Source organism: Streptomyces sp. NPDC042371 (genome assembly GCF_056437465.1).
On sequence record NZ_JBWKAP010000022.1, the window covers coordinates 1 to 56,187 of the forward strand.

At 69.5% G+C, this 56,187-nt stretch carries 50 protein-coding genes and 4 pseudogenes (1 of these 54 only partly in view); 26 read left to right on the forward strand and 28 right to left on the reverse strand.

The features are described 5' to 3' along the window. Nucleotides 1-160: 160 nt before the first annotated feature. Entirely contained in the window at nt 161-469 is a 309-nt protein-coding gene (locus AC068B_RS38810) for an immunity 53 family protein (RefSeq protein ID WP_478676176.1), read from the forward strand. Nucleotides 470-490: 21 nt separating this feature from the next. Here the strand turns inward: AC068B_RS38810 and AC068B_RS38815 are convergent. The 5 genes and pseudogenes from AC068B_RS38815 to AC068B_RS38835 all read right to left on the reverse strand — a co-directional run. Beyond that, a pseudogene (locus AC068B_RS38815) lies at nt 491-912 on the reverse strand (transposase); the annotation flags it as partial. 102 nt (nt 913-1,014) lie between these two features. Then, a complete protein-coding gene (locus AC068B_RS38820) occupies nt 1,015-2,877 on the reverse strand; it encodes a tetratricopeptide repeat protein (RefSeq protein ID WP_478676177.1) in 1,863 nt (620 codons plus the stop codon). 68 nt (nt 2,878-2,945) lie between these two features. Further along, entirely contained in the window at nt 2,946-3,278 is a 333-nt protein-coding gene (locus tag AC068B_RS38825; RefSeq protein WP_478676178.1) for a hypothetical protein, read from the reverse strand. Nucleotides 3,279-3,706: 428 nt separating this feature from the next. Further along, complete coding sequence (locus AC068B_RS38830; RefSeq protein ID WP_478676268.1) at nt 3,707-5,569, reverse strand: tetratricopeptide repeat protein; 1,863 nt, start codon at nt 5,567-5,569, stop codon at nt 3,707-3,709. A 215-nt stretch (nt 5,570-5,784) separates the two neighbouring features. Next, nucleotides 5,785-6,264 carry a hypothetical protein gene (locus AC068B_RS38835; protein WP_478676179.1) on the reverse strand — a complete coding sequence of 160 codons (480 nt, stop codon included), beginning with the start codon at nt 6,262-6,264 and terminating at the stop codon, nt 5,785-5,787. 362 nt (nt 6,265-6,626) lie between these two features. On the opposite strand from AC068B_RS38835, the gene AC068B_RS38840 reads away from it, so the two are divergent. After that, nucleotides 6,627-7,088, forward strand: coding sequence for a transposase (locus AC068B_RS38840; protein WP_478676180.1), 462 nt, complete (start codon nt 6,627-6,629; stop codon nt 7,086-7,088). Here AC068B_RS38840 and AC068B_RS38845 read toward each other — a convergent pair. After that, entirely contained in the window at nt 7,081-7,431 is a 351-nt protein-coding gene (locus AC068B_RS38845) for a DUF3592 domain-containing protein (RefSeq protein WP_478676270.1), read from the reverse strand. The genes AC068B_RS38840 and AC068B_RS38845 overlap by 8 nt on opposite strands. A 1-nt stretch (nt 7,432) precedes the next feature. After that, nucleotides 7,433-7,969: pseudogene (locus tag AC068B_RS38850) on the reverse strand (helix-turn-helix transcriptional regulator); the annotation flags it as partial. A 199-nt stretch (nt 7,970-8,168) separates the two neighbouring features. On the opposite strand from AC068B_RS38850, the gene AC068B_RS38855 reads away from it, so the two are divergent. The 3 genes from AC068B_RS38855 (at nt 8,169) to AC068B_RS38865 (ending at nt 10,233) form a co-directional block, all read left to right on the forward strand. Further along, nucleotides 8,169-8,975 (forward strand): VOC family protein, encoded by an 807-nt coding sequence (locus AC068B_RS38855; protein ID WP_478676181.1) that lies wholly within the window; start codon nt 8,169-8,171, stop codon nt 8,973-8,975. Nucleotides 8,976-9,057: 82 nt separating this feature from the next. Further along, the gene (locus AC068B_RS38860) at nt 9,058-9,459 is read left to right on the forward strand and encodes a VOC family protein (RefSeq protein WP_478676182.1); all 402 of its coding nucleotides are present in this window, start codon (nt 9,058-9,060) and stop codon (nt 9,457-9,459) included. A 60-nt stretch (nt 9,460-9,519) separates the two neighbouring features. Next, the gene (locus AC068B_RS38865) at nt 9,520-10,233 is read left to right on the forward strand and encodes an NADPH-dependent F420 reductase (protein ID WP_478676183.1); all 714 of its coding nucleotides are present in this window, start codon (nt 9,520-9,522) and stop codon (nt 10,231-10,233) included. A 582-nt stretch (nt 10,234-10,815) separates the two neighbouring features. Here the strand turns inward: AC068B_RS38865 and AC068B_RS38870 are convergent. From AC068B_RS38870 to AC068B_RS38880, 3 genes and pseudogenes are all read right to left on the reverse strand, one after another. After that, nucleotides 10,816-12,795, reverse strand: coding sequence for a hypothetical protein (locus AC068B_RS38870; protein ID WP_478676184.1), 1,980 nt, complete (start codon nt 12,793-12,795; stop codon nt 10,816-10,818). Between the two features lie 282 nt (nt 12,796-13,077). After that, a pseudogene (locus AC068B_RS38875) lies at nt 13,078-13,260 on the reverse strand (hypothetical protein); the annotation flags it as partial. A 351-nt stretch (nt 13,261-13,611) separates the two neighbouring features. Then, nucleotides 13,612-14,505 carry a helix-turn-helix transcriptional regulator gene (locus AC068B_RS38880; RefSeq protein WP_478676185.1) on the reverse strand — a complete coding sequence of 298 codons (894 nt, stop codon included), beginning with the start codon at nt 14,503-14,505 and terminating at the stop codon, nt 13,612-13,614. A 245-nt stretch (nt 14,506-14,750) separates the two neighbouring features. On the opposite strand from AC068B_RS38880, the gene AC068B_RS38885 reads away from it, so the two are divergent. Then, nucleotides 14,751-15,416: an SDR family NAD(P)-dependent oxidoreductase gene (locus tag AC068B_RS38885; protein ID WP_478676186.1), complete on the forward strand. Its 666-nt coding sequence runs from the start codon at nt 14,751-14,753 to the stop codon at nt 15,414-15,416. Here AC068B_RS38885 and AC068B_RS38890 read toward each other — a convergent pair. After that, nucleotides 15,392-15,625: a hypothetical protein gene (locus tag AC068B_RS38890; protein WP_478676187.1), complete on the reverse strand. Its 234-nt coding sequence runs from the start codon at nt 15,623-15,625 to the stop codon at nt 15,392-15,394. The genes AC068B_RS38885 and AC068B_RS38890 overlap by 25 nt on opposite strands. On the opposite strand from AC068B_RS38890, the gene AC068B_RS38895 reads away from it, so the two are divergent. The 3 genes from AC068B_RS38895 to AC068B_RS38905 all read left to right on the forward strand — a co-directional run bounded on the left by AC068B_RS38895 (nt 15,618) and on the right by AC068B_RS38905 (nt 18,100). Then, nucleotides 15,618-15,965 carry a cyclophilin-like fold protein gene (locus AC068B_RS38895; protein ID WP_478676188.1) on the forward strand — a complete coding sequence of 116 codons (348 nt, stop codon included), beginning with the start codon at nt 15,618-15,620 and terminating at the stop codon, nt 15,963-15,965. The two genes, AC068B_RS38890 and AC068B_RS38895, sit on opposite strands and share 8 nt — an antisense overlap. Before the next feature lie 38 nt (nt 15,966-16,003). Further along, on the forward strand, nt 16,004-17,278 hold the full coding sequence (locus AC068B_RS38900; protein ID WP_478676189.1) for an MFS transporter: 1,275 nt from the start codon (nt 16,004-16,006) through the stop codon (nt 17,276-17,278). Between the two features lie 414 nt (nt 17,279-17,692). Further along, nucleotides 17,693-18,100 (forward strand): acyl-CoA thioesterase, encoded by a 408-nt coding sequence (locus AC068B_RS38905; RefSeq protein ID WP_478676190.1) that lies wholly within the window; start codon nt 17,693-17,695, stop codon nt 18,098-18,100. 501 nt (nt 18,101-18,601) lie between these two features. Here AC068B_RS38905 and AC068B_RS38910 read toward each other — a convergent pair. From AC068B_RS38910 to AC068B_RS38925, 4 genes and pseudogenes are all read right to left on the reverse strand, one after another. Then, entirely contained in the window at nt 18,602-18,991 is a 390-nt protein-coding gene (locus tag AC068B_RS38910; RefSeq protein ID WP_478676271.1) for a hypothetical protein, read from the reverse strand. A 154-nt stretch (nt 18,992-19,145) separates the two neighbouring features. Next, nucleotides 19,146-19,556, reverse strand: a pseudogene (locus AC068B_RS38915) (hypothetical protein); the annotation flags it as partial. A 113-nt stretch (nt 19,557-19,669) separates the two neighbouring features. Continuing rightward, a complete protein-coding gene (locus AC068B_RS38920; RefSeq protein ID WP_478676191.1) occupies nt 19,670-21,067 on the reverse strand; it encodes an MFS transporter in 1,398 nt (465 codons plus the stop codon). Continuing rightward, nucleotides 21,064-21,909 carry an alpha/beta fold hydrolase gene (locus AC068B_RS38925; RefSeq protein ID WP_478676192.1) on the reverse strand — a complete coding sequence of 282 codons (846 nt, stop codon included), beginning with the start codon at nt 21,907-21,909 and terminating at the stop codon, nt 21,064-21,066. The genes AC068B_RS38920 and AC068B_RS38925 overlap by 4 nt, the downstream gene beginning before the upstream one ends. 93 nt (nt 21,910-22,002) lie before the next feature. Here AC068B_RS38925 and AC068B_RS38930 point away from each other — a divergent pair, with 93 nt between their 5' ends. Continuing rightward, the gene (locus AC068B_RS38930; protein ID WP_478676193.1) at nt 22,003-22,971 is read left to right on the forward strand and encodes a LysR family transcriptional regulator; all 969 of its coding nucleotides are present in this window, start codon (nt 22,003-22,005) and stop codon (nt 22,969-22,971) included. Nucleotides 22,972-23,139: 168 nt separating this feature from the next. On the opposite strand, the gene AC068B_RS38935 is transcribed toward AC068B_RS38930, so the two are convergent. Continuing rightward, nucleotides 23,140-23,625 (reverse strand): hypothetical protein, encoded by a 486-nt coding sequence (locus AC068B_RS38935; protein WP_478676194.1) that lies wholly within the window; start codon nt 23,623-23,625, stop codon nt 23,140-23,142. Nucleotides 23,626-23,825: 200 nt separating this feature from the next. Between AC068B_RS38935 and AC068B_RS38940 the strand changes: the two genes are divergently transcribed. Further along, entirely contained in the window at nt 23,826-24,125 is a 300-nt protein-coding gene (locus AC068B_RS38940; RefSeq protein WP_478676195.1) for a hypothetical protein, read from the forward strand. Nucleotides 24,126-24,144: 19 nt separating this feature from the next. Here AC068B_RS38940 and AC068B_RS38945 read toward each other — a convergent pair whose 3' ends face one another. Then, nucleotides 24,145-24,759: a TetR/AcrR family transcriptional regulator gene (locus AC068B_RS38945; protein ID WP_478676196.1), complete on the reverse strand. Its 615-nt coding sequence runs from the start codon at nt 24,757-24,759 to the stop codon at nt 24,145-24,147. Nucleotides 24,760-24,871: 112 nt separating this feature from the next. Here AC068B_RS38945 and AC068B_RS38950 point away from each other — a divergent pair, with 112 nt between their 5' ends. Together AC068B_RS38950 and AC068B_RS38955 are read left to right on the forward strand one after the other, a co-directional pair. After that, nucleotides 24,872-26,161, forward strand: a complete 1,290-nt coding sequence (locus AC068B_RS38950; RefSeq protein WP_478676197.1) for an MFS transporter — start codon at nt 24,872-24,874, stop codon at nt 26,159-26,161. Between the two features lie 64 nt (nt 26,162-26,225). Further along, nucleotides 26,226-28,532 (forward strand): glycoside hydrolase family 3 C-terminal domain-containing protein, encoded by a 2,307-nt coding sequence (locus AC068B_RS38955; protein ID WP_478676198.1) that lies wholly within the window; start codon nt 26,226-26,228, stop codon nt 28,530-28,532. A 16-nt stretch (nt 28,533-28,548) separates the two neighbouring features. Here AC068B_RS38955 and AC068B_RS38960 read toward each other — a convergent pair whose 3' ends face one another. After that, nucleotides 28,549-29,475: a formylglycine-generating enzyme family protein gene (locus AC068B_RS38960; RefSeq protein ID WP_478676199.1), complete on the reverse strand. Its 927-nt coding sequence runs from the start codon at nt 29,473-29,475 to the stop codon at nt 28,549-28,551. 84 nt (nt 29,476-29,559) lie between these two features. On the opposite strand from AC068B_RS38960, the gene AC068B_RS38965 reads away from it, so the two are divergent. The 4 genes from AC068B_RS38965 to AC068B_RS38980 all read left to right on the forward strand — a co-directional run bounded on the left by AC068B_RS38965 (nt 29,560) and on the right by AC068B_RS38980 (nt 34,612). After that, nucleotides 29,560-30,129, forward strand: coding sequence for a PadR family transcriptional regulator (locus tag AC068B_RS38965; protein ID WP_478676200.1), 570 nt, complete (start codon nt 29,560-29,562; stop codon nt 30,127-30,129). Continuing rightward, on the forward strand, nt 30,126-31,889 hold the full coding sequence (locus AC068B_RS38970) for a sulfatase (RefSeq protein WP_478676201.1): 1,764 nt from the start codon (nt 30,126-30,128) through the stop codon (nt 31,887-31,889). Before AC068B_RS38965 ends, AC068B_RS38970 begins: the two co-directional genes overlap by 4 nt. Nucleotides 31,890-32,002: 113 nt before the next feature. Then, nucleotides 32,003-33,346 carry an MFS transporter gene (locus AC068B_RS38975; protein ID WP_478676202.1) on the forward strand — a complete coding sequence of 448 codons (1,344 nt, stop codon included), beginning with the start codon at nt 32,003-32,005 and terminating at the stop codon, nt 33,344-33,346. 63 nt (nt 33,347-33,409) lie between these two features. Continuing rightward, nucleotides 33,410-34,612, forward strand: coding sequence for a glycoside hydrolase family 1 protein (locus AC068B_RS38980; RefSeq protein WP_478676203.1), 1,203 nt, complete (start codon nt 33,410-33,412; stop codon nt 34,610-34,612). Between the two features lie 196 nt (nt 34,613-34,808). Here AC068B_RS38980 and AC068B_RS38985 read toward each other — a convergent pair whose 3' ends face one another. The 6 genes from AC068B_RS38985 to AC068B_RS39010 form a co-directional block, all read right to left on the reverse strand. Then, nucleotides 34,809-36,272, reverse strand: coding sequence for a sulfatase family protein (locus AC068B_RS38985; protein ID WP_478676204.1), 1,464 nt, complete (start codon nt 36,270-36,272; stop codon nt 34,809-34,811). A 46-nt stretch (nt 36,273-36,318) separates the two neighbouring features. Next, nucleotides 36,319-37,551: an MFS transporter gene (locus AC068B_RS38990; protein WP_478676205.1), complete on the reverse strand. Its 1,233-nt coding sequence runs from the start codon at nt 37,549-37,551 to the stop codon at nt 36,319-36,321. A gap of 173 nt (nt 37,552-37,724) precedes the next feature. Further along, a complete protein-coding gene (locus tag AC068B_RS38995) occupies nt 37,725-39,305 on the reverse strand; it encodes a sulfatase family protein (RefSeq protein WP_478676206.1) in 1,581 nt (526 codons plus the stop codon). A 119-nt stretch (nt 39,306-39,424) separates the two neighbouring features. Further along, nucleotides 39,425-39,991 carry a PadR family transcriptional regulator gene (locus AC068B_RS39000; RefSeq protein WP_478676207.1) on the reverse strand — a complete coding sequence of 189 codons (567 nt, stop codon included), beginning with the start codon at nt 39,989-39,991 and terminating at the stop codon, nt 39,425-39,427. Nucleotides 39,992-40,063: 72 nt separating this feature from the next. Continuing rightward, nucleotides 40,064-41,023: a formylglycine-generating enzyme family protein gene (locus AC068B_RS39005; protein WP_478676208.1), complete on the reverse strand. Its 960-nt coding sequence runs from the start codon at nt 41,021-41,023 to the stop codon at nt 40,064-40,066. 105 nt (nt 41,024-41,128) lie between these two features. Continuing rightward, nucleotides 41,129-42,199, reverse strand: coding sequence for an Lrp/AsnC family transcriptional regulator (locus AC068B_RS39010; RefSeq protein WP_478676209.1), 1,071 nt, complete (start codon nt 42,197-42,199; stop codon nt 41,129-41,131). Nucleotides 42,200-42,294: 95 nt separating this feature from the next. Between AC068B_RS39010 and AC068B_RS39015 the strand changes: the two genes are divergently transcribed. Genes AC068B_RS39015 through AC068B_RS39030 form a run of 4 tightly spaced genes read left to right on the forward strand, consistent with a single transcriptional unit; the run spans nt 42,295 to nt 47,320 of the window. Beyond that, a complete protein-coding gene (locus tag AC068B_RS39015) occupies nt 42,295-43,545 on the forward strand; it encodes an MFS transporter (protein ID WP_478676210.1) in 1,251 nt (416 codons plus the stop codon). Further along, nucleotides 43,542-44,849, forward strand: a complete 1,308-nt coding sequence (locus AC068B_RS39020) for an amidohydrolase (protein WP_478676211.1) — start codon at nt 43,542-43,544, stop codon at nt 44,847-44,849. Before AC068B_RS39015 ends, AC068B_RS39020 begins: the two co-directional genes overlap by 4 nt. A gap of 1 nt (nt 44,850) precedes the next feature. Continuing rightward, nucleotides 44,851-45,798 carry an alpha/beta hydrolase gene (locus AC068B_RS39025; protein WP_478676212.1) on the forward strand — a complete coding sequence of 316 codons (948 nt, stop codon included), beginning with the start codon at nt 44,851-44,853 and terminating at the stop codon, nt 45,796-45,798. 37 nt (nt 45,799-45,835) lie between these two features. Further along, nucleotides 45,836-47,320 (forward strand): amidase, encoded by a 1,485-nt coding sequence (locus AC068B_RS39030; RefSeq protein ID WP_478676213.1) that lies wholly within the window; start codon nt 45,836-45,838, stop codon nt 47,318-47,320. 183 nt (nt 47,321-47,503) lie between these two features. Here the strand turns inward: AC068B_RS39030 and AC068B_RS39035 are convergent, their stop codons facing one another. Next, nucleotides 47,504-47,803, reverse strand: a complete 300-nt coding sequence (locus tag AC068B_RS39035) for a hypothetical protein (RefSeq protein ID WP_478676214.1) — start codon at nt 47,801-47,803, stop codon at nt 47,504-47,506. 223 nt (nt 47,804-48,026) lie between these two features. Between AC068B_RS39035 and AC068B_RS39040 the strand changes: the two genes are divergently transcribed. Both AC068B_RS39040 and AC068B_RS39045 read left to right on the forward strand, forming a co-directional pair. Further along, on the forward strand, nt 48,027-48,932 hold the full coding sequence (locus AC068B_RS39040; RefSeq protein WP_478676269.1) for a universal stress protein: 906 nt from the start codon (nt 48,027-48,029) through the stop codon (nt 48,930-48,932). A 21-nt stretch (nt 48,933-48,953) separates the two neighbouring features. After that, entirely contained in the window at nt 48,954-50,807 is a 1,854-nt protein-coding gene (locus tag AC068B_RS39045; protein WP_478676215.1) for a stealth family protein, read from the forward strand. Here AC068B_RS39045 and AC068B_RS39050 read toward each other — a convergent pair. Continuing rightward, nucleotides 50,694-51,833: a universal stress protein gene (locus tag AC068B_RS39050; RefSeq protein WP_478676216.1), complete on the reverse strand. Its 1,140-nt coding sequence runs from the start codon at nt 51,831-51,833 to the stop codon at nt 50,694-50,696. The two genes, AC068B_RS39045 and AC068B_RS39050, sit on opposite strands and share 114 nt — an antisense overlap. Further along, complete coding sequence (locus AC068B_RS39055) at nt 51,830-52,816, reverse strand: Acg family FMN-binding oxidoreductase (protein ID WP_478676217.1); 987 nt, start codon at nt 52,814-52,816, stop codon at nt 51,830-51,832. The genes AC068B_RS39050 and AC068B_RS39055 overlap by 4 nt, the downstream gene beginning before the upstream one ends. A 278-nt stretch (nt 52,817-53,094) precedes the next feature. Here AC068B_RS39055 and AC068B_RS39060 point away from each other — a divergent pair, with 278 nt between their 5' ends. Both AC068B_RS39060 and AC068B_RS39065 read left to right on the forward strand, forming a co-directional pair. Then, nucleotides 53,095-53,673 carry a hypothetical protein gene (locus tag AC068B_RS39060; RefSeq protein ID WP_478676218.1) on the forward strand — a complete coding sequence of 193 codons (579 nt, stop codon included), beginning with the start codon at nt 53,095-53,097 and terminating at the stop codon, nt 53,671-53,673. Further along, nucleotides 53,600-54,334 carry a universal stress protein gene (locus tag AC068B_RS39065; RefSeq protein WP_478676219.1) on the forward strand — a complete coding sequence of 245 codons (735 nt, stop codon included), beginning with the start codon at nt 53,600-53,602 and terminating at the stop codon, nt 54,332-54,334. Before AC068B_RS39060 ends, AC068B_RS39065 begins: the two co-directional genes overlap by 74 nt. Nucleotides 54,335-54,402: 68 nt before the next feature. Here the strand turns inward: AC068B_RS39065 and ppk2 are convergent, their stop codons facing one another. After that, on the reverse strand, nt 54,403-55,191 hold the full coding sequence (ppk2, locus tag AC068B_RS39070; protein ID WP_478676220.1) for a polyphosphate kinase 2: 789 nt from the start codon (nt 55,189-55,191) through the stop codon (nt 54,403-54,405). A 244-nt stretch (nt 55,192-55,435) separates the two neighbouring features. Between ppk2 and gap the strand changes: the two genes are divergently transcribed. After that, nucleotides 55,436-56,187, forward strand: the 5' portion of a protein-coding gene (gene gap / locus AC068B_RS39075; protein ID WP_478676221.1) for a type I glyceraldehyde-3-phosphate dehydrogenase. The gene runs 250 nt beyond the window's last position; only the first 752 of its 1,002 coding nucleotides appear in the window; its start codon is at nt 55,436-55,438; the stop codon falls past the right edge of the window.

Consider the following 56,187-nt stretch of genomic DNA (forward strand, 5'->3'; position numbering starts at 1 on the left):
CGCCGGGCTCTCAAACCGGCGGGCACCCGCACCTCCAGCCCCCAACCCATCGAGCAGCCCCGTACCAATCCCATGATCGGCCGGACAGGGCCTAGTGCTGTGACCGGGAAGGTTCGCCGGGTTGGTTGGTCCATGCGCGGTCCGCTTAGCATTTGCGTCCATGGCTGAATCCGTGCACGTCCTTGACTGGTTGCAGAGCTGGTACGCCTCACAGTGCGATGGCGACTGGGAACACGAATGGGGCATGACCATCGAGACTCTCGACAACCCGGGCTGGGCCGTCAAGATTGATCTTGAAGAGACAGTCTTGGCGGACCGGGAGTACCCCCAACATCAGGTCACTCGGGATGAGCGCGACTGGGTCATGGCCTGGACGGCCGAGAGGGCGTTTCGCATCGCGTGTGGACCCGGCAACCTGACCGAGGCCCTCACGCTGTTCCGGGTCTGGGCAGCAATAAGCGTCCCGTAAGTGATGTGACCGGCGATCCCGTCATGCTGCGAGCGCGGGTCGACCACCCCATCGGATGCGCTTCTCGCTGCGGATTCGGGCACGTTCGCGTCGTTGGGCGGCCAGGACGTCGGGGTGGCGGGCGTTCTGGTTGCGCCAGCGCAGGTAGGTGTGCAGGGCCCGGGTCTGGACCGTGTGGTTTGGGTGGTGGGAGTTGGCCAGGTGAACTGCCGTAGCGGTCCGAAGTGGGCCTTGATGGGGTTGGCCCAGGACGCGTACGTCGGGGTGAAGCACAGCTCGACCTTGTTGCGCGCTGCCCACCTGCGGATCTTGCAGTTCAGGTGGGCGGAGAGGTTGTCGAGGGTCACGTGGATCGGGGCGCCGTCCGGGCGGGCGGCCCTGATCGTTCTCAAGGCCGCTCAGGTGTGGTCGATCCCTTTGCGGCGCCGGTTGATCCCCCACATCTGGGACCTGGAACCGTTCGGCGGCCCGCCGCAGCGGCCAGCCGTCCTCCACGATGCACCAGGCCAGGCGCATCCTGCCGGCAACGTGCCCGAACAGCACATCTAGCCACTGTTCTCAGGCGACTGCTTCTCCTGCCACCGGGCGAGGTTGGGACGGATGGCCAGGGTGCCAGGGTGGTCGGGACCCAGCACCCGCAGGCAGTCGTCCAGCAGCTGCTTGAACACGGTGGCGTCGCTGCCCGGATCCCCCGCCTCCCCCCTCCAGGCGGCGAGGTTGGCACGGACGGTCAGGGTGTGGGGGTGGTCGGGACCCAGCACCCGGAGCAGATCGGTCAACAGCTGACGCAACTCGGTGGCGGCACCAGTCGGGTCCCCCGCCTCCCCCTGCCACTGGGCAAGGCCGTTGCGGGCGGCCAGGGTGTCGCGGTGGTCAGAACCCAGGTAGCGATGGGCGTTGTCTGCCAGGTGGTGGAAGTGGTTTACGGCGGCGCTGAACTGGCCGGTTTCGCCGAGGCTTGTGCCGGTGAGGAGGAGAACCTGATGCGCGTCGGGTTGCCACAGGGCGTCACCGGCGTGGTGGGTGAGGGCTTCGGTGTTGGCGCGCAGGGCCTGTTCGAGGGTGGTGTCGCGTGGCACGTCGGGCCAGGTGGTGATCAGGGCGTCCGCGACCGTGCGGGCGAGCTGGTCGTAGCGGTCGGCGGCCAGGGTGTCGTGGACGGCCCGTTGGATGAGGTTGTGGACCCGTACCGTTTGATGGGCGGTGGTGGAGCCGGGGTCGGTGGTGGTATCGAGCAGGCTCAGCTGGTGCAGCGCCCGCAGCGCGCCGACCGCGTCCTCAGGCGCGACCCGGGCTGGATCACGGTTCTGGTCGTGAATGCGCGGGGTGGTGCGTTGTTCGGCGAGGTGGGCCAGGGCGGGTGGGCTGGTCAGGATGGCGGTGGGGATGCCATTAGGGTCGAGCATCGCGGTCAACTGCAGCATCGGGCGGGCCAGGCCCGCCGGGCGGAGGGTGTTGGCGCGGTCGATGGACAGGGACCAGCTGGCGGCGACGGTGGCGGCTTGGTCGTCAGGCAGGACGCCAGGCTCGGGCAGGACGTCGTCCAGGGTGCGGGCGCAGTCGGCCAACTGCTTGCGGTAGGTGACGCACTCCGCCCGGGTACAGGGGACCGGGCAGGAGGGCGGGCAGTCGATCGGCAGGAAGCCCGCTCGCGGATCGGCTTCGTTGAAACGGGCGTTATTGAGATATGCGGCGGCCTGGGACAGGGCCAGGGGGAGCCGGCCGAGGTCACGGGCCAGGGCATGGATGTACTCAGGCGGGTCGGTTCGGCCATGGGCGGTCAGGGCGGCAGCGAGGTAGGTGCCGGCCTCGGCCTCGGTGAACAGGCCCACATCGATGCGGCGGCGTGAGCCGCTGGTCAGCACTGCGTCCCGGCGCCGGGTGGTGACCAGGGTCTGGCCGAGAGGGTTGTCTGCGGGTGGCCACAGGTCCCGCAGGTCGGCGGGGTCAGTGAGGTCGTCCAGTACCACCATCCACCGGCACCCCGGACTCTCGCTGCCGATGGGGGGCAGCTTGGGTTCCAGCCAGGCTAGGAACTCCTCTGCGGCCTGTTCCGGGCGGTCGGGGTCGGCGCCGAGCACAGCGGTGCCAGCCGTGGCGTAGGAGGCGATGATCGCCTCGCGGGTGGCGGCGGTGGCCCAGACCAACAGGTCGACCTGTCCGGCCCGCCAGGCGGTCCGGGCATGATGGGCCGCGAGTTGTGTCTTGCCGACCCCACCGGTTCCCGCAAGGACCTGGCACAGCACCGCCGTACCCCCCTCAGCCACCGCAGTGTCTAAGGCGCCGACCGCGCCCCGGTCCTGGAAGCAGTCCGCCTGCCGGGGGATCCGGCCCGCCTGGTACGGCCAGGACACCGCGGCCCGCGGCGCGGCGTAGTGCTTCACCGTCCCGGCGCGGCCGATCACCATGCTGTGGTCCTGTGCGAAGAGCGAGGTCTGGGCCGCGATGTTCGGGGCTTGGTTGATGCCGGGTGCGGTCAGCCCTGGTTCGGGCCCGGCGGTGGAGGGTTTCCGATGGTCACGTCCCTCATGTGCACGGCGGCCGCTGACCCGTGGTCGGCCTTGAGGTCGGCGTTCCCACCGATGACGATGCCCTCGTCCCCGGCCGAGACGCCGCTGGTGGCCTGTTGAGCCAGGGTCACCAGTTCACGCAGCTGCCCAGCCACGTCCTGACGGTCGGGCTCGTCCAGCTCTTCAAGTAGGTCCTCGAACCTGGTCCGCCAGGAGGCCCACACTCCAGCCCGTACCGAATCGGATTCGCCTGGGCCGACGCTGTCCAGCTCGGTGGCCGACCGGTCAAGGCGGTCCAAGGTTACTTGGGTGACACCTGAGGGGCCGCCCCGACCAAAGAGGCGAGCCACCCGCACCCGGAACCCAGCCCACGCATTCGTCCCCGCAGCCGACGCCACCGCCGCACCGGCCGCAGAAGCCAAAGCAATCAACGCCTGATCCAACACGCGTTCCCCCAAAAGCCCTTCCTGCAATGCCGTAGCCCCGATACATCTAGGCGAAAGAGCGTACCCACGGGGGCGCACCCTGTGACCAGACCGGTGTTATTCCTTGACAAGGGCACGGGCCGCACTCTAACCAAGCGAGCGGTCCCACCCCAGTTGCCCCAGGCACCTCACTGAGGAATGACGAGTAGCACTGGTCGTTTCCATAGATCTGCATCACCGAAGGCTCCGCGGACACATGGCGTGGTCCAGAGGTATGGATTTACCTTCCAACCTGATAGCCGTTACCTGGCACCTGGTTCCCTTGTATTTGTTGCTTGGTGTCTCCATCGGGTGAGGTTTTGGCGAGTGATCAGAGTGTCGGGGTGGTCGGCGCCCAACACCCGTGCTTGGTCGGCGAGTACCTCAGCGAGCGTTGCAACGGCACAGGCCGAATCTCCGGCCTTGCCTCTGCAGCAGGCGAGGTTGTGGCGGGTTGTCAGGGTGTCAGGGTGATCGGGTCCCAGCACCCGCAGCATGTCGGTTAGCAGCGCTTCAAATGCGGTGGCGGCGCCAGACGGATCCCCCGCCTCCCCCTGCCACCTGGCGAGGTTGTGTCGGGTTGTGAGGGTGTCGGGGTGATCAGGTCCCAGCACCCGCCTTCTGTCTGCAAAGACACCCTCGTACGCGATCGTGGCGCCGACTACGTCACCCGCTTCTCTGCGCCAATAGGCGAGGCCGGCGCGGGTGGTCAGGGCAAGGGGTTGGTTCGGGCCGAGCGCTCGTTCTGCGTCGGCGAACAGCCGTTCAAATGCGGCGGCGGCGCCGGCCGCATCACCCGTGACGCCCCGCCAGTAGGCGGCGTTGGCGCGAGCAGTCAAGGTGTGGGGGTGATCCGGACCGAGGCGATCGCGGGCGGCGGTGTGCAAGCTATGGAAGTGGGCGTGGGCTGCTGCAGCGAGGCCGGCGTTGCCGAGGCTGTTACCGCTCATGAACAGGACCGGGTGGATGACGGGCTGCCACAGAGTGTGTGGGGTATGGCGGGTGAGGACAGCAGTGTTGGCACGCAGGGCTTGGGAGAGGTTGCTGTCGCGTTCGATCTCAGGCCATGCCTCCAGGAGGGCGTCGGCGCAGGTGCGGGCCAGAGCATCGCGCTGGGTGTCTGTGAGGGATTCGCGGGTGGCGCGATGGGCAAGTTGATGGATGCGAACAGCGTTGTGAGGGGTGCCAGGGGTGTAGTCGGCAAGGCTGAGCCGATGCAGGCAGCGCAGCGCGTCTGCTACCTCTCCTTCGGTGACCAGCCGACAAGAGGCAGTGGGGGCAATGGTTTTGTGGGAGCGGTGTGCGGTGAGGTAGGCCAGGGACGGGCGGCTGGTTAGGACGTTGATGGGGATACCGCTGAGGTCAAGGAGGCTGGCGAGGTGCAACAGAGGCCGGGCGACGCCTTCCGGGCTGAGCCGGTTGGCGTGCTCGATGGACAGGGACCAGGTCGCGGCTACGGTGACAGCCTGGTCATCTGGCAGGAATCCCTCCTCCGGGACCAATCCGGCCAGGGTGCGGACACGATCAGCCAGTCGCTCCCGGTAGTCGGCGCAGTTCAGTTCGAGGTTGATGAGGTAGGCGACCGCCTGGGCCAACGCCAACGGTAGGTACCCCAGGTCTGCGGCCAGATTGGCGATCTGCTCGGGGTCGTCCCGATGCCCATGGGTAGTGAGCTTTGCGGTCAGGTAGGCGGCGGCCTCGGTAGGGGTGAACAAACCGATATCGATGAGATGGCGGCTCTGGCCGTGCAGGGTGGCGTCCCTGGAGCGAGTGGTGACCAACACCCGACCCTGGGGATGGTCGGGCGGCCATAGGCCGCGCACGGTGCTGAGGTCAGCCAGGTCGTCCAGCACGATGAGCCAACGACGGTCACTGGACTCAGCCCACGACAAGAACCGGGTGGCGGCCTGCTCGGGGTCTGCGGGATCAGCGTTTGCCATGTCGGACCCGGCATTGGCGTAGGCGATGACGATCGCGTCCCGGCTGGAAGCAGTGACCCAGACCAGCAGATCGACGAAGCCAGCACGCCACATCGTGCGGGCATAGTGGGCAGCAAGCTGCGTCTTACCCACACCACCTGTCCCCGAGAGGACCTGACACAGAGCCTCCGACCCACCCCTGGCCATTGCCGCGCTCAAGGTATCCACGGCAGTTCGATGCTGGAAGCACTCCGCTTGCCGCGGGAGCACACCGACCAAATGTGGCCAAGACACCGTCGAGCGTACGGAGGCATGGTGCGTCTGCACCACTGTCTCGGCATGGCCGACGCTCAGGCCGCCGCTCTGTGAGAAGAGCGATGTCTGCGCCTCAACGCGCGAGTCGAGGGGGATGCCGGGTGCGGTCAGATCAGCTCCGGGCCCGGCGAAGGAGGGTTTTCGAAAGTCACATCCCCCATCACCGCAGCCGCCGCCGACCCGTGTTCGGCATGGATACCCACGTTTCCCCCAACCGCCAGCCCGCCATCCCCAGCCGAAATAATGCCCGCAGCCCGCCGGGCCAGGGCCACCAGTTCACGCAGCTGCTCCGCGGCCTCCGCACGCTCGGCATCGCCCAAGTCTTCGAGAAAGTCCTGGAAACGAGTCTGCCAGGAGGCCACGATCCGGTCCTGCACCGCCGCCGATTCCTGGGAGCTGGTGCCGTCCAACTCGGTAGCCGACCGGTCGAGACGCTCCAGGACCAATGGGGCCGAATCTTCCCGACCGCCCCATGCGAAGAAGCGCGCTACCCGCTCCCGAACCCCCGCCCAGGCATCTGTTCCCGCTGCCGATCCCACCGCCGTGCCGGCTGCCGAGGCCAAAGCAAGCAGGGCCTGATCCAACATACGATCCTCCCCCCAGTACGTTCCGCGCCGTGGCGTCAACTCGACGTACTGCTAGTACAGAGCGTACCTACGCAGGCACGTGTTGAGAGCGTGCGCGAGATGGCAAACCCCGCCGGTTTGCCTCAGCGGCGGCTCGTTGTGTGGCGCCTCGCCGATAGCATTCCGCCTCAGTGGTGCCCCCGGTTGTACAAACTCGCCAAGGGCCCTGCAGTGAAGGCTCGTACGAAGGCGATCAACCAGCTCAAGGCCGTCCTGGTCATAGCCGACCCGGCCCTGCGGGAACGCCTGTCCAGCTTGGGTAACCGGGAGCTGTTTCGCACCTGCGCCCGCCTGAGCCTGGATCAGGGGAATCCGGGGACGGCGTGGCCCAGGCCACCCGGATCAGCTTGAGCATGCTGGCCCAGCGCATCGAACACCTCACCGGGCAGATCGATGACCTCAACCAGCGCCTGACCCGGCTCGTCGAAGGTCACGCCCCGCAGCTGCTCACACCGGTGGGTATCGGCCCGGACAGTGCCGTCACGCTCCTGATGACCATGGGGGACAATCCCGAGCGCGTGCACACCGAGGCATCGTTCGCCGCCCTGTGCGGAGTCAGCCCCATCGAGTACTCCTCGGGCCGCCGGAGCTCGCGTCGGCTCAACCACGGCGGCGACCGGAAGGCGAACGCCGCCCTGCACCGCATCGTGTTCACCCGCCTACGGGTCGACCCGCGCACCCAGGCGTACTACGAACGCCGCACCCGGGAGGGCAAGACTCGCCGTGAGATCATCAGGTGCCTCAAGCGATATGCCGCCCGCGAGGTCTTCAACCTGGTCAAATGAGGATGCCGAAGAGCGGCGACCAGGTCCCGCCGGCGCCCATGATGGTCGCCGTGCGGGCCGGGTTGCTGGCGCGGTAGCGAACGGTCACGGCATCGCCCTGGTCGAGCAGCACGGCGTCCTCTTCGAACTCGACGTACTGGCCGTCGAGCGTGGTGCAGGCGTGGACATGATGCCAGTACGTGTTGCCCTCGCTGCCTTCGCTGGAGTACCGGCGTACGCGGCGTCCCTCGACGGCGATGCCGCTCACGACGGAGCGCAGGCGACCGAGGAGCTGTCGTGCCAGGAAGAAGCAAAGGGTCCCGAAGGCGGCCAGGATTCCAAGGCCCACCCAGAACATGGTCATCGACCAGTGCATGCGGCTCCACCCGGCAGCGGCCCGTCTCGCCGTTGCCTCGGCGGTAGGTGAAGGTGACGATCTCGTGGTCGCGGCAGGCGGCGGCCAGCAGGGCCAGGGTGGCGGGATCGGCGGTGGGTCCGGTGTTCCACGGCACCGGCAGTGGGGCGGCGGCCTGGAAGGTGGCTACCTGGTGACGCAGCCGGATGGGCAGCACCTGCTCCAGTTTGGCCAGGGCACGCACCGCGGTCTCCTTGATCCCGGCGACGCCGACGGTGGCGGTGCGCAGGGCGACCGCGATGGCGACCGCCTCCTCGTCGTCCAGGAGTAGGGGCGGCAGATCGGCACCGGCGGCCAGGCGGTAGCCCCCGGCGGTGCCGGTGGTGCCCTCGACGGGGTAGCCCAGCTCGCGCAGCCGGTCGATGTCGCGTCGGATGGTGCGCAGGGTGACCCCGAGGCGTTCGGCGAGTTCGTCGCCTGTCCAGGTGCGGCGGGTCTGGAGCAGGGAGAGCAGGCGCAGCATGCGGCCGGGCAGGTCCTGGGACATGTTTTCCAGACTGCCAGGCATTAGTGACGTGAGGTGTCCTAAAGGGGTCCTACGGTCGATGTCATGAGCGGTCACCGACCGCCCGGCGGCTCGAAGAACCGGCCCAGTCGGTCCGCGCCGCACGGTAAGGCCCCGCCCCGCGCGGACGGCCCCGCCCTCCGAAACCTTCCCCTCCCGGCTCTCCTGAAAGGACAGTGTCATGGGCTTCATGGACCCCGGCAGTGTCGTCTGGTTCGAGATCGACACCGCCGACCCCAAGGCCGTCAAGGACTTCTACGGCTCGCTGCTGGGCTGGAGCTTCCACACTGTGCCCACGGCCGACGGCCGCACGTACACCCTGATCAGCGCTGCGGGCGCGCCCCTGCCTATGGGCGGCATGTGGGAGCCCGCCCCCGTAGGGCAGGGCGAGGGCGTCAGCCTCGCCGTCCGCTCCGCCGACGTGGACACCGATGTGGCCCGGCTCAAGGATCTGGCCGCCACGGTGGTCCTCCCGGCCGGCCCGGCCGCCGACGGCGGACGCTCCGCCCGCCTGAAGGACCCGCGCGGCACCGCCTTCTCCGTCTGGCAGGCACCCGAACAGGCCCCCACCGGGGCGGGTGCGCTGCCGGAGGCGGGGGCCGGTGTGCCGCTGCCCGGCTCGCTGGGCTGGTTCGAGATCGGCACCGCCGACCTGGAGGCGTCGAAGGCGTTCTACGCGGACGCGTTCGCCTGGAACTACGTTCAGGACACGGGCGTCGCCACCCGGACGTACTTCGCCGCCATAACTCCGGACGACCAGCGGGGCAGCGGCGGCCTGGCCGACACCAGCAACGCCAAGGGTGCCAAGGACTACGCCGCCCCGCAGTTCGTCACCTCCGACGTGCCCGCCGCCGTCGCCAAGGCCAAGGAACTCGGCGCCACCGTCGAGGCCGGGCCGGAGACCACCGCCTACGGCCTGACCTTCGCCCGGCTGACCGACCCCCGCGGCATCCGCTTCCTCCTCTTCTCCCTGCCCCCGATGGGCTGACCCTCCCCAAGGGCAGGCCCGGCCGGGTCTGCCCCTCCGGGCCTCGTGCCCTCCCCTCGCACCACCCCAAGGACTGATCGTCATGACCTCCACCGCTGCCACCGCCACCGTGTCCTCGTACGCCTTCTGGGCCCCCGACGGCCGGGCCCTTGCCGACTTCTATGCCGCCGCGCTGGGTTGGAAGGTCACCCAGGAGTATCCAGACGAGCACGGCGTGCCCACCGCGTTCCTGGTCACCGACGGCGCCACGGTCTTCTGCTTCTACACCGCCAAGAAGTTCCAGGCCCCCGACTGGCCGAAGGACGAGCTGCCCTTCCACCTCGACCTGGCCTTCGACGACGTCACGGCCGCCGAGCAGCGACTGCTCGGCCTGGGCGCCACCAAGCCCGACCACCAGCCCGGCGGCGAGCACTGGACCGTCCTCCTCGACCCCTCCGGCCAGCCCTTCTGCATCAGCGCCCGCTGGGACCAGGCCGACGCCTGATCGATCTGTCCGGACCTCCCCCCCAACCCCAACGTCCCTGAGAAAGACAGGAGTTACATCATGAAGATCGCAGTCCTCGGTACCGGCGGCGGCGCCCGCTGCCACATCGCCAAGCTCACCGAACTCGGCCACGAGGTCGTCGTCGGCACCCGCGACCCCAAGGCCACCCTGACCCGCACCGAGCCCGACATGATGCAGAACCAGCCCTACGGCCAGTGGCTCGCCGACCAGAACCTCGACATTCCGCTCGCCACCTTCGGCGACGCCGCGGCCGACGCCGACCTGGTCATCAGCGGCATCGACGGCCACAACGCCGTCGCCGCCCTGACCGCCATCGCCGACAGCCTCGGCGGCAAGGTCCTCGTCGACTACGCCGTGCCCTACATCTACAACCCCGACATCGAGCACCCCTGGCCCACCCCCTGGGGCGTCAACCCGATCCTCGACCCCTGCGACAGCGACAGCCTGGGCGAGCAGATCCAGCGCGCCCTGCCCGCCACCAAGGTCGTCAAGGCGTTCGTCACCCAGGAGCAGGCAACTGTCGTCGACCCCAAGGCGATTGGCGGCGGCGACCACACCATGTTCGTCGCCGGACAGGACGCCGACGCCAAGCAGGCCGTCACCAACCTTCTCAAGTCCTACGGCTGGAGCGACATCCTCGACCTTGGCGACATCGTCGCCGCCCGCGGCATGGAGATGTACGCCCACATGCACGGCGCCATCGGCTTCGCCCTGGGCTTCGGCACCCACTTCGGCATCAAAGTCGTGCGCTGATAAGGGACGACATTCTCCTTCAGGACACCCAACACTCTGAGATGCAGACGGGGCATAGGGCAGATCCGCAACGCTCCGCCTTCACCAATGTGAGGTTGCCCGGACGCTTCGGTTGCGTTGTGGCTCAGCCGAAAGCGGTGATGCTGCAGGTACCCGAGTAGTGGTTCTGGTCCCTGTACCAGCGGAACGTCCGCCACGGATGAGCCGTCTGCAGCGGCAGCGTCGTCACAGACGCCCAGGAGCAGTCTTCAACCCCGCCATCTCGTTCGGCACGCCGACGGGAGCACAGCAGCAACGCTTTCACTCGAACGAGTTGCGGCAGCGACCTGCGAATCTCAGCTCAGTGTCGGATCCGACTTAGCTCCGACCTCGACCGTGAGATTCCGACACGGAATTGGAGACCCTACATGTAGGTTCTCGCCGCCCAGTTCCTACAGGGATGCTGTGACCCGGTGCTTCTCCCGGTGTCTCACGTCGGGGCCAGTCGCTCAGTCTCACGACCGTGTCCGAATCCTCGGGACGGCCGCGAGACCTTCATGCCCGGCTGCCCGGACCGTTGTGGCGGTCCGGGCAGCCGGGGGGTCAGGAGGTGGCCCGGCAGACGAGGTACAGGTCGTTGGCGTCGAGGGCGGCGATAGCGGGGCCGGAGTAGGTCTTGCCGAAGCCGGTGACCTTCTGGAAGTCGGACCAGGTCGAACCAGTGAGTCCGCTGGTGTAGATCATGTTGTCCATGCCGCGGACGGCGCAGTACAAGGTGGTGCCGCGGACGGCCAGGGCCGGGGCGTCCCGGGTGGTCGCGGCCCGACGGGTCGGGGCGGGCCAGCGGGGGTCGGCATTGATCCTGTCGTCACGGACGGCGACACAGATGTTGCCTTCGAGGCTGCGGTAGGCCAGGTGCAGCTTGCCGTTGAAGGCGGCCAGTGCCGGGGCGCCTGCGGCACTGTGCCCCGTCTCGGCCAGGCCCCACCAGCTGCCTTGGGCGCCGGTGCTGGTGACGGAGATCTTGCCGTACGTGGCGACCGCGAGCCACAGGCGGCCCGCGTGGACGGCCAGGGTGGGGCTGGTGAAGGAGTAGGCGCCGTGGAGGTAGCCGGTCCAGTCGTGGCCCCGGGCGGAGGTCATGATCCTGACCTTGTTGTTGTGGGTGTCGCTGCTCATCCCGGTGTAGGCCAGGTACAGCTTGTTCTGGTACGAGGCCAGGGCGGGGGCGAACTGGGTACTGGCCCCGGGGACCTGGCCGAACCCGCTCCACCGGCCGTTGGTCTCGCGTCGGCTGACGTAGATGCTGTTGCCGCTGCGGACCGCGCAGTACAGGTTGCCGTCGTGCAGGGCCAGGGCGGGTGCTTCGGTGGTCTGGGAGCCGGGCCACGGCAGGGTGGGGGCGCTCCAGCCGGAGGTGCCGTCGTGGGTGAGGAGGGCGATGTTGTTGCTGGTGGCCTGGCGGGCGGTGCCCCGGATACGGAGGTCGAAGGACCCTTCCCCGGATCCCTGGAAGTTCCAGAGGTCCTCGCGGCCGGGCTGGGACGCCAGCTTCGTCAGGGCCGACTGGTCGTAGACGAACGAGCGTTGCTGCACCGGGTCGTCCTCGAGCCACCGGACGATCTCGCTGAAGAGCTCCGCGACGATACCGATCATCTCGACGAAGGCAGTCAGCGCTTCCCATTCCGAACCGAGCGGGAGCATGCCCATCACCACCGCGGCGCCCTGGATCACGGACGAGATGTCCCGCATGGTGCTCGCCAGCCTGGGGTCGACGCCCGCGTCTTCCTCCCAGCACTGGATGTTGACGGCCACCAGTGTCTCGACCAGGCCGTCGAACAAGACGGTGTTCGCGTCGAAGGTGTGGTACTCGCCCGCGTCCACGTCCCCGTAGGTGCGGGTGACCGACGACTGCTCGCGGCCCTCGTCCGCGCCGGCGGCCAGCGCCCAGTAGATCTCGTCCGATCCGGTCAGTTCGGTGGACTCGCGGTGGCAGTAGAACGTCGACAGTTCCATGCGGGCCTGCACGGGGCCCAAGTCCCGTGCCTCGGCCCACCGCCCGGAGGCGGTCACCACGGTGGCCCCGTACCCGTACTCGGCCATGCCCTGGAGGAACTCCGGCGAGTCCAGGCCCTTGCCCTCCTGGTCCGCGGCGCCGGGGGCGTCGAGGTCGACGAGGTTCACATTCGGCTGGGCCAGGATCTCCTCGCGCAGCACCGGCAGGTCCCGCAGCAGGTCCTCGTACCCGTATCCCTCGCTCACCGGACGCGCGGTCAGGCTGTCGGGCAGGAACTGGGCGCGTGTCGCCGCCTCCTGCTGATAGACCCGGCCGAAGTCGCGGACCTCCTCGTCCGACAGCAGCCGCCGCACCGGATCGACCAGCCGCGCCTCCAGCTCCGTCAGCTCCAGCCCCGCCTCCAGCCGGGCCGCACCATGCAGCAGCACCCCGTACAGCAACCGCGCACCCCGCGAGGAGGACCTCCGCCTTGCGGCCCGGCCCGCCGCCGGCTCGCCCTGCAACTGGCCCCTCAAATGCTCCAGCCGCTCCGCCTGTGAAACCTTGAACCCGTCGGCCGACGTCATGAACTGCCCCTCAAAAATGGATGACCGCGGCCCGGACCCTGAGGCGCAACCACGGAGCTTGATCCTCCCCAGCGGCTACACAGGGCAACAGAACATTTACGGACAGCATTTTCGGGCCGCACGTACGGCGAGGCACCGCCCCCGGCCACGAAGTCGCCGCAGCCCTGCGGCAAGACGGGCCGCATAGCCGCACTCGGCCCTCGCCGCTGTGACCCTCCCGCTCATGTGCAGGACAGCGCCCACCAGTTGTCGCTCGGGGCACCCGAGGGCAGAGCGCGGGGTCTGGAGCAGGAAGGGCTGGTCCACGATGCCGAGCACCGACGGGTCAGAGTCAGCAAAGAGGAGACGGGCGAGTTCCAGGCGCGACTCATAGATCACGTGACCTCCTCGTGTCGTCGCCGACCAGTAGATCCCCGAGTAGTGAGCGAAGCGGCCCCCACACCCGATCCTCAAGAGCTTCGCCATCGAGACGACGAACACTGAGCGTTACGGCAGGCTGGCTCATGCGTTCCCACGGCACGGCACAGTGGCAGAAAGGTCGCAGCGTCAAGAGACTCTCCACGAGAGTCGGCCATGTGACGGACTCACTACAACAAGTGAACAGACTGACCAGCCAGTCTCAGCTCGGACGCTGACCTGTGGCGACTATGTTGGGTGTCAACGAGTGATCTCGTGGTTACTGTGGATCAACGCAAAGTCGGGCTGCCGACGATCCCCTCGCGGATGCGTTCAAGGTGCGTACCCCGCGGGGGCCTGAACCCAGACGAGTCATACGCCGAGGGCGCCGAACCCGGCAGGGGCCGGTGCCGTGGACACTCAGCTGGTCATCGACCGTTCGGTGTCCGTGCCCGCTTCCTGGGTGGCGGCCCAGGTGGCGAGCAGGCGCAGTCCCTCCTCGGAGGGTGAGCCGGGTTCGGCGGTGTAGATGGTGAGGGTGAGGCCGGGGGCGGCGGCCATCTCCAGGCCCTCGAAGGCGAGGGTGAGGTCGCCGACGGCGTGGTGGTGGAAGTGCTTGGTGCCGGTTCCGTGGTGGCGCACGTTGTGCGCGCCCCACCGGGTGCGGAAGGCGTCACTGCGGGTGCACAGCTCCCCGACCAGGTCGTGCAGGTCCTTGTCGTGCGGGTTGCGGCCGGCTTCCGCCCGCACGATGGCGACGGTGATGTCGGCGAAGGCGTCCCAGTCCGGGTAGAAGCGGCGGGCGGCGGGGTCGAGGAAGGTGAAGCGGGCCAGGTTCTGCTGGTTTCCGACCGTGGCGTAGAGGTCGGTGTAGAAGGCGCGGAAGAGCTGGTTGGAGGCGAGGACATCCATGCGGCCGTTGCGGATGAACGCGGGCCCGGCGGTGATTGCGTCCAGAGCCCATTGCAGGCTGCGGTGCGGCTTCCACTGGTCCTTCGTGCGCCGACGGCGGGGACGGGTGAGGGCGTCGGAGCCGTCAGCGGCCTGGGCGAGATTCACCAGGTGGGCGCGCTCGGCATCATCGAGCCGAAGGGCGCGGGCCAGGGCCTCGAGAACGGACGGGGAGACGCCGGCGAGGTTGCCGCGCTCCAGTTTCGAGTAGTACTCCACGCTCATGTCCGCCAGCGCCGCGACCTCGCTGCGGCGCAGGCCCGGCACGCGGCGCCGGGAGCCCGCGGGCAGTCCGGCCTGGTCGGGAGTGATCTTTGCGCGCCGCGAGGTCAGGAACTCGCGGACCTCCTCACGGTTGTCCATGTCCTCGACGGTACGTCCCGCACGCCAACACAGGGATGTACTGCCGGTACACCCTTTGTCAGTGACTCGCTGCGCGCGTGAAGAGGGGGTTACCTGGAAGGCGTGGTGCTCCTCCTCCCGGCCATCGGTCGGGGAAGGCGGGGCTGCGCACCCGGCTGGGGCGGTCCGCCGCGCGAGCCGTCTTCCCGAGTGGGACCGGCCACCCCGTGCTGCGTTCCGCACCTCTTTCAGCCCAAGGACTCACGATGACCACGTTCGCACTGGTCGGCGCAGGCCCCGGTCTGGGCCTGGCCGCAGCCCGCCGCTTCGGCAAGGCGGGCCACAGCGTCGCCCTCCTCGCGCGCAACGCCGATCGCCTCAACGACCTGGTGGCGGCACTGGACAGCGACGGGATCCAGGCCCGCGGCTACACCGCCGACGTTCTCGACCCCGACACGCTGACCCAGGCCCTGAGCGCGGCGGCCGGGGATCTGGGGCCCGTGGAAATCCTGCAGTACAGCCCGGTGCCGCGGGCCGACTTCATGAAGCCGGTGCTGGAGACCACCGCGGCCGACCTGGACGCCCCTCTGGCGTTCTCTGTGAAGGCCCCTGTCACCTGCGTGAACGCGGTTCTGCCCGGGATGCGGGAGCTGGGCCGGGGCACGCTGCTGTTCGTCAACGGGGGCAGCGCCGTCCGTCCGAAGCCCAGCGTGGCCGGGACTTCCATCGCGTTCGCCGGCGAGAGCACGTACGCGGAGATGCTGCACACCGCGCTCGCACTGGAAGACATCCACGCCGCCCAGCTCATCGTCCCCGGCGCGATCCGCCCCGACTCCGCCACCTCCAGCCCCGAGGTGCTGGCCGAACGGCTGTACGCCCTACATGCGGACCGCGACGGCTTCAGGCACTACGCCGAGCCGATGCCCGACTGACCCAGGACGGCACGCATGGCCTTCCCCCTCCGCCGGGCCGTGGTCGGCACCGCCGCCACCGGCGCTCTGCTGCTTGCCATGACCGCCTGCTCCGACTCGTCCCAGCAGAACCCCTCGACCGCACCCGCTTCCTCCACGTCGGCGGCGTCGCGGCAGCCCACGGCGTCCGCCAGCCCCTCCGGCTCGAACAGGAGCGCCCCGATGGACATCCGCGTCACCCTCGACGGCCGGCCCGTCGACGCGACCTTGAACGACAGCCCCGCCGCCCGCGACCTGGCCTCCCTGCTCCCGCTCACCCTGGACCTGGAGGACTTCCACGAAACGGAGCGGATCGCCGACCCGCCGCGCAAGCTAACCGCCGAAAACGCCCCCGCACCGCAAGCCCCCAAGACCGGGGATCTCACCTACTACGCGCCCTGGGGCAACCTCGCCATCTTTTGCAAGGACGGCCCCTCCGCCTCCTCCGACCTGCTGATCCTCGGCCACATCGACGCCGACGCCGACCAACTGTCCAAGGCCGAACGGATCACCATCGAAGTGGCCTCCTGACCCTGCCCACCCCTCCTCATACGGGAAGAAGTATTCGCATGCCCTCCGCCACCAGGTCCGCCACCGGGCCCGCTTCCAGCCGACTGCCCTTCGTCGTCTGGGTGCTCGCCGCCGGCACGTTCCTGATGGGCACCACCGAGTTCGTCATCGCCGGACTGCTGCCCGAGATGGCCGCCGACCTGAACGTGAGCGTGTCGCACGCCGGACTGCTGATCACCGCGTTCGCCGTCGGCATGATCGTCGGCGGGCCCACGATGGCCATGGCCACCCTGCGCCTGCCTCAGCGCCACACCCTCATCGGCGCACTCGCCGTCTTCGCCCTCGGCCACGTCGTGGCCGCACTCAGTACCTCCTTCACCGTGGTCCTCGCGGCCCGGGTCGTGACCGCGCTGGCCACCGGCGCGTTCTGGGCCGTCGGCTTCGTCATCGCCACCGCCGCCGCGGGCCCAGCAAGCTCCACCCGCGCGGTCGGCGTGATGATGGGCGGCCTCACCCTGGCCAACGTCGTCGGCGTGCCGATCGGCTCGTTCGTCGGCCAGTACACCGGCTGGCGCGGCCCGTTCTGGGCACTGGCATTCCTCTCCGCCCTGGCCGCCGTCTTCGTCGGCCGGTTCATCCCCGGCACCGACCAGCGGGCCGAGGTGTCGGTACGGGCCGAGGTCCGCGCCCTTCGGCAGAGTCGGCTGTGGCTGGCGCTCGCCGCCGCCGTGCTGATCATGGGCGGAGTCCTGGCGACCTACACGTACATCACGCCACTGCTGACCGACGGGGCGGGCATCCCGGCCGGGGCCGTGCCGCTGGTGCTGATCGCCTTCGGTATCGGCGCGCTGGCCGGCACCGCCATCGGTGGCCGTCTGGGGGACCGCCGCCCGATGGCCACGACGATCACCGCAGCCGCCGCCACCGCCCTGACCCTCCTGGCGCTGATCCCGGCCTCGAACAGCCCGGTGACCGCCGTGATCCTGGTCTTCCTGATGGCGCTGACTGGGTTCGCCGTCAACCCAGTCGTCACCTCCCTCGCCGTGCGTTTCGCCGGCGACGCACCGACCTTGACCTCGGCGCTGACCACCTCCGCGTACAACACCGGCATCGCCGCGGGCTCCCTCGTCGCGGGCCGGGCCCTGGACTCCTCGCTCGGCCTGACCGGTCCGGCCCTGGTCGGCGCCCTCTTCGCCGCGCTCACCCTGCTGCCACTCATCGCCCTTGCCCTCAGCAACGCAGCCGGCTCCTCCCGCATCATCACCCAGCACACCACCGGCGCTGACACCGGCGAGCAGCAAGCCGCGAACGCCACCACGACCTCCGCGCGCTGAACTTCCCTGTCCCTGCAACTTCGTTGGGAGTAAACGTCACGAACCCCACCTACGACTTCACCGGCCAGGTCGCCTTCGTGGGGAGTCACCGAAGTCGCTCCCCTCACGGTGCTTGCCCGGCTTTCATGGTCCAACCTGGAAGAACAGGTCAGAGCAGAGGTGAAGCCCGTACTCCGAGCAGCCCTGCCCGTCGAACCCGGAGACGTTCACGCGACGATCGCCCAGTACCTCGATGAGGCGAGTGAATGGGTGACGCTGCTCCAAGAAATCGGAGCGGAGCTACCGAGCCTCGATCGATCTATGCGGCTCCGGCGCGACGTCGGCTAGAAGGTCTCTCCCCCCCCCGACACTGCGGGGGAGGGGTGCGGCTCGGCCGACCCGCCTCCCCCGTGCGAGCAAAAGGACAAGCATTCCGTGCACAGGTACACCTACCCATGCCCGCTGCGCTGGGCTGACGCCGACGCGTACGGGCACGTCAACAACGCGCTGTATCTGCGCTTCATGGAGGAGGCGCGCACGCGGATGTTCCAGGAGGTGCTGCCTGCGGACGACGCGGGTCGGCGCAAGCACGCGTTCGTCGTCAGCCGGGCCGAGGTCGAGTACCGCGTCCCCCTCGAGTACCGCGAGGCCCCAGTCGACGTGCACGTCAGGGTGGCGCAGCGCAAGGCTGTTTCGTTCGACCTGTCCTACGAGATCCGCGATGGAGATGTGCTGTACGCCAAGGGAACGACCACCATCGTCGCCTACAACCTGGACACCGGACGGCCTCGCCGTCTCACCGACCACGAGCTGGCGTTCCTGGACCGCTACACCGAGTTTTGAGCGCGAGGGCACCCTGGCGGACCGCCGCCTCTGGAATCTGAACCTCGCCCGGGCGTCACTTGTTTCGGCCGCCTCATCTGTTTCGGCCCTTCTAGGGTGTCGCGCCGCGGGCCCGGCAATTGCCAAGCAGGCACGGGCGGACACGTGGCAGGACCTGATCAAGTTCGTGTACGTACCGGAGACCGGCAAGCTCCTGACGAGGGCAGTGACCTTCCGGTGTACTGCTCATGTCCCCCTTCGAGGATGCGCGGCCCCACCCCTCCGGGGCTGGCTGTGATGGTGAATTAGCCAGGACATCAGCGGAAAATCACGGACGATGGGGTGGGCACTGACGTACCGGAGAACTCGGAAGGGCGCCGAGATCCCACTGCCCTTCTGAGCGAAGCACGTCGAGACCATGTTGACTCTGGGGCATGACCGCCCGCACTCGGCGACGGACGGCATGGCCACTGCGGCGGCCACCCCGACGGACGCCCAGTAGAAGCTGGTCCTGGGCTTACATCAGCGGCTGGTGTGGTGCGGGCGTGTCCAGTCGAAGTCGAGGCGGGCGTGTCGTTTCATGAGGGTGCGGGTGCCCGTGACCTTGGTGTGGCAGCTGAGGCGGGAGCGGACCGTCAAAGCGGGGGCGTCGCGGACATGGTGGTCGTGGTCCCAGAGGATGACCTGCTGCGTCATCTCCTCGGCGAGCTGTTCGGCGGCCGGCCCGTATGCGTGGATCCCCCCTTCCCACTTCGAAGGGCCGGTCTGCTGGAGCGGCAGGCGGGCGAGGGATCCGTCGCGGACCACGGCAGCTGCGTCCCAGCCCTTGGGGCGCTCGACGATCCCCGTGTCGAGTTCCGGGTCGACGGTCAGGCGGCAGAAGCCGTACATGGTGGTGGCGAGCCACAGCATGAGCTTGTCGAAGGGGGTGTTGCCGGGCAGCGTGACGCCGGTCCGGCGGCAGCTCTGCGTCCGCCATGCCGCCCTCGGGGAAGCGCACGCGGATTTCCCCGCCCCGTAGGGACACGACGTCTTCCATCCGGGCCCCGGCTCCCTGCATGGGGACGAAGCCGCACACCGTGTAGGAGCAGCTGACCAGCTCATCGCCGCGCTTCTCGAAGGCGATGGCCCAGCTGTATCCATGGATTTTCAGCGGCACCACCAGGCGCCCGCCCTCAACGAGCGGGGTGATCCAGGTCGGAGGGATGTCGAGGGCCTGGACGGTCACGAGGATCGCGTCGAGTGAGCCCTCGTCGATAAGGCCGGGAGCGCCGTGCTCGCCGTCTCCCAGGACGACGTGCACTGTAGGGAGCGCGATTTCATGAGCACTGCTTCCTGCGGAAACACCGGATGCCGCGTCTGATGAGCAGTGCGAGGGGGCGGTGATCATGAGCAGAATCGCCAGGCAGGTTCTGGGTGTTGCTTGCTGTCGGTAGTTGGGCCTCGTGCCTGGGGGCGCAAGGGATGCGTTTGGCATGTTCTCCGTCGGAAGCTCGGGGGTGGGGTGAGCTTCAATGGTCACCACGATCGCCGGTTACCCAAACCGGCGAGGCCGACGGGGTGAGGCGAAGGCCGCTGGAGGCCGGTGCTTCACCTACGTGCCCCTCCGCTGTGACTGCTGGGGCCGTGAACCGGCTCGGTGGCAGGCCGGTGGTGGACCCGGAGGCTGATCAGCGCGGTGATCGTGAAGGCGGCGACCTGGTAGAGCATGGCGTGCCGGAACGCGGTGTCCGCATCGGCGGCGGGGGCGTAGTAGGCGAGTCCGGCCGCGGTCACTCCGATGGATCCGCCGAGCTGCTGTGCTGTGGGCAGCAGGCCGGAGACCGAACCGGCTGCGGGGCCGTGCACCTGGGCCAGGATCAGGGTGAACACCGACGCGGTGAAGGCGCCGAACGCGGCTCCGCCGACGGCCAGCACCGGCAGTGCCGTCTGGCGTCCCGCCGCCGAGCCGACGAGAGGGGCCAGCGCCAGGCACATCCCGGCGAGGATCAGGGACGCGACGGTGAGCACCGTCGGCCCGTGCCGGCGAGTGAGAGCGGGCGCGGCTCTGCTGCCGACGACGGCGCCGGCGGCGAACGGCGCCGACGCCAGTGCGGCCGCCAGGGCCGAGTACCCGACAGCGGACTGAAGATGGAGGAAGAGCAGGTAGGTGAAGGAGGGCACGCCCGTGTTGAACACGAACACCAGCAACGTGCCTCTCCGCGCCGACCGGTCACGCAGCACCGCGGGATGGATCAGTGGATCAGGCCGGTGCGGGAGGCTCCGGACGAAGTGGCCGAGGGCGGCCACAGCCACGGCGAAGGAGGCCCACGTCCACCAGGGCCAGCCTGCTTCCCGCCCCAGCGCCAGGGGCAGGACCAGCGCGCCGGCTCCTATGGTGATCAGCAGCGCACCCAGCTTGTCGACGCGGAGTCCGTCCGCTCCGCGGGTGCGGGGCAGCGCGGTCGCTCCTGCCAGCGAGGCGAGCGCCACCGGCACGGTGAGGAGCATCACCGGCCGCCAGCCGAGGCCGAAGAGATCGGCACTGAGGACGAGTCCGCCGATCAGCGGCCCAGCCAGTGACGCGACGGCCATGGTGGCGCCGTACAGGCCGAAGGCGCGCGGCCGGCGCGTTGCAGGAGTGGCGGCCTGGATGAGCGACAGGACCTGGGGGGCGACCAGACCGCTGCCCGCGCCCTGCACCAGCCGGGCAATGACCAGCGATGCGGCGTCGGGGGCACACGCGCCGGCCAGCGAACCCGCGGCGAAGACCACGGTGCCCGCCACGAACAGCCGGCGGTAGCCGTACCGGTCGCCTAGCCGCGCGGCGGGGATGAGCAGGCACGCGTACGTCAGGGTGTATCCGGCGAGGACCAGTTGCACGGCGCCCGGGCTGGCGCCCAGGCCGACCTGTATCGCCGGCGCAGCCACCTGGGCGACAGTGACGTTGAGGAGCTGCACGAACGTGGCGCTGAGCACCACCGGCAGGACGAGGCGTCCGCCGCTCACGGCAGCAGAGCCGCGGCGAGCTCACGGGGGCGGGCGGCGAACGGGCTGTGGCTGCCCGGGAGGGTGCGCACGGTGAACGGATTGCCGGGCATGGCCCGGTCAGCTTCCTCGATCATCAGATCCTGCACGGCCGTGGGCAGCGCCCGGTCGTCCGCGCAGCGCAGGCAGGTCCTTGGGATGCGCCCCCAGCGTTGCGGAGTCACGGTGACCGGGGCGGTGGGGATCGCCAGCGGCAGATCGGGGCTCAGTGCCGAGCGCCAGCGGTCGAAGCGCTCGCGTGGGGTGTCGTGGTAGTGAGTCTGCCGCAGTTCCTCGATATAGGCGGGATCCTGCGAGAGCGGGTTGATCCGCACGGCGCCCAGCTCCCCGGGGTCACCGAGATTGAGAATCTGGCCCCGTGCCGTGGCGTTCTCGGGCGAGCCGAGATAGTCCAAGAACCGGGGCCGCCCGGCGGGCACGAAGGCCGAGAGGTAGACGATCTCGTCGACGAGTTCGGGTGCGCGCTCGGTAGCCAGTGACGCGGGGCCGCCGCCCGCGCTGTGCGCGACGAGCACGACGCGACGGTGGTGGCGGGCCTGGCGCAGCGTGTCAAGCACGGCCTCGGCGCTGTCGTCCATCGTCACGGTGGCGAGCGCGGACTTCTCGGTCAGCAGGCCCGGCTGGCCCGGCTGGAGGTATCCGGTGGGCAGTGGGGCGTCGAAGCCGTGCCCCGGCAGGTCGATGGCCACGCTGGCGGCACCGAGTGCGGCGAGTGCGCGCTGGGTTGCCGCCCACTGTCCGGAGCCGTGCCAGGCGCCGTGCACGAAGACGAAGACGGTGTCGGTGGAGGAAGAATCGGTCATGACCGCATTCCACGCGACCCGGCCCCGATCATCCAGTGAAAGATCTGACAGGCTGCTCGACGATACATGTGAGATATGACTGGGAGGCTGGCCATGGAGGCGCGGCACCTGCGGTACGCACTGACCCTCGCGGAGCACGCACACTTCGGCCGGGCGGCCGGTGCGCTGGGCATAGCGCAGCCCCCGCTGTCCAAGCAGATCGCCGACCTCGAACGGGAAGTTGGCGCCCGCTTGTTCGATCGCACCCGCCAAGGGGTGTTTCCGACGGCGGCGGGCGCGGCTTTCCTCTCCCGGGCGCGCAGGGCGCTCGACGAGATCACGGCGGCCTCGGTCGACGCAGCCAGGGCAGCACGCGGCGAGACGGGACAGCTGCGCCTGGGGTTCATTGCCTCGGCGCTGCTCGAACCCCTGCCGGACGTCCTAGGCCGGTTCGGCCGCGAACGGCCCGACGTGCGATTGGAACTGCACGAGATGGCGACGAACCGCAGCACGGCCGCGCTCGTCGCCGGCGAACTGGACGTGGCGATCGGCCTCGGCCGGCCACGGGGTGTCGGGGCCGAGCAGCTGGTATCGGTCCCGATCGGACACGACCACCTGGTCGCTGTCGTGAGCAGCACGCACCCGTACGCGGGACAGTCGTCGGTGGATGTGGACCAGCTGCGGCGACAGCCGCTGATCGTTGCGCCGGGGGAGGACGAGCCCGCCGTCGTCACCGGGCTGCGGACCCTCCTGGGCAAGGACTCCCCGGCGCTCGTCGGCGCGACCATCGCGAGGGACGTCCACACCATCATCGGCCTCGCCGCCTGCGGGGTGGGCGTCGGTCTGGGACCCTCTCGCATGCTGACGGCCCCACGACGGGGCACCTGGTTCTGCGAGGTGACCCCGCGCACGCCTCTGCCCGATCTGGTCCTGTCCTTCAGCGCCCGGGACCGTTCCCCGGCACTGAACGCCTTCCTCGACGTCATCCGCACGAACTGCCCCGAGGTCGGCGCCGCGCTCGACCACCGGCTCGGCCCACTCGGACCAAAAGAAGAAGGCGACCGCGACTCGACCCCTACCTGACTTCGGACGATGAGCCCGTCCTCGATGTCCAGGAGCCGGGTCCTGGTGCGAGGCGAGCGCACCGCCCGAACCAGAAGATCGTTGACGCCACTGACCGCTACTGAACGTTACTGCTGCTCATGATCACGCGGAAATGCTCGATCGGTGCTCATGACGACGCGGGAGTGCTCACGAAACTGCGGAACCTACACGGACGGGGCCGTATCCGGTCTGGGCGAGGAAGCGGTTGGCGCGGTCGGTGACGGCCGGATCGATGTCCAGGGTAGTGCCGTGACCGGTGGGGCCGACGAGTTCGGCGATGAGGGCGGCGTTGTAGCCGCCGGAGCCGATCTCCAGGACGCGGTGGCCGGGCCGGATGCGGGCGGCTTCGAGCATGTCGGCCTGCAGCCGGGGCACGGAGATGGAGTTGGTGACGCGGCCGTCGTCGCTGTGGCGGGTGGCGACGGTGTCGTTGGCGTACGCCTGGTGGATCGGTACTTCGGGGGCGAAGGCGTGCCGGGGCACGGTGCGCAGGGCCTTGTCGACGGCGGGGGTATGGATGTGGCCGGACTCGGCGAGCTTGTCAGCCAGTTGATGGCGTAGAGCGTCGGCTGCGTCGTGGAGGTCGGTGGAGGGAGAGGCGGTCACGGCGGGCCTTTCGGGCGAGCGGGTCATGCGGGGTCCGCGATGGCGGGTTCGGCGGGTTCGGTGGGCTTGGGGATGCTGGTGGTGGGCGCCTACTGGGCGGCCTGCGTGTCGAACAGGCCATCGAGCGCTACAGCCAGGAACGCGAAGAGGCCGCGAACCGCTTCACCGACGCCCGCGATCAGCTCGGTGCCTGTATCGACAAGGGAGTCGCGAGTGGCCCCGACGACGTGCTGACCCGGCTCCTGTTCGAGTACTGGCCGCGCTGTCTGCGCGACGCCAGGGCCGCGGCCCTGGACAGCGCACTGACGGAACGCCAGATCGCCGTGTACTCAGGAATCCTGGCCCTCGGGCAGGGGCATTTCACCCTCCAGGACCCGCCGCGGCTGCTCGGCGCGAGTTTCGTCGCGATGGAGGACGGCTACCAGATGGAGATCCTCGCCGGCCGCCGCTCCCGCACCGAAGTGATCACCGCCCTGCGTGCCTACGCCCGAGCGGTTACGGGCCACGACGTGGCCGACCCTGTCTGAGGCGCCCGTGTCTGAGGTGCTACGTGCCTGATGCGGCGGCATCCGATGAGCCGGGCACCGCAGTGAGCGACCGCCAGACGCGGCGGACCTGTTCGGCCATGTCGATGTCGGGGTCGCTCAGCCACTGGAGTTGGATGCCGTCGGACGCCGCGACGAGAGCTGAGGCGGTGAAATGCGGGTCGAGCCCGGGGCTCGCCCGGCCGGCCCGCTGCTCGGCCGTGAGGTACTCGGCGATCGTGGCGCGCAGCAGGGCGAAGCGTTCCCTGAAGTACGTGTGGGCCGGGTGTGCGGGGTCGGTCGAGGCTGCGGCAAGGGTGACGTAGAGCCGGACGCGGGCGGCGTTCGCCGCGTTCACCGTCAGGGCCGTGGCCAGGAATTCGCCCGGATCGTGCACGCCGTCCGGGTCGCGGAAGCGCACCTCGGCAGCACGGTCGTTGGCCCGCAGGACCTCCGTCAGCAGGTGGTCCTTGGACTCGAAGTAGTGCATCAGCCCGGTCAGGCTGATGCGACTCTCCTTGGCGACCATCCGCAGGGTGGTGTTCCGCTCGCCCTCGCGGCCGAAGATCTCCAGGGTGACCCCGAGGATCTCCTCCCGCTTGGCGACCCCCTTGGGGTAGGAGCTTCTGGCTGTCACGCGACCACCCTATGCGGCGGGCATCCCGTCTGCGCAAAGCCTTGCCCGCGAAAACAGTACGCCGTACTGTTTCTCGCCAGCCGCAGGTGCGGCACAGTGAAAGTAGGTCCCGATGGCGAGACCCCCCGAGGAGCTCCGTGCTCCCTTCGCGTTGCCCGCCGGTCCGACAGGAGCACCACCACTGGTCGACGGCCGGGCGCTGCGACGCCTGATGGCTTGTGTCGGCCCCGCCAACCTCGGCATCGCCCTCGTATGGGGAGCCGTCCCCGGCACCCTGCTGGCCCTCCAGATCCAGCGCACGGTCGGCGAGGACGCGAAGGTGGGCACGCTCGCGGTCGTCACCACGGTGGGCGCGCTCGTCGCGATGGTCGCCCAGCCCGTCGCGGGAGCCGTCTCGGACCGGACCCGCAGCCGTTTCGGCAGGCGCGGTCCCTGGATCGTGGCGGGCGTGGCAACCGGTGGCCTGGCCCTGATCGGCATGGCGTTCATCCGCTCCGTGCCGGCGACGCTGGCCCTGTGGTGCCTGGTGCAGATCGGCTACAACTTCGCGGCGGGCCCGCTCTCGGCCGTCATGCCCGACCGGGTGCCGCCCGAGAAGCGCGGCCTGTTCTCCACCGTCACCGGCCTCGGTTCCATGTGTGGCTCGCTCCTCGGTCAGGTCTTTGCCGCCGCCTTCGAGGACCGGATCACCACGGCGTACGTGGCGCTCGCCCTGCTCGCCACGGCCCTGGCGGTCGTCTTCGTGACCCTCAATCCGGACCGCCCGAGCCGGAACACGCCCCAAGAGCCCTTCCGGGTACGTGAGTTCCTGAGCGGCCTCTGGCCGAATCCGCGCAAGCACCCTGACTTCTTCTGGGTGTTCGTCAGCAGGCTGAGCACCAACCTGGCGTACTTCCTGGTCTTCGGCTACAAGCTCTACATCCTGCAGGACTACATCGGCCTGCACGGCGTGGCGATCGACCACGTACCCGTCCTTGCGCTGACCGCCGTCGCGGGACTGCTCCCGGCCGCCGTCATCACGGGACCCCTCTCGGACCGGCTCGGCCGGCGAAAGGTGTTCGTGGTGGCCTCGGCGTCCCTCATCGGCTGTGCCATGCTCATCCCGTTCGCCGTCCCCACCATGACCGGCATGACCGTGATGGCCTTCCTCGTGGGTATCGGCTTCGGCTGCTTCCAGGGCGTGGACACGGCCCTCACTTCCCAAGTGCTGCCCTCCGACCGGTCTTTCGCCCGCGACCTCGGCGTTGTGAACGTCGCGGCCACCCTGCCGCAGGTCCTCGCGCCCGCCCTCGCCGGAGCCGTCGTCCTCTGGCTCGGCGGCTACCGCACGCTCTTCCCTCTCGCCCTGGCCTTCGCGCTGCTCGGCGCGGTGGCTGTCATGCGGGTGGAGAGCGTCCGATGACCACGGCGGACCACCACTGCCTCCGCACCGCGCACCAACTCGCACCCCGCTCCAAGGAGAAGACATGAGAACCCCGAACCGGCCGACGGAGACGCCCGGCGAGACGGTGGCCCGGCTGAGCCTGGCCGAGAAGGCCGACCTGACCACCGGCGCGGGCTGGTGGCACACCAGTGCGGTCCCGGACGCGGGCATCCCGGAGGTCCGCCTATCGGACGGCCCGCACGGGCTGCGGTTGCAGAACGACGCCCACGCCGACCATCTGGGCATAAACGGCAGCGACCCTGCCACCTGCTTCCCGCCCGCCGTCACGCTGGCCTCCACCTGGGACGCCGACCTCGCGGGGCGGGTCGGCGACGCACTGGCCCGCGAGTGCCTCGCACACGGCGTGCACGTGCTGCTCGGCCCCGGCGTCAACATCAAGCGCAGCCCGCTGTGCGGACGCAACTTCGAGTACCTCTCCGAAGACCCGCTGCTCAGTGGGGTGTTGGGAACGGCCTGGGTCAAAGGGCTGCAGGCGCAGGGCGTCGGGGCCTCGGTCAAGCACTTCGCCGCGAACAACCAGGAGACCGGCCGCATGTCGGTCAGCGCGGACATCGACGTACGCACACTGCGCGAGATCTATCTCCCGGCCTTCCGTCACGTCGTGACCGAGGCCGAGCCCTGGACCGTCATGTGCGCCTACAACCGTGTCAACGGCGTGCACGCGTCGGAGAATCCCTGGCTTCTGACGGATGTGCTGCGCGGCGAGTGGGGATACGACGGCGTGGTCGTCTCCGACTGGGGCGCCGTCGTAGACCGGGCGCGGGCGCTCGCCGCCGGGCTCGATCTGGAGATGCCGACCTCGTCCGGCGCCGGCCCCGCCCGGGCCGTCGCGGCGGTGGAATCCGGGGAGCTCTCCGAGGAGGCACTGGACCGCAGCGCCGCGCGGGTCGTGGCACTCGCCCGTAAGGCGGCCGCGCAGGCGCGCCCCGGTGCCGTATTCGACCCGGACGCTAACCACGGCCTGGCCCGCGAGGTCGCCACGCGCGGCGCGGTCCTGCTCAAGAACGACGGCCCGCTCCTCCCGCTGGACCCCGCCTCATCCCAACACGTCGCGGTCATCGGCGAGTTCGCGCAGACTCCTCGATACCAGGGTGCGGGCAGCTCGTGTGTGACCCCGACCCGGCTCGACTCCGCACTGACCTCGATCATCGAGGCCGCGCCCGCGGCGCGCGTCACTTTCGCTCCCGGCTTTCCCGTTGACACTCCGGACGCCGATGCGGCAGCGCTGCACGAGGAGGCTGTCCGAGTGGCCGAGAGCGCGGACGTGGCCGTGCTGTTCCTCGGTCTGCCACCGAGCTTCGAGTCCGAGGGCTATGACCGCGAACACATCGAACTCCCGGATGAGCAGACCCGGTTGCTCGCCGACGTCGTCGCGGTGAACCCGAACGCCGTCGTGGTCCTGTCCAACGGTGGCGTGGTCCGGCTGTCCGGGTGGATCGACGACGTCCCGGCCGTCCTGGAAGGCTGGCTGTCCGGCCAGGCCGGTGGTTCGGCCACCGCGGACCTCCTGTTCGGCAGGGCGAACCCGTCGGGGCGTCTCGCGGAGACGATCCCGCTGCGGCTCGCCGACACTCCGGCGTATCTGGCCTGGCCCGGTGAGAACGGTCATGTCACGTACAGCGAGGGCCAGTTCGTCGGCTACCGCCACTACGACGCCCGCGACATGGCGGTCTCCTTCCCCTTCGGGCACGGCCTCTCCTACACCACATTCGACTACGCGGGTCTGCGGGTGGCCCCGGACGCGGACGGACTCGACGTCACCGTGGCGGTCACCAACACGGGGGAGCTGGCCGGCCACGAGGTCGTCCAGGTGTACGTGGCCGCGCCGGGGGAGCGGGCCCGGCGTCCTGTGAGGGAGTTGAAGGGCTTCGGCACGATCTGGCTGGCGCCCGGCGAGACCCGGGACGTCACCGTCCGCGTCGCCCGCGCCGACCTCGCCTATTTCGACACCACGGCCGGTACCTGGCTCGTCGAGGGCGCCGACCACCGTATCGATGTCGGGTCCTCCAGCCGTGACATCCGGCTGACCACGACGGTCCCGGTCGACGGCGACGTCTACGCCGACCATCCCGACGCCGACTCGACCGTCGCGGTATGGCTCGCCCATCCCGTGGGCGGCCCGGCCGTCGAGGCGCTGCTGAGCCGGGTCCGGACGTCCATGGGCGATGCCTACCCCGAGGAGGGAAGCCCTCGGCAGCGCATGGTGGCCAACATGCGCCTCAGCCAGCTCGCCCAGCTCCCGATCGTTCCCCTGGGCTTCGATGACGTACAGGAACTGGTCGAGACGGTACGGTCGGCCGCGGGCGCCGGGCGGGAGGAGGCATCCTGACCCCCGGCGTCATCCCTCACACGGCGACCGTGCGAAACCCGCAGTTTCCACTGCTGGACGCCGGCGTGTTGGCCGAGCGGGCGGCCACGCGGTAGCGGTGGCAGTAGGAGTGGTGGCACAGGTAGGAGCCGCCCCGCATGACACGGCGCTCACCGCTCCGCGGCCCCTGTGGGTCGGTGGCGGGGGAGTGAGCGTAGTAGTCGGGGGCGAACCAGTCCGCGCACCATTCCCAGACGTTCCCGGCGACCTCGTACAGGCCGTGGCCGTTGGGCGGGTAGGTGCGGACCGGGGCGGTCGCCAGCCAGCCGTCCGCGCCGGTGTTGGCGTACGGGAACGCGCCCTGCCAGATGTTGCACAACCACCTTCCGTCGGGGGTGAGTTCGTCGCCCCACGGGAAGCGGCGGCCCGCGTGTCCGCCGCGGGCCGCGTACTCCCACTCGGCCTCGGTCGGCAGGCGGCGGCCCGCCCACGCGCAGTACGCCAGGGCGTCGTCCCAGGACATGTGGACCACGGGGTGGTCCGGCTCTGCGGCGGACAGCGGCCCGTGGGGGTGGCGCCAGTCGGCTCCCCGTATCTCCAGCCACCAGGGGGCAGCCGGGTCTGCCCCAAGGGCGTCCGCCCGCTCGGCTGCGACGGCCAGGTGGAACACGGCGGAACTGCCCTCCCGCTCGGCGACGGTCACGTACGCGGTGTCCGCGACGAACGCCTGGAACATCGCCACGGTCACCGCCGTGACATCGATGGCGAACGGGGTGACGCGTACCGCGTGCACGGGCTGTTCCCCGTCGGCCGGGTAGCCCTCGCCGAAGGCGTCCCCCATCAGGAACTCGTTTCCGGGGAGGGTGACGTGGTCGTGCGCGGGAGGTACATGGGCCGGCGCGGGCAGCGGTCCTGTGGAGCAGATCCGGGTTTCCGGTACGCAACATCCCATTGACGTCTCCATGACGCGAGTATATGAATTCTTACCTAGGTGAAACTGCACATAGCAAGATCGCATACAACCTCCGTACTGAGGGAGTCCACGTCCGTGAAGTTCGAGTACGTCCTGCTCGGCCTGCTGGCCCGGCGCCCCTACAGCGGGTATGACCTGCGCAAGTGGCTCGAGACCGAGGGGCAGTTCCTGTGGGCGCGGGCGCACCACAGCCAGATCTACCGCAAGCTCGGGCAGATGGAGGCCGACGGCTGGGTGCGGCACGAGGTCGACGCGCGCGAGGGCCGCCCGGACGCCAAGGTGTACCGGCTCACGCCGCGTGGGCGCGAGGTCCTCCTGGAATGGGTGCGCTCGCCCTACGAGCCGCCCAGCCGATTCCAGGAGATCGACTTCCTCGCGCGGTTCAGTGTCGCGGCCCCGCTCGACAAGGACGCCGCGATCCGGATCGTCGGGACCGAACTCGATCACCGCCGTGCGCAGATCGCCAACAACCGGGACCGCGACCGCACTCTGTGCTACGAGGACCCGGCACCCGGCCTCGACCAGGACCTCGACCGGCAGGTCCACGACGCGCTCCACACGCTCGGCGCGGCCGCCATGGACCGCTGGGTCGCCTGGCTGGAGCGGACCCTGCGCAGCCTGACAGAAGGGAAGCCCGTCCGATGAGGGCCATCATGGTGATGTTCGACAGCCTCAACCGGCACATGCTGCCGCCGTACGGAGGCGACTGGACCCACGCTCCGAACTTCGCGCGGCTCGCCGAGAGGGCTGTCACCTTCGACAACGCGTACGCGGGCTCGATGCCCTGCATGCCGGCCCGCCGCGAACTCCACACGGGGCGGCACAACTTCCTGCACCGCAGTTGGGGCCCGCTGGAGCCGTTCGACGACTCGATGCCGGAGTTGCTCAAGCAGAACGGCGTGTACACGCATCTGGTCAGCGACCATCCGCACTACTGGGAGGACGGTGGTGCCACCTACCACGGCCGCTACAACACCTGGGAGTTCTTCCGCGGGCAGGAGGGCGACCCGTGGAAGGGACAGGTCGCCGACCCCGAGATACCCGAGGACCTGAAGCGGATGCGCTTCGGCGCCTACCGCCAGGACTGGGTCAACCGCCCCCATATGGCGACGGAGGACCGGCACCCGCAGACCCTCACCTTCGACGCGGGCCTGGACTTCGTCCGCACGAACAAGGACGCCGACCGGTGGTTCGTGCAGATCGAGACCTTCGACCCGCACGAGCCGTTCTTCAGCCACCAGCAGTACAAGGACCTCTATCCGCACGACTACGAAGGGCCGCACTTCGACTGGCCCGACTACAAGCGCGTCGTCGAGACCGACGGCCAGGTGGAGCACGCCCGCTTCGAGTACGGGGCGCTCCTGTCGATGTGCGACCACTCGCTCGGCCGGGTCCTGGACACCATGGACGAGCTGGAGTTGTGGGACGACACCCTGCTGATCGTCAACACCGACCACGGGCTGCTGCTCGGCGAGAAGGGCTGGTGGGGCAAGAGCGTCCAGCCCTGGTTCAACGAGCTGGTGCACCTGCCGCTGTTCGCCTGGGACCCGCGCAACCGCGTTGCGGGCGAGCGGCGTTCGGCGCTGGTGCAGACCGTGGACGTGGCGCCGACCCTCCTCGAGTTCTTCGGCGTCGACCGCCCCGGCGACATGCAGGGCGCACTGCTGCCGGTCGCCGAGGACAGCCCGGTGCGCGAAGCGGGCCTGTTCGGCATCCATGGCGGACACGTCAACGTCACCGACGGCCGCTACGTCTACATGCGGGCGCCCGCCTCACCCGACAACGCGCCCCTGTTCGAACACACCCTGATGCCGACCCACATGCGGGGCCGCTTCTCGCCCGCCGAACTCGCGGACCTGGAACTGGCCGAGCCCTTCGACTTCACAAAGAACGTCCGCACCCTGCGCGTCCCGGGCCGCACCCTCGTCAACCCGTACCACCACGGCACACTCCTCTTCGACCTGGAGACCGACCCCGAGCAGCACACTCCGCTGGTCGACGACGACGTCGAACTCCGCATGGCCACCCACCTCGTGGAACTGATGCGCGCGGGCGACGCCCCGCCCAGCCAGTACGAACGCCTCGGTCTGCCCGCCCACGGGCCGGTCACGGAGAAGCACCTCCTGGTACGGGCCCAGCGCGAGCAGGCCGAACGGGCTGCCCAACCGCTTCCCCGCGCCGAGGACTTCCCCGAGGGCCGTCTCTCGCTGCGTACGCCTCTCGCGGCGCTGATCTCCGATCCGGTCGCCGTCGAAGTGCTGCGCAGGCACCTGCCCGGCGTCGCCGACTCGGAGCTCCTGCAGATGATCGGGGCGACTCCGCTCATCGATGTCGCCGCGATGGCGGGCGCGCTCTTCCCGCCGTCGAACCTTCGCCTGGTGGCCGAGGAGCTCGCTCAGCTCTGAGGCGCTTGCGGCCATGTGAGCCGGTGACGGGGTTGCCGCCCCGTCACCGGCAACTGCCCTCTCCCTCCCGCAGATCTCCCGCCAAGAAGAACGCAGAGAAAAGAGATGGCGCGATGCCTGAGCTTAGTCAGAGCCCCGTCACGCCCAAAGCCGAGGTCCAGGTCGAGGGGCGCTGGCGGCAACTGTCCCTGCTCGGCGGCACGATGCTGGTCGACAGCACCGAGACGAGCCTGGTCAGCAGCCTCTTCCCGCTGATCCGACAGTCCCTCGGCGTCTCGCTCGGCGCCCTCGGAACACTGACCGCCGCCGCAAAGATCGTGGGCGCCTTCACCGGCCCCTTCTGGGTGTGGGCGGCGCAGCGCTGGTCACGCAAAAGCGTCCTCGTGGTGGCCACCGGACTCTGGGGAGTGTGGGGCGTGGCCGCGGGCTTCTCACAGAACTTCACCCAACTGCTCATCCTCTACACCGTGTTGGCGGCAGGCTACGCGGCCGCCAATCCCATCATCACCGAGCTGATCGGCGACCTCTTCGGCGGCTCGTCCCGAGGCCGCGCGGTCGGTGTGGTCTACGGCGCGGTCTCCCTGGTCACCGCCGTGATCGGGCCGCTCAAGGGCCAGCTGGCCGGAGTCGACGACGGCTGGCGTTGGGGCCTGTGGGGCGTCGGCGTCTTCAACATCCTGCTCGGCATCTTCCTGTGGGCGGGGTTCCGCGACCCGGGGCGTGGCGCGGCCGAGGAACAGCTCGCCGACCTCGACCGCGCCACCCGCGACGCCCACTCGAAACTGACCTGGACCAACGCTCTCTCGCTGCTCAGGATCCGCAGCCTGGTGATCCTCCTCGTCTCGCGCCTCCTGTCCGGACACCTCCTGGTGGCCACCTTCGGCGTTGTCTTCCTCGTGGACGTCTACGGCTTCAGCACCCAGAAGGCGTCGATCGTGCTGCTGCCCTTCGGCGTCGGTTACTTCCTCGGCACGCTCCTCGGCGGCATAGCCGCCGACCGGGCCACTCGGCGCAGCCCGCGCCACGGCCTGGTCGCGGTCCTCCAGGCCGCCCAGTTCGCCTTCGCGCTCTTCGCCTACTTCGGCACCCAGTTCGGCTACGACAGCATCGCCGTCTTCGGCATCTTCTTCGCCCTCATGGGCGCGGCCCAAGGCATCAACCCGAGCGTCAACCGCCCCATGGTCATGGCCATCACCCCACCCGAACTGCGCGGCGCCGCGTTCGCCCTCTACGTCTCCATCGTCGAGGCGATCGCCTGGGCCGCCTACAGCCTCGGCACCGGCTTCCTCGGCGACGCCGTCGGACTGCGCACCGTTTTCCTGTGGGCCCTCGTCGTCCTCATGCTGATCAACGGCGCCTTCCTGACGCTCCTCCACCGCTCGTACGCCGATGACGTGGCGCGTGTCCAGAGGGAACTGCACGCGCGTCGCGAACAGGCCCTCGACCCCACCACCTGACGTTTCGCTCCTTCGCCCACCCACTGCCCCCGCACGCGGACACACAGAAGAGAGAACCAGCTCATGACGCACGAACGACGACTGCCTGAGGGTTTCCTGTGGGGCGCCTCCACCGCTGCCCACCAGATCGAGGGCGGCAATACCAACAGCGACTGGTGGGAGTTCGAGCACAGCGGAATCCCCTATGTCAAAGAACCCAGCGGGGACGCCTGCGACAGTTACCACCGCTGGCGCGAGGATATGGACCTGCTGGCTGAACTCGGCTTCACCGACTACCGGTTCAGCATCGAATGGGCCCGCATCGAACCGGCCCCGGGCGAGTTCTCCCGCGCCGCGATCGCCCACTACCGGCGCATGGTCGAGGGCGCCCGCGAACGGGGCCTGCGTCCCATGGTGACGCTGCACCACTTCACCGCACCCCGCTGGTTCGCCCAGCGCGGCGGCTGGGCCGCCGCCGGGTCGGACGAGCTCTTCGCCCGCTACCTCACGGCAGCCGCCCCCATCTTTGCCACGGACGTGGCCCACGTGTGCACCATCAACGAGCCCAACATTCTCTCCGTCATGGCTGCCGCTCAGACGGCCCTCTCCTCGGGGCAGCCCGTGGACTTCGCCGAGAACCCGCCGGCCCCGGACGAAGCCACCACCGATGCACTGATACGGGCGCACGCCCGCGCCGTCGAGACGGTCAAGCCCCTGGCACCGCAGGCGAAAACCGGCTGGTCCGTCGCCAACTTGGTGTGCCAGGCCCTGCCCGGGGCCGAGGACGTCGCCGCCGCCTTCCGGCGCTCGCGGGTGGACGTCTTCCTCGAAGCGGCCCGCGGCGACGACTGGCTCGGCGTGCAGGCGTACACGCGCACGCTCATCGGCCCGAACGGCCGGCTGCCCGTACCCGAGGACGCGGAACGCACCCTCATGGGATGGGAGTACTACCCGCAGGCGCTCGGACACGCCCTGCGGCACAGCGCCTCCGTCACCGGCGGCACCCCGCTGATCGTCACCGAGAACGGCATCGCCACCGGCGACGACGCCCGCCGCATCGAATACACCACCGGCGCCCTGCACTCCCTGGACGCCGCCATGCGCGACGGCATCGACGTCCGCGGCTACTTCCACTGGAGCGCCCTGGACAACTACGAATGGGGCCGCTATGCGCCGACCTTCGGCCTGATCGCCGTCGACCGCGAAACCTTCGTCCGTACCCCCAAGCCCTCGGCCGCCTGGCTCGGCGCCATCGGCCGCACCCGCGCGCTGCCCGGTGAGGCGTGAGGGCACCGAACGGCCGGTGCCCGGCCCTTGCCGACAGAGCGTGTTGACGTCGGGTCACTCTCATCGGGGACGACCTGATGGAGGCCCGCGGTGCCCTTGGCTGACGGTGGTGCGTACGAAGGTGATCCCGCGACACTCCGGTGCAGCGGGACCGCCCGTCCGGAGCCGACGCCGGGGCCGCGCGTGCGGATCTCGCTCAGGACCGGAGGGGTGCGGCCGGGGCGGGCAGGGCCACGTCGGGTCGGCGCGGGTCGGGGTCGGCCGGGATGACGTCGGAGGTCTCCACCAGCCAGCGCAGCACGGCGTCGTGCAGGCGCCTTTCCACGTCGGCGTGTTCGGGGCGGCCCGCGAGGTTGGTGCGCTCGTGCGGGTCCTCGGCCCGGTGGTACAGCTCGGGCGGCTCGTACAGCCGCCACACGTACGTCCACTCCTGGTCCCGGACGGCGACTGCCTTGCCCGCCAGGGTCGGATCCTGGTGCTGGAGCGCGGACTTCAGGTCGTATGGGAAGTCCGCGCGCTCCATCTGTGGTTCCTCGTCGACGGTGAATCCGCCTTCGGTGAAGGCGAGTTCGCGATGTGTTGCCACCGGGTCGCGCAGCAGTGGCAGCAGGCTGCGGCCGAAGTGGCGGTGGGGTGCGGGCGCGCCCGCGAGGTCGAGCACGGTGGGTAGGACGTCGACCATCTCCACCATCGCGTCGCACTCCTGGCCGCCTTCGCCGAGGCCGGCACCGCTGATGATCAGCGGGTCGCGGGTGATGCAGTCGTGCATCGCGGACGGCCACTTCTCGATCACTCCGTGGTCGCCGAGGTATTCGCCGTGGTCGGCGAAGAAGAGGGTTACGGTGTCGTCCGCCGAGCCGGTCTGCTCGACTGCCCGGTTGATGCGGCCGATCTGGTCGTCGAGGCGGGACACCATGCCGTAGTAGGTGGCCACGACCTCGCGCCACTGTTCGGGGGTGACGTTGTCCAGGCCGTGGGCTTCGCGGACGGCGCGCAGGTAGCGCGGTTCGCCGGAAGGATCGCCGGGCGGGGCCGGGTCGGGCACCGCGGCGCGGTCGAACCAGGAGAACCACGGCTCCTCCACCTGGAACGGGCAGTGCGGCGCCACCAGCGGCACGAACAGTACCCAGGGCCGGTCGCGCGGGGGCTCGCGCAGCCACTGCTCGGCGGTGCGCACCGCGGCCTCGTCGGGGTCGATCCGGCCGTCGTCGGGGACCTGGCCCCGGTAGAAGAGGCGGGACCAGACGCCCTTCGGGTACTCCCCGTCATAGAGCCGGGTGGGCCAGGTCGAGAAGCCGTACTCGTCGACGCTGGACTCGGTGACGCCGGGCGCGAAGGTGTCGCCGCGCATTCCGGCCCAAGTGACGTGGTATCCAGCGTCCTTGAGGATGCGCAGAAGGTTCGGCTCGTGGTCTTTGAGCAGGTGGGTGAGGGTGCGGTGGCCCGCGGTGTGCGGGTACCAGCCGGTGAGGATCGAGGCGCGGCTGGGCGAGCAGACCGGGTGCTGGACGTAGGCGTTGGTGAAGCGGGTACCGCGCGCGGCGAGCGCGTCGAGGTGCGGGGTGCTCGCGTGCGGGTTGCCGAAGGAGCCGAGCGCGTCCGCGCGCAGCTGGTCCGGCATGAGGATCAGGAAGTTGGGGCGGGCGGTGCGGGTACTCATGAGGCGTTCTCCGTGTACGGGGTCTGGATGATCTCGGTAACGGTGGTCATGCGGGGTCCGTCGGTCCGGTGACGGCTGCGCGGCGGGCCAGCTCCGACCGGACGGCCGCGGCGTCGCGCACGTAGGGCCGGTAGAGCAGCGTGACCAGGGCGCCGTTGGCCAGCATGAGGACGACGGCCAGCCAGAGGAATGCCGTCTGCAGGCCGAACGCGTCACCGAGATAGCCGACCAGGAGGGAACTGATGGCCCACCCGGCGGCCTCGACCGAGAGCATCAACGCGAAGGCCGCGCTGCGCAGTTCGGGCAGCACCACCGACATCACCACCGGCCGGTTGATGCCGGGAGTGACGCTCTGCGCGGCGCCCACCAGGCTGAACACCACCATGTACGCCCACATCGGGCCCCAGTCGATCTGGGTAGCGGCGTAGGCGACCACGGCATAGGCGACGATCGCCGTCTGCATGGCCGCGATCCGGCCGGTGCGCGGGTGCCGCCGGTGGACCCGGTCGCCGACGAAGCCGCCGAGGAACGTGCCGAGCAGGTAGGTGACGGTGACGGCCGGTGTCACCAGAGAGGCGGTGGCGTTGCTGAAACCGCGCTCGTCGACCAGAAAGGTGACTCCGAAGCTGATCAGGATGAACTGCCCGGTGGTCAGGCGCTGTACGCAGATCAGCAGCAAGGTGCGGTTGCGCAGCAGGCCGCTGAACTGCGCCCGGGTCAGCCCGGCCACGGCGGCCGGTCCGGAGCCCGCGCCGTCCGTGGCGCCGACGCCCGGGTCGTTCAGGAAAGCGAGGATCAGCACGCCGAAGACCACCTGGACGGCGCCGGAGGTGAAGAATCCGTACCGCCAGCCGTTCTCCACGTCCGAGAGCAGGCCGAGCAACGGACCCGTGATACCGAGGCCCAGTGCGGCGATGCCGTACAGCACTCCGGACGCGCGGCCGCGGTCGGCGTCGTCGAAGAGGTCGGCCACCAGGCCGTTGACGAGCGGTCCGCCGCCCGCGATCCCAGCGGAGGCGATGGTGGCCAGGATGAGGAGCTGGACGAAGTTCTGGGCCAGGCCCATGGCCGCGGTCCACACGCCCCAGAAGCCGCAGCAGAAGGCGAGGACGTTCTTGCGCGGCCATCGGCGGGCCAGCGCCACCCAGAGAGGACCGGCGACGACGGTGACCAGCTTGCTCGCGGCGACCAGCTGGCCGAGTGCGGCGAGCGGAAGCCCGAGCGAGGCGCGCAGTGCGGGAAAGAGGACGGACTGGACACTGGACTCGCTGTTGTCCACATTCAACAGGCCGCCCAGGAGGGCGAGTTGACGCCATCGACGGGGAGCGCCCGGCGGTGGCGCCTTCGTGCGCGGCGGGACGGATCGTACGGGTGCAGGCGGTACTGGTGGTACGGCGTCGGTCGGCATCACGGCTCCTTCGCCGGTGCGGGGTGCGTGCGCGGGTGGGCGGCTCAGCCGTTCTGCTGGGTGGATGCGCGCTGGTCGCGGGTCTGCAGCAGGTGGACCCAGCGTTCGAGGAGCTCGGCGGTGCGCGGCCGGTCGGGGGCGTGCCAGGACACGGGGATGTTCAGCGTGGCGAGGCGCTGCTCCAGGTCGTCGGCGAGGTGGCCGCGGTCGGTGGCGCGCAGGTGCGCGGCGTAGCGGGCGGGGTCGTTGTAGTACGTGGGCCCGGTCTGCAGGGTGGTCTGCATGGGGTCGGGCAGAGCGCCGGGGCGGCCCGCGTACTCGTGCCACCACTCGGCGAGATGCGACCGCATTCGTGCGGCGAGGTCGGGTTCCTCGTTCATCAAGTCCCGTGTCAGATAGGGGTCCTTGGTGACGTCGAAGAGCTGCTCCCACTCGGTTCGGAAGCTGCCGGGGTGGTAGGTGCGCAGGTAGAGGTGGTCGCGGGTGCGGACGGCGCGCTGGTAGGTGTGGGCGCCGTGCCCGAGGACGAGGTACTCGCGCGAGTCGATCGTCTCGCCGCGGATCGCGGGCGCGAACGACGTCCCCTGCCAGCCGGCAGGGACGTCCAGGCCGAGCAAGTCGCACAGGGTGGGGGCGAGGTCGATGTTATAGAGGAGGGCGTCGTTGCGGCGGGCCTCGTCGGGCAGCCGGTCGGTGAGCCCCGGCCAGTGCACGATCAGTGGGACACGATGAACGGGTTCGCTGGCGTGCCCGTGTTCGGCGTACGAGCCCAGCTCGCCGAAGGACTCCCCGTGGTCCGCGCTGACGATCACCGCGGTCTCGTCGGCTATCCCCAACTCCTCCAGGGTGGCGAGGAGTTGGCCGAAGTGGTGGTCCCAGTAGGCGATGGCGCCGTCGAATCCGTTGATCAGGTGCTCGAAGTCGGCGCGGGAACGGATCGCGTCCGGCATGTTGTGCGGGACGGGCGAGGTGCCGGCGCCGCTGATCGAGTAGTGCAGATCGAGAGCGCTGCGCGGACCGTACACCTCGGCGTGCGCGGCGATCGTCTCCTCGTCCGGCCAGGACTGCACGGGCCCCGAGGCGGCCATCTGCTCGGTCCACTCGGCGGGCTGCGTGTAGTTGGTGTGCGGGTCCCAATAGGTCAGGTGTAGATACCAGTTGTCGTCGTCCGCGTGCCGGCGCAGCCAGTCGATCGCGGCGCGGTTGACGTCGTGCGCCTCCTCGTCGCCCAGCCGGTCGGTGGCGCGGATCGACTCACGGAAGTTGGCGTGGAAGAAGTACGCGCGGTGGCGCTCGGCGAAGACCGACACGGCGGCGGTGTAGTACCCGCCGAAGCCGAGGCGCTGGCCGAGCAGCGGCCGGTCGGGCTCGGGGCCGTGCCCGGCGTCGAGCCGGAACTGCGCGGCTGGGCCGAAGTGCCCGATCACTCCGTTCGTGATGCCGAACTGGCCACTTGTCAGGGCGGTACGGGACGGCAGGCACGGCGAGTCGGAGCAGTAGTAGCGGTCGAAGGTGACGGACTTGTCGGCGAGCTCTTGCAGGTGGGGGGTGGTGGGCCGGTGATATCCGTACGGGGTGGTGTGGTCGGCGCGGAGGGTGTCCACGTCGACGTAGATGATGCGCATGTGTGTCTCCCTGGAGGGGGATCGGGCAGGGGGGATTGCCACGTGGCGGTGCGGCTCGTCACGTGCTGCGGAAGCGGTACGGGGTGCTGGGGTGTAGGGGCTTTGCAGGTGTGGCGGGGTCAGCGGCCGAGCCGCGCCACCAGGCGGGCCTCGGTGAGCTGGAGCCAGGCGATGTAGGAAGCCGTGAACGCGTAACCGTGCTCGTGGGCCATGGTGTGCACCTCTCGCGCCCAGTCCGCGTCGAGACCGTCGATCTGGGGCTCGTACTCGACGGGGACGGGCGCGGCGGCGCTGAGTGCGTCGTGCTTGAGCCGGTGGGCCAGCTCGGTGCGGACGACGTCCAGGGCGATCTCGGGGTCGAGTTGCCCGGCGAAGACGAAGCGCAGCTTGAACTCCGGGTCCATGGGGCGCAGCGACGGCTCGTACGGGGAGCGCGCCCATGTGAGCAGCGCCTGTTCGCCCTCCTCGGTGAGCCGGTAGACCTTGGCGTCCGGGCGGCCCTCGCGTGGGTCGACGTCGAAGTTCACCCAGCCGCGCTCCACCAGGGTGCCGAGCCGGCGGTAGATCTGCGGCAGCTTGACGCCGTACCCGATGTACCGGCCCGGACCCTCCATCCAGCGGCGCAGGTCGTAGCCGGACAGGCGGCGAAGCGCCAGCGCACCGAGGATCACGTAGTCGAGCTGCATCCGAACCTCTTATGTTCTCAGGAACCTAGCAAGGCTCAGATTCACCCGCCGCCCGGACGGTGTCAAGAGTCTTCACACGGGTGCGACGCAGCGGAAACCCGCGTGCCCGCTGGAACTGTCCGGGCTGTTGGCGGTCCGGGCCGCGACGCGGTAGCGGTTGCAGTACGAGACGTGGCACATGTGCGAGCCGCCGCGCATCGCCTTGTCCGAACCGCCGTGCGGGCCTTGGGGGTTGACCGGCGGTCGGGCGCATCCGTGGTCCGTGGTCCACCAGTCGGCACACCACTCCCAGACGTTGCCGGAGGTGTTGTGCAGGCCGAAGCCGTTGGGCTCGAAGGCGTCGACGGGCGCCGTGCCGCGATAGCCGTCCGCGGCGGTGTTCTTCACGGGAAAGGTGCCGCGCCATATGTTGCAGCGGTACCTGCCGTCGGGGTCGAGCTCGTCGCCCCAGGGGTATCGCCGCTGCTCGAGCCCTCCGCGGGCTGCGTACTCCCACTCTGCCTCGGTCGGCAGCCGCTTGCCCGCCCACGCGGCGTACGCGGTGGCGTCGTTCCAGGACACGTGCACGACCGGGTGGTCACCGCGCCCCTCCGGCGTGCTGCCGGGCCCCTCCGGTCGGTCCCAGGCGGCGCCCCGCACTCCGCACCACCAGGGGGTGCGCTCCGGCCGGGGCGCGCCGCGCCGCAGGGCCGCGGGCAGGAACCCGGCGAACACGTACGACCAGCCGACGCGTTCGGCGTCGGTGCGGTATCCGGTGTCGGCGACGAAGGCCGCGTACTGCTCGTTGGTCACCGCGCACGCGTCGATGCGGAACGGGTCGAGCCGCACGGCCCGCACCGGCCCCTCGCCGTCCCCGGCGAAGCCCTCGGTGTCGTCCGTGCCCATCAGGAACTCGCCGCCCGGCAGTGACACCATCCCCCGTTCGTCGCGCATCCGGCCCGGCGCCGCGGTCAGGGGTACGGTCGCGGAAACGGCTGTCGGTCCTCCGCCGGTCGGCATGCAGCAGCGCGCGGGGCCGCGGGAATCGCTCATCTCGGCTCTGATCCTCCTGGTCGTCGGGGGCGTCCGCATCGGCACCCCTCCTATGTTCTCCCGAACATAACCATGCGGAGCCCCGACGAGGAAGAGGTGCCGGGGTCAGACCTGCGGCAGGGCGAAGGGGACGTGCCCGACGGCGCGGCCGGTGGTGTCGAGGAGCCGGCCCATGCGCTTACGGGAGTGGAGGAAGACAGTGCGGTCGCTGACCTTCAGATGCGGGAAGCGTTCCGCGAGGTGCGCCTCGAAGGGGTCGATGGCATGCAGGCCGCGCAGCCAGACCATGACCAGGAGGTTGTCGGAGCCGCTGACGGACACGGCCAGGCGCACGTCTTCGCTGCGAGCCAGTGCGTGGCCCGTGGCCTCGAGGTGGGTGTGGGGGACAGCGGTGCGGTACAGCACGACGGTCGAGAGCCCGGCGAGGGGATGGGCCAGGTCGCAGCGGAAGGTGATGTCCCGGTACCTGATCATCCGCTGGAGCCGGCGCCGGGCGGTGTGTTCGCTCATACCGGTCGCGGCGCCCAGGTCGGTGTAGCCGAGGCGTCCGTCGCGGCCGAGAGCGTCCAGGAGGGCCTGGTCCTCGGGCGGCGGCCGGTGGTGCATGTGGGCGCTGTACGGGGTCGGATGTGAGGTGCGCGGGGCGGAGAGTTCCGTGTCGCCGGACGGTGCCATGGCCCGCATGCGCCAGTCGCCGCCTTCGCTGTACAGGGTGATGCCGAGGCGTGTGCGGGTGGACCGTACGCCCTTCAGGCCGCCGATCAGACCGTGCACGGACCGGCCGAGGGCGGGCAGGTCGGCCGCGACGACCGAGGCCAGGAGATCGAAGTCGCCGGCCGTCTCGTCGACGCTGAACACCCAGGGCATGCCGGCCAGGGCTGCGCCGACGGATTCCACGGCCCGGGGCCGGCACCGGACCTCGACGTAGGCGACGGTCGCGGCCTTCGCCGAGTCGTACGCGCTGACCCAGGCCAGACCGCCCGCGCGCAGCCGCTCCCACCGGCGGGCCGCCGTCGTCGCGTCCACGCCGAGCGCCCGGCCGATCCGGGACCAGGGTGCCCGGGGAGCGGCCTGGAGCGCGTCGACTAGGGCCAGGTCCAACTCGGAGAAGGAGGCACTCTCGTCCGCGATGCGGGAATCGGGGAACGGGGCTCGTCCTGAGATGTTTTCCTGCAATTCTCCATGGATTCCTGTCACAGACCGGATCGTAGGGGCACTTCCGGCCGATTCCCAGCCCCGGCTTCGGCCGCCCGGAGCCGAAGGAGTACCGCGTGTCTGCTCCGCCCCCTCAGCCCGTCCGCAGAACCGTCCGGATCACGATCGTCCTGCTGTTCACCGCCTGGTTGGTCGACTACGCCGACCGGCTCGTCATCAACCTGGCCCTGCCCTCCATCGGCGACGAGTTCGACGTGAGCCGCGGACAACAGGGCCTGATCGTCTCGGCGTTCTTCCTCGCCTACGCCTTGTGTCAGATCCCCGGCGGCCTGCTCGCCGACCGGCACGGCGCCCAGCGGGTCATGCTCGGGGCCCTGCTGTCCTGGTCGGTGTTCACCGCGCTGACCGGCTTCGCCTGGTCGTTCGGCGTCCTGCTGCTGATGCGGTTCGCGTTCGGCGCTGCCGAAGGCGTCTTCCCGCCCGCCTCGATGAAGGTCCTCGTGGAGCGGACGACACCGGCCGAGCGGATGGGTGCCAACGGCGTGATCATGAGCTCGAACGCCCTCGCCGGGGTCCTCACCCCGCTCCTCGTCGCGCCCCTGATCGCCGCTTTCGGCTGGCGTTCGGCGTTCTTCTCGACGGCGGCGCTCGGCGTCTTCGTCGTGGTGGCCATACGGGTGTGGCTCCCCGCGCCGCTGCCGACGGTGGAGCCGGAGCTCCACGTCGACCGGCGGCGCGCCGGAGGCGTCCTGCGCAAGGGCGTGATCTGGCGCTTCAGCGCCATGATGTTCGGCTACAGCCTGATCGTGTGGGGTCTCAGCACGTGGATCCCGTCCTATGTGAGCGAGGAGTACGGCGTCTCGCTCGCCTCGACCGGGGCCCTCGTGGCGATTCCCGGCCTCGCCGCGACCGGCGCGATCGTCGTCGGCGGGCGGCTCGCGGACCGCCTCGGCGGCCACCACCGCAGGGTGATCGTGCCCAGCATGACGGTGGCCGCGGTCACGTTGCTGTTCATGGTCTTCTCGCCGTCGCTCATCGGATTCATCGTCTTCGGCACGCTCGCCACGACTGCCGTCTCCCTCTGCTACATGCCGATCCTCGCCGTGCCGCTGAGCGGCCTCGCGGCCGAGGACGTCGGCGTGGGCAGCGGGGCGATCATCTTCGGCGGCCAGGTGGCCGGCATGGTCGCCCCGCCCGTCATCGGCGCGCTCGCCGACGCCTTCTCCTTCAAGGTGGCCTTCGCCTCCCTGGTGCTCGGCGCGGCGATCGCTCTCGTGTTGGCCCTTCTTACCCCGCAGGACGCCGCCTCCTTCCGGACCGCCACCGGCTGGCCCGAACTCTCCACGCCCGCAAAGGAGCACTCATGACCGCCGCCTCCGCATCGCGCCTGCTGTCCGGCTTCCCGGACCGGCTGCCCGGCCTGCTCGCCCTCTACGAAGATCTGCACGCCCACCCGGAGCTGTCCTTCCAGGAGTTCCGCACGGCCGCAGTCGTCGCCGAGCGGCTGCGCGAGCAGGGCTGGGAGGTCACCGAGGGCGTCGGCGGCACCGGCGTGGTCGGAGTCCTGGCCAACGGCGAGGGCCCGGTGGTCCTGCTCCGTGCCGACATGGACGGGCTCCCGGTGCGGGAGCGGACGCAACTGCCGTACGCCTCACAGGAGATGGGCGTCGATAGTGAGGGCAACAAGGTTCCCGTCATGCACGCTTGCGGCCATGACATGCATGTCACCTGTCTGCTCGGCGCGAGCGCCCAGCTCGCCGCCGCCCGTGAGGAATGGCGCGGCACGGTCGTCGCGGTGTTCCAGCCGGCGGAGGAGGTCGGCGGGGCACCGGCCATGATCGAGGACGGCTTCCTGGACCGCTTTCCGCGCGCTGATGTCTGTCTCGGCCAGCATGTGGGCCCGGCCCCCGTCGGTCTCGTCGGCACCCGCCCGGGCACGGTGATGGCCGCCTCCGACAGCCTGCGGGTCCGCCTTCACGGCCGCGGCGGACACGGCTCCACTCCTGAGACGACCGTCGATCCGATCGTCATGGCCGCCGCGGTCGTCATGCGGCTGCAGACGGTCGTCTCCCGGGAGGTGGGGGCGGCGCAGACCGCCGTGGTGACCGTCGGTTCGCTGCACGCGGGCACCAAGGAGAACATCATTCCCGACACGGCGGACCTGCGGATCAACATCCGCTCCACGACGCCCGCCGTACGGGAGCGGGTCCTGGCGGCCGTCGAACGGATCGTCCGCGCCGAGGCCGCCGCGTCCGGCGCCACCGAGGAGCCTGAGATCACCGCATTCAACCCGTTCCCGGTCACCGTCAACGACGCCGAGACCACTGGAACCGTGCTGGCCGCGATCGGCGAAGTCATGGGTGGGGAGCGGGTGTTCACCCTGCCTGAGCCCCTCACCGGCAGCGAGGACTTCGGCACCTTCGGCACGGCGCTCGGTGTCCCCTCGGTCTTCTGGCACTTCGGGGGCGGCGACCCGGCCCTCTTCGAGCACATCGACCCCGACACCTTGCTGACGGACGGCCTGCCGGACACGGTCCCGGCCAACCACTCCCCGTACTTCGCCCCCGTACCCGAACCCACTGTCCACACCGGTGTGACGGCGCTGCTCGCGGCAGCCGCGCACTGGCTGTGTGCCGAGGACGAACGCGTCCGCGGCCGACAGGAGAAGTGACGTGCCCCTGGACCCGGACATCGCTACTTTCTTGCGAAGCCTCCAGCAACGCGACGCCCCCGAACCGGGAGGGACCGCTGCGGCACAGGCCAGGGCACGGCTGCGGGCGCTGACCGTCGACCACCTCGACCAGGCCACAAAGCCCGAGGTCGCAGAGGTGGTCTCCGCAGCGCTGGCGGATTCCGTCCCCGCCCGCGTCTACCGGCCGCACAGCGCGACGCCCGTGCCGACGGTGGTGTACCTGCACGGCGGCGGCTGGGTGGTCGGCGACCTCGACACACACGACGTGCACGCCCGGACCCTGTGCCGCGACCTCGACGCCGTCGTGGTGAGCGTCGACTACCGGCTCGCGCCCGAACATCGCTTCCCCGCCGCGGTCGACGACGCGTACACCGCCCTCACCTGGGTGGCACAGCATGTGGACGCGTTCGGCGGCGACCTCGCCCGGCTGGCCGTCGGCGGCGACAGCGCGGGGGCGACGCTGGCCGCCGTGTGCGCACAGCAGGCCCACGCCGACGGACTGTCCCTCGCCGCCCAACTGCTCGTCTACCCCAGCACGGACATGGCCGGCGCCTATCCGTCGCGGGCCGAGAACGGCGAAGGCTACTTCCTCACCACCACGGAACTGCACTGGTTCTTCGAGCAGTACCTCGGCGCCGGCCCGGCCGATCCCGCCGCCACCGCGTTCGGCGCCGACCCGCGGGTCGCACCCCTGCGGGCGAAGGACCTGTCCGGGCTCGCTCCGGCCGTCGTGGCCACCGCGGAGTACGACCCGCTGCGTGACGAGGGAGACGCGTACGCCGAAGCGCTGCGCGGCGCCGGCATACGCGTCGAACACCGGCGCTTCGACGGCCTCGTCCACGGCTTCTACGGCATGGTCCACATCAGCCCCGCCGCAGGGGAGGCGACGGCCTGGACCAACACCGCGCTCCAACGACTGCTCGCCTGATACCCCCTCACCTACCTCACCTGCGAAGGACGTCCGCATGAACCCGAACGACACCGGCACCGATCTCGATCTCGCCTACCTCAGCGCCACCGAGGCGCGACGGCTCTTCGACGCCCGCGAACTCTCCCCGGTGGAGCTGATGCGCGTCGTCATCGACCGCGCGGAACAGACCGAACCGGTCGTCAACGCCTTCACCGACCAGCTCTACGACGAGGCACTCCAACAGGCCGCCCTTGCCGAGGAGCGCTTCCTCGGCAAGGGCGGCCTGACGCCGCGCCCGCTCGAAGGCATCCCGGTCGCCACCAAGGAGAAACACGCCATCGCCGGGCGCTCCCTCACCGAGGGCTCTCTCGTCAACGTCGGCAACGTCGCAACCGAGAACGCCCCGGTCATCGACCGGATCCTGGACGCCGGCGGCATCATCCACGCCCGCACCGCCACCCCTGAGTTCTCCATCGCCACCTTCACCCACAGCCGCCTGTGGGGCATCACCCGCAATCCCTGGAACCCCGACTTCACCCCTGGCGGCTCGTCCGGCGGCGCCGGTGCCTCCCTGGCCGCCGGTACGGCGCTGCTCGCCTCCGCGTCCGACATAGGCGGCTCGACCCGTATCCCCGCGGCCTTCACCGGCACCGTCGGCTACAAAGCCCCGTACGGCCGGATCCCCGGCGTGGCACCGCTGTCAGCCGACCACTACCGCGGCGACGGCCCCATGGCGCGCACCGTCGACGACTGCGTCACCTTCGCCAACGTCCTGTCAGGACCCGACCCGCGCGATCACGTGTCACTGCGTCCGAAACTCGTCCTGCCGACCGAGTACGACGCGGTCGCGGGGATGCGCATCGCCCTGTGCCTGCGCCTGGGCGCCTACGACGTCCACCCGGAGATCGAGGCCAACACCCGCGCTGTCGCCGGCGCCCTCACCGAAGCGGGCGCGATCGTCGAGGAGATCGAACTCCCGTGGACCAAGGACGACCTCCTCATCAGTGCCGCCGCACACTTCTCCACCATCTTCGGCGCCCTCGTCCGCGAGATCGAAGCCGAGCACCGCGATCGGATGTCGCCGTACGCGGCAGCCTTCGCCGACACCATGGCCGTCGCCCGGGAGCAGGTCACCTACCTCGACGGCCTGCGCGTCGAGACCCGGCTGCAGCGCGAACTGGGCGAAGCGATGTCGCCCTTCAACGCTCTCATCTGCCCGACCACAGCCGTTCCGGGGCTGCCCGCCGGAGACGATCTCCTGGGCCGCCTGGTCGTGAGCGGCGAGGACCACGGCGAGCCGCTGTGGGCGGCGATGACCCTGCCCTTCAACATCAGCAACCGCTGCCCTGTCCTCAACGTGCCCAGCGGCCACTCCAGCTGGGGTCTGCCGACAGGCGTCCAGATCGCCGGCCACACCTACGACGACCCGACCGTCTTCCGCATCGGCAAGGCCCTGGAACAGCTCCGCCCCTGGGCCTACACCCCGAACCACCGGCCGACCGTCCAGTCGACGCCTCTCGTACAGTCAGCCACTGATTGACCGTCGGTCTGTCCTGACCAGGCACTGAGCCGGTTCCAACCTACCTTCCGAGCTTGCTCGTTGGGCTGACAACGTGGAGAAGCCAGTCCTCGCGGTGCCCAACGACCTCGAGACCACCGAGACCCCACCGCCGTGTGGCCACGCCCGTCACTCGACGTCGTCAGTACTTCTTCGCATGCTCGCCTACGCCATGCGCGGGCGCGACGCCGGTGGTGAAACGTCTGTGCTTACGGGGCCGTTGCTCGCCGACTCGGAGCGATGGATGGAGGAGCGCACGTCCGACATCACGTCGATGAACAACGCTTCATCAACATCAACCGTGAGCGCCAGGACAGAGAGGAGCGCCGCTACCGCACCCTGTTCGAGGACTCCCTGGCCCGAACCCTCACCCTGGCTGCGCAGCGTGCCGACGACGCGACAACCGCCCTTCTCCTTGCTGTGGAGGCGCTGGAGGCTGGGCGACGAAAACACCACCGTACTCATCGACGAACGGGGACGTGTCAGGGTGCGATGGAGCGCTCCGGAAGGGGTAGCTGACGAGGAGCGGCTGCCGTTCAGGGCAGCAGGGGCGCCCCCAAGGGCCCGTCGCATCCCGCCGGTACAGGGCCGGTCGGCCCCAGCCGAGTACCTATGGCCCCTGCATGACGTCTGCCTTCGACGCGAGGCTGTAAGCGGATGCCAATCCGAGGAGGTGGAGAGCATGCCCATGCCCTGCCCCATCATGGTGGGCCTCGACGGCTCGCCCGAAGGTCAGGCAGCGGCCGAATGGGCCGCACGCGAGGCCGAGCTGCGCGGACTGCCGCTGAAGCTGGTTCACGTGTGGGAACCCGCCCCGAACCCGATGGCCCAGGCACCGCTCCTCGGCCCGGAAACGCAGCAGCACTGGAGCGAGCGAGTTCCGCGCGAGGCAGCCGAGGGCCTTCGGCGACGGCACCCCGGAGTCGAGATCACCGCAGAGCACTGTTCCGGGCAGCCCGCCAGTCTCCTGTCGGGGCTTGCGAAGGATGCCGAGCTGCTCGTCCTGGGTTCCCGTGGCATGAGTGGGATCGCAGGGTTCTTGGTGGGTTCGGTCGGTCAGGCTGTCGTGGCACACACAGAGCGGCCGGTGGTTCTGGTCCGAGCCGGGGAACAGGCCGCGGACGAGCACCTGGTGGGTTCCGCAGGCGTCCCGACGGCTGTGAGCCACTTCCGGCCCGTGGTCCTGGGCCTGGACCATGGAGACACGGCCCCCGCTCTTGTCGAGTTCGCCTTCGAGGCGGCCGAACGCCGCTCCACCACTCTGCGGGTCGTCCACGGCTGGAACCCGCCGCCCTACTACGCCTACGGTCTCTCAGTCGACTCAGGCTTCCACAGCGAGCTGTCCGAGCAAGAGGCGATCGCTTTGAGGGACACCCTGCGCCCGTGGCGGCAGAAGTTCCCGTCCGTCGAGGTCGTCGAGGAGTCCCGTTACGGACCAGCGGCCAACCACCTGGTTGACGCCTCACATGAGGCCTGCCTGGTCGTGGTGGGCCGTCGCATCCGGCGCAGTTCCCTCGGCATCCACATCGGCCCGGTCGCGCATGCCGTCCTGCACCATGCCGCTGCCCCCGTCGCGGTCATCGCCCACGGCTGAAGTGCTCTGAGGAGACACGCCATGCGCCACACCGGCCTCCACGCTGCCCACGACGATCGGCCCGGCACACCGGCCCTCAGGAATGCTGCCCCACGCCGCTCAGGAAAGCCGTCGGCGCCCCAGGAGCGTCGAAATGCCGAGGCTTCCTGGCTGTTGCGCCAGTACCGGAAAGTGGTCCCGGTAGGTGTCAGGCGCGCGATCGTCGTACGTACCTCCGCCCGGGCCCGGACCCGTGCCAAGCGGGGAATCGCTCTGGTGCCTTCGGTACGCCACCTGCTCGGCCGGGCGCAGGCTCACTGCCTGGTGCGCCGACACCCGCAGCTCTGCACCGGGGAAGGCCGCGCGGTGCGGATGGTACGGGGTGTTCCGAAAGCTGTGCTCGTGCGCTCCGAAGCGTCTCCATTGGCGGCACGCAACACCAATCAGGCCTTGGTGCGTCAGGCACTCGATGCCGTGGGCATCGACCATTTCTCTGTGCGCGGACGCAGTCAGAGCTCCGCAGTCGTGGCTGTCGCCGAACGGCACCGAGGCGCGACCCACCGCGCGCTGGCAGACATGTGCAGAGATGTCCCCGGTTACGTCAGCGCGGAGGACTGCCGGGCGCGGGGGCGGCGAGCCACCGAACCGGGTTTCACACGTGGCGTATGGCGAAGAGTCAGCAAGTCCGACGTGATCCGCCTGACCTGGTATCACAGTGATCCGACAGGGCAGTTGATCCTGGGGCCCAAGTACGGATGCGACGTGGAGTTCTGGTCGGCCGACGGCCAGATGCTGGTGGCTCCGAGGCCCAACAGGATGGCTGAACGGGTGCCCCTCGCCGACACTCCGGTGAGTGTCTCGGACTCGCTTTTCACGAACCTGGCATCTCCGGAGCACCCTCTGCCGCTGGTACGCACCCGCAGCGAGTTCGCCCTGCCGGGGCCGGACGACGTCCGCTTCCCGGTGGACGCCGTGTACACGTGGGTCGACGGGACCGACACGGAATGGCTCCGTCGTCGAGCGGCTTGCGCCGGACGTGCCTATCACCCCGAAGCCGCCAACGCGGCTCGCTACGTCAACCGGGACGAGTTGCGCTACTCGCTGCGCTCACTACGGCAGTACGCTCCCTGGCTGCGCACCATCTACCTGGTCACCGACGACCAGAGCCCGCCATGGCTGGACACCGCTGTGCCGGGACTCCGCGTCGTCAGCCACAAGGAGATCTTCAGCGATCCGGGTCTGCTGCCGACATTCAACTCGCACGCCATCGAAAGCCAACTGCACCACATAGACGGGCTGTCCGAGCACTTCCTCTACTTCAACGACGACGTGTTCCTGGGTCGGCTCACCGCGCCGCAGGACTTCTTCGTGGCCAACGGACTGTCCAGGTTCTTCCCGTCCCCGGTGCTCATTCCGCCTGGGCCGCCGAATGAAGAAGACCAGCCGGTCGCTGCAGCCGGAAAGAACAGTCGCGCGCTCATCCTGGAGACGTTCGGCACGATGATCGCCCAGAAGATCAAGCACACTCCGCACGCCCTGCGGCGCAGTGTGCTGTACGAGATCGAGGAGCGGTTCCCGGAACTCCACCACGCCACTGCCAGCAGCCGGTTCCGCGGCCTCGACGACCTGTCCGTCGTCTCCTCGCTGCACCACTACTACGCCTTCCTCACGGCACGCGCCATCCCGGCACAACTGCGTTACGCATACCTTGATTTGTCCCACCCAGGGCTCGCGACGCGACTGGGCGGGCTCCTCGCCCGACGGGACCGCCATGTGTTCTGCCTAAATGACACGGTGTCCGAGGAAGGCGAATGGGCGGCGCAGGAGGTGCTCCTCACCGCCTTTCTGCAGGCGTACTTCCCTGTTCCGAGCGAATATGAGCTCCGCCGGTCCTAGCGGGCAAAGTGCCCGGCTCCGCCCGTCCAGTCGAGCTCGGGTCAGTGAGATGAGCCGATGTTGACAGCGCGCGAACATCTTCCGCGCCCCTCGGGACAGTTGGGCGGCGCTCGGCCACCTGTGCGCCCGGCGATGGGCACCCGACTGTGGAACGGCGACCACCGGGCACTGGGCGCGAAGAAGCGTACGGGCGATGACCGAGCCGAGCTGCAAGCCGGTGAGGCGGCTGCGGCCGCCACTCCCCACGACGAGGGCAAGCGCGTGCGTCGACTCCTGGGCAAGGACCCGTACCGGATGGCCGCGGAGCACCGCGTAGCGCACGTCCACGTCCGGATATATGGAACGCCAGCCCGCCACCATCTCCGACAGCAGGCGGCGGCACTCCCGCACCGCCGCCCGCTCGTTCATGACGCCGAGGGGCGGGGACTGCCACACGGACAGCACGCGCAACACCGAACCGCACCGCTTGGCTTCCTCGAGGGCATGGATGGCGGCGGCAGCGGAATGGCGGCGGCCGTCCCAACCGACGCGCACCCCCACGACGAGGAAGGGAGGGTGTCGCTTGAGGACGTCCGGGTTGCGCACGACCACAACGGGGCAGGCGGCGTGTCTGATGACTTGCAGTGCGATGGATGTCGTTGTAGCGAAAACCCTTTCACGCCTGCTCGGCAGGCGTGAGTCCAGTACCAAGCTTGCGGCTGTGCGGGCCTGCTCGCGCAGCACCGGCACGGGAGCGCCTGCGGCGAGCAGCGTGGAGATCTCCAATTGCGGATGACGGTTCTGCGCGAACGCGACCGCCTGCCGGACCGTCTGTTCCGCGGTGTCGCACGGGACACGGGTCCGTCGCGTCGCACGCCGACGCGCAGGATCGAGGGAGCCCCCGCGCGACGGTGCTCCTTGGGCAAGGACCAGGCGCAGGGGGAGGTGCCGCCGGTGGGCCTCGTCGGCCCCCCAAGCCAGGGCCCCACGGTGGGACGCATCGGCATCGATACTGACCACGATCGGTGTGCGGTCTGGTGCCGTCATCGGGACAACACGTCCTCAATGGGGCGCCGTGGGGTCTGCATGGTCCAGTTCGTGTGGCCGAAACGCAGAATCATCTGAGGTGCCTGCCGTGAGGCGATCATGGTGCGGATCTCCGCCCGCAGTCTCGGGATTTCAAGGGGCTGAGTGTGGAATCCGGCTCTGACGTCGTGCGCGGCGGCGTAGAGCAGGACACGTTGCAGTGCTTGTCCGGCGCGCAGCCAGTCGTGGGGGGTGTCGTGCGGCGTGTTCAGCAGGGCCACGAGCCCTGTTCGCGAGGTCCACGCCGATGTCGGACCACCGACGGTGCCATGCCGGGCAAAGGCGGTGAAGTCGCGCCCCGAGAGAAGGGTGGAATCCGGGTGGAACGGGCTGGCCTCGGCTGGCACGCCGTCAAGGCGTTGGCCACGGAAGGGCTGCGTCCAGAGGGCAAGCTCCGAGACATGGTCAGGGCTGGCGCGGTGCAGGCTCTCGGCCTCATTGACCACCGTGGCCAGTCGCTGCTGCTCCACAGCGTGGGCGAGCGTGTAGAGCTCGGCGCCTTCGGCTCGTGCGTTCCGCCGCAGCGCGTCGATGAGAGGCTCCGGTAACGGCGAGGGCTGGAACGGGCCGCGATGGGTGTGCCGCTTGCGCACGGCCTGGTGCATCAGCGCTTCGTCCGGTGTGGGCTTCGCGTACGCTCCCCAGCTCACTCGTGCCAGAAGGCCGCCCGGTCGAGGGTCGGGGTGGGTGCGTACGACGGGCTGAAAGCCCAGGTGGCGCATGGCGAGTCGAAGGTTGAACAAGGCAGCGCCGCAGCTGATGATCAGTTCGCGCCCGTCGGGGTCGGCGGCCGGAAGGCGGCGGGTGTTGTCGGAGTGCAACAGGATGTCGCTGTCCTGGCAGGTGAAGATCCAGGGTTGCGAGTTGTGCAGTGAGGGCGCGGTGACGGCCGCGCGGACGAGGTACGTGCTCGCGTGGTCGGGTTGGGCGTGCTGGCCGGGCATGGCTTGCCCCCGAACCTAGGTGGGCTTGGCTTCTCGCTCAAGCGTCGTCGGCGGCCGACACATTGCGCAGGGGCCGGTTGGCCCTGCCGCGGACTGGCCAGCCCGGGAAAGGGGCTCCGCCGGACTCTGCACGTCGGCCCGTCCCCGTCCGACGCCGTGGTGGGCCGGATGGGCGTCACCGAGCACGAGCAGGGACGAACAGTCCTGGCCAGGGCCGCTCGGCCCCTGTGGAGCGCCTGCCGCACGCGGTGCAATGGGGGCGAGGGGAGGGACACATCATGACGGACACTCCAAGCGGCCGACGCGTGATGTCGGCCATGGCGGCTCTGCTACTCGCACTGACCGTGCCCGCGGTGGGCGCAGGTTCCGCGGCGGCGGGCGCGCCGTCCGGCACGGCGGGACCCGTGCCCGCGCGCAGTGGAAACCCCGCATCGACCGTCGATCACGTCGCGAACTTTTACGGCGCGTACATCGACGTCCTGCACGACACCGGACGCGGCTCGCTGGCGAACGGACTGCGTCACCATTACCTCACTCCCGGCCTGAACAAGAGCCTGACCCGGTGGGAGGCCGCGCACCACCGTGACGGTGTGCTGCGGGCCAAGGGCGTGCCAACCGCGTGGAAGGTGACCTATCAGGACAGCGGTATGGGCCACTGCTGGACGCGCGTCAAGCTGACGTGGCACGACGGCGGGCACCGGGCCCACCACAGCTTCCTGATGGTTCAGTCGGACATCGCGACCATGGGCATCTCCGGCATACGGACGGATTTAGGCGGTGGGGATGGTGGAGTTGCCCCTGATCGTGGGAGTGGACGGTTCGGAGTCGAGTCTCCTGGCGGTCGACTGGGCCGTTGACGAGGCCCATCGGCTGGGCCTCCCGGTACGGCTGGTGCATGCCTCGCTCTGGGAGCACTACGAGGGAAGTGTTTTCGCCTACGGACTGACGGCAGCGCCCGCTCGAGCATCCGGGGAGAACGCACAGCGCATCACCGACCTGGCGGCCGAGAGGGCCGGGCGGCGCAATGCGACGGTGAAGATCTCCACGGAGGTACTTGCTGAGGACACCGAGATGGCCCTGCTGCGCGAAACGCGCAACGCCACAGCACTGATCACCGGTTCGCGCGGCAGGGGCCCGATTGCCGGACTGCTGCTCGGTTCGGTGAGCCTGGCGATGGCTTCCCGGGCGCTCTGCCCGGTCATCGTGGTGCGGGGCAACGCGGCGAGCCGCAACGGAGAGCACGGCCGCATCGTGCTCGGAGTGGGCGACACGCCCAGCAGCGTCGCGGCGGTCCGGTTCGCCTCCGGGGAAGCCGAGGCGCGGCGCTGCACGCTCCACGCCGTACGTGCCTGGCGCTGCCCCGCCCACGAGACGACAGACCATCCGCTCGTCGCGGGAGAACCTGCCCGCTACCACCGCGACCACGCATGGGCCATGCTCGAGGACAAACTGCGTGTCCTGGCGCGTGACCACCCCTCTGTGTACGTACGCCGTTCCGTCGTGGCGCACCGCGGGTAAGGGGGCGAACCCTGGGGGCTGCGGCTGGGCATTGAGCTCCTGTCCCGGCGGACCGTTGTCCCGCATTTCTAATCACCGGTCAGGCCTGCGATGTGATCGGGGACGTAGGACTGGAGGTCCCGGGGCGGCCGTTGGTACCCCGAGTTCGGGGGACGGGGCGGAAGTATGAGTTCCGGGGGCGGTACGTCGTGGTAGGGGACGGTCGACAGCAGGTGGGCGATCATGTTCAGCCGTGCGCTGCGCTTGTCGTCGCTCTCGACCACGTGCCAACGGGCTTCGGGAATGTCCGTGTGCACGAACATCTCGTCCTTTGCCCGTGAGTACGCCTCCCAGCGCGTGATCGACTCCAGGTCCATGGCGGAGAGCTTCCAGCGCCGCGTGGGGTCCTCGAGGCGGCGGCGGAAGCGCTGTTCCTGTACCGCGTCGCTCACCGAGAACCAGTACTTGCGCAGCAGCAGACCCTCCTCCACCAACAGACGCTCGTAGATGGGGCACTGGTGGAGGAAGCGCTGATGTTCGGCCTTGGTGCAGAAGCCCATGACGTGCTCGACACCCGCCCGGTTGTACCAGCTCCGATCGAAGAGGACGATCTGCCCCGCCGCAGGGAGATGCTCCGTGTAGCGCTGGAAGTACCACTGGGTACGTTCGCGCTCCGTGGGTGCGGGCAGGGCGACGATGCGTGTGACGCGGGGATTGAGGTGTTCCGCCACTCGCTTGATGGTGCTGCCCTTGCCGGCCGCATCGCGTCCCTCGAACACCACGACGAGCCGTGCCCCCTCAGCCCTCACCCACTCCTGCAGCCTCACCAGTTCGGTCTGCATCCGGTACAACTCGCGCTCGTACAACTCCTTCTTCATGGCCCACGCACCCGCCTCAGGCAATTGAACGCTCGTGTCCTGCAATGACATTACGGAGGATGGCAGCGGCAGGAGCCCGCTCGTACGTGTCGCGCTCACGCCGTGAGTCCCGACGTCTCCTTTTGGGGCCCGGTCGGCCCCTGCTCCAGACGGCCTCGCGGTGGCAGGGTGACGAGCAATGCACCTAGAGCTTCGTGCGGAAAGCCCCGAAGCAAGAATCACCTGCCACGAAAGGGAGCTGCTCATGACCGTCCGCGTCGGGATCAACGGATTCGGCCGCATCGGCCGCAACTACCTGCGCGCAGCCCTGGAAAGGGACACGATCGAGGTCGTCGCCGTCAATGACATCGCCCCGGCCGCGTCACTGGCGCATCTGCTCGAGTACGACTCGACGTACGGCAGGCTGCGCCGTGACATCCGGTACGACGACACCTCGATCTCCGTGGACGGGCACCGTGTTGCCGTGTCGGCGGAACGTGATCCCGCTGCTCTCGACTGGAGTGGACACCGTGTGGACGTCGTGATCGAATCCACCGGCCGGTTCCGGGACCGGGACGCCGCCGCGCTGCACCTCAAAGCGGGCGCGAGCAAGGTGCTGCTCTCCGCGCCGGGCAAGAACGCCGACACGACCATCGTGATGGGCGTCAATCACGACTCCTATGCTCCTGACCGCCATCATGTGATCTCCGCGGCCTCCTGCACCACCAACTGCGTCGTACCGATGGTCAGTGTGCTGCACGAGCACTTCGGCATCGCCAAGGGGATGATGACCACCATTCACGGCTACACCAACGACCAGGCACTCCTGGACGGGCCGCACAAGGACCCGCGTCGTGCCCGTTCGGCCGCGCTGAGCATCATCCCCACCAGCACAGGGGCCGCGCGTGCCGTCGGTCAGGTCGTGCCGGAACTCGACGGCGTCCTCGACGGCCTGGCGGTCCGCGTACCGGTCGAGGACGGATCGCTGACCGATCTGACGGTGGTTCTGCGGCGGGA

Bases quoted from the DNA above. Each gene is read 5' to 3' on its own strand.
- AC068B_RS38845 (WP_478676270.1), bottom strand. From the start codon at position 7,431: ATGACCATGTTCTGGGTGGGCCTTGGAATCCTGGCCGCCTTCGGGACC.
- AC068B_RS38970 (WP_478676201.1), top strand. From the start codon at position 30,126: ATGAGGGCCATCATGGTGATGTTCGACAGCCTCAACCGGCACATGCTG.
- AC068B_RS38950 (WP_478676197.1), top strand. From the start codon at position 24,872: ATGGCGAGACCCCCCGAGGAGCTCCGTGCTCCCTTCGCGTTGCCCGCC.
- AC068B_RS38925 (WP_478676192.1), bottom strand. From the start codon at position 21,909: ATGACCGATTCTTCCTCCACCGACACCGTCTTCGTCTTCGTGCACGGC.
- AC068B_RS38835 (WP_478676179.1), bottom strand. From the start codon at position 6,264: ATGTTGGATCAGGCCCTGCTTGCTTTGGCCTCGGCAGCCGGCACGGCG.
- AC068B_RS38900 (WP_478676189.1), top strand. From the start codon at position 16,004: ATGCCCTCCGCCACCAGGTCCGCCACCGGGCCCGCTTCCAGCCGACTG.
- AC068B_RS39030 (WP_478676213.1), top strand. From the start codon at position 45,836: ATGAACCCGAACGACACCGGCACCGATCTCGATCTCGCCTACCTCAGC.
- AC068B_RS38980 (WP_478676203.1), top strand. From the start codon at position 33,410: ATGACGCACGAACGACGACTGCCTGAGGGTTTCCTGTGGGGCGCCTCC.
- AC068B_RS38960 (WP_478676199.1), bottom strand. From the start codon at position 29,475: ATGGAGACGTCAATGGGATGTTGCGTACCGGAAACCCGGATCTGCTCC.
- AC068B_RS38830 (WP_478676268.1), bottom strand. From the start codon at position 5,569: ATGGCCAGGGGTGGGTCGGAGGCTCTGTGTCAGGTCCTCTCGGGGACA.
- AC068B_RS39055 (WP_478676217.1), bottom strand. From the start codon at position 52,816: ATGCCCGGCCAGCACGCCCAACCCGACCACGCGAGCACGTACCTCGTC.
- AC068B_RS38910 (WP_478676271.1), bottom strand. From the start codon at position 18,991: ATGCTGTGGCTCGCCACCACCATGTACGGCTTCTGCCGCCTGACCGTC.
- AC068B_RS38880 (WP_478676185.1), bottom strand. From the start codon at position 14,505: ATGGACAACCGTGAGGAGGTCCGCGAGTTCCTGACCTCGCGGCGCGCA.
- AC068B_RS38810 (WP_478676176.1), top strand. From the start codon at position 161: ATGGCTGAATCCGTGCACGTCCTTGACTGGTTGCAGAGCTGGTACGCC.
- AC068B_RS38855 (WP_478676181.1), top strand. From the start codon at position 8,169: ATGGGCTTCATGGACCCCGGCAGTGTCGTCTGGTTCGAGATCGACACC.
- AC068B_RS38885 (WP_478676186.1), top strand. From the start codon at position 14,751: ATGACCACGTTCGCACTGGTCGGCGCAGGCCCCGGTCTGGGCCTGGCC.
- AC068B_RS39060 (WP_478676218.1), top strand. From the start codon at position 53,095: ATGACGGACACTCCAAGCGGCCGACGCGTGATGTCGGCCATGGCGGCT.
- AC068B_RS39040 (WP_478676269.1), top strand. From the start codon at position 48,027: ATGCCCTGCCCCATCATGGTGGGCCTCGACGGCTCGCCCGAAGGTCAG.
- AC068B_RS38955 (WP_478676198.1), top strand. From the start codon at position 26,226: ATGAGAACCCCGAACCGGCCGACGGAGACGCCCGGCGAGACGGTGGCC.
- AC068B_RS38860 (WP_478676182.1), top strand. From the start codon at position 9,058: ATGACCTCCACCGCTGCCACCGCCACCGTGTCCTCGTACGCCTTCTGG.
- AC068B_RS38930 (WP_478676193.1), top strand. From the start codon at position 22,003: ATGGAGGCGCGGCACCTGCGGTACGCACTGACCCTCGCGGAGCACGCA.
- AC068B_RS39065 (WP_478676219.1), top strand. From the start codon at position 53,600: ATGGTGGAGTTGCCCCTGATCGTGGGAGTGGACGGTTCGGAGTCGAGT.
- AC068B_RS38870 (WP_478676184.1), bottom strand. From the start codon at position 12,795: ATGACGTCGGCCGACGGGTTCAAGGTTTCACAGGCGGAGCGGCTGGAG.
- AC068B_RS38895 (WP_478676188.1), top strand. From the start codon at position 15,618: ATGGACATCCGCGTCACCCTCGACGGCCGGCCCGTCGACGCGACCTTG.
- AC068B_RS39045 (WP_478676215.1), top strand. From the start codon at position 48,954: ATGCGCCACACCGGCCTCCACGCTGCCCACGACGATCGGCCCGGCACA.
- AC068B_RS39020 (WP_478676211.1), top strand. From the start codon at position 43,542: ATGACCGCCGCCTCCGCATCGCGCCTGCTGTCCGGCTTCCCGGACCGG.
- AC068B_RS38985 (WP_478676204.1), bottom strand. From the start codon at position 36,272: ATGAGTACCCGCACCGCCCGCCCCAACTTCCTGATCCTCATGCCGGAC.
- AC068B_RS39035 (WP_478676214.1), bottom strand. From the start codon at position 47,803: ATGAGTACGGTGGTGTTTTCGTCGCCCAGCCTCCAGCGCCTCCACAGC.
- AC068B_RS38995 (WP_478676206.1), bottom strand. From the start codon at position 39,305: ATGCGCATCATCTACGTCGACGTGGACACCCTCCGCGCCGACCACACC.
- AC068B_RS39050 (WP_478676216.1), bottom strand. From the start codon at position 51,833: ATGACGGCACCAGACCGCACACCGATCGTGGTCAGTATCGATGCCGAT.
- AC068B_RS38890 (WP_478676187.1), bottom strand. From the start codon at position 15,625: ATGTCCATCGGGGCGCTCCTGTTCGAGCCGGAGGGGCTGGCGGACGCC.
- AC068B_RS38975 (WP_478676202.1), top strand. From the start codon at position 32,003: ATGCCTGAGCTTAGTCAGAGCCCCGTCACGCCCAAAGCCGAGGTCCAG.
- AC068B_RS39005 (WP_478676208.1), bottom strand. From the start codon at position 41,023: ATGAGCGATTCCCGCGGCCCCGCGCGCTGCTGCATGCCGACCGGCGGA.
- ppk2 (WP_478676220.1), bottom strand. From the start codon at position 55,191: ATGAAGAAGGAGTTGTACGAGCGCGAGTTGTACCGGATGCAGACCGAA.
- AC068B_RS38865 (WP_478676183.1), top strand. From the start codon at position 9,520: ATGAAGATCGCAGTCCTCGGTACCGGCGGCGGCGCCCGCTGCCACATC.
- AC068B_RS38820 (WP_478676177.1), bottom strand. From the start codon at position 2,877: ATGGTGATCGGCCGCGCCGGGACGGTGAAGCACTACGCCGCGCCGCGG.
- AC068B_RS38935 (WP_478676194.1), bottom strand. From the start codon at position 23,625: ATGACCCGCTCGCCCGAAAGGCCCGCCGTGACCGCCTCTCCCTCCACC.
- AC068B_RS39000 (WP_478676207.1), bottom strand. From the start codon at position 39,991: ATGCAGCTCGACTACGTGATCCTCGGTGCGCTGGCGCTTCGCCGCCTG.